This is a genomic window from Rhodococcus sp. AW25M09 (assembly GCF_000333955.1).
GTDB lineage: Bacteria > Actinomycetota > Actinomycetes > Mycobacteriales > Mycobacteriaceae > Rhodococcoides.
This window is the reverse complement of sequence record NZ_CAPS01000124.1, coordinates 1-56,327: the sequence shown is the minus strand read 5'-3', so window position 1 is coordinate 56,327 and position 56,327 is coordinate 1. Positions and strand designations below refer to the sequence as shown.

56 protein-coding genes and 1 pseudogene (2 of these 57 only partly in view) are annotated in these 56,327 nt (G+C 62.6%); 38 read left to right on the top strand and 19 right to left on the bottom strand.

Annotated elements, in window-relative coordinates; translation table 11 throughout:
- Positions 1-27, top strand: partial view of a PucR family transcriptional regulator gene (locus RHODMAR_RS24010; protein WP_008719890.1) — the end only. 1,155 nt of this gene lie to the left of the window's left edge; only the last 27 of its 1,182 coding nucleotides appear in the window; its start codon lies beyond the left edge, outside the window; it ends in the stop codon at positions 25-27.
- On the opposite strand, the gene RHODMAR_RS24005 is transcribed toward RHODMAR_RS24010, so the two are convergent.
- Positions 1-840, bottom strand: the 5' portion of a protein-coding gene (locus tag RHODMAR_RS24005) for a short-chain dehydrogenase/reductase (RefSeq protein ID WP_008719887.1). 27 nt of this gene lie to the left of the window's left edge; only the first 840 of its 867 coding nucleotides appear in the window; the start codon lies at positions 838-840; the stop codon falls past the left edge of the window. The two genes, RHODMAR_RS24010 and RHODMAR_RS24005, sit on opposite strands and share 54 nt — an antisense overlap.
- Before the next feature lie 241 nt (positions 841-1,081).
- Between RHODMAR_RS24005 and RHODMAR_RS24000 the strand changes: the two are divergent.
- The 3 genes and pseudogenes from RHODMAR_RS24000 to RHODMAR_RS23990 form a co-directional block, all read left to right on the top strand.
- Positions 1,082-1,222: pseudogene (locus RHODMAR_RS24000) on the top strand (ferredoxin); the annotation flags it as partial.
- 53 nt (positions 1,223-1,275) lie between these two features.
- Entirely contained in the window at positions 1,276-2,499 is a 1,224-nt protein-coding gene (locus RHODMAR_RS23995) for a molybdopterin molybdotransferase MoeA (protein WP_008719884.1), read from the top strand.
- A gap of 58 nt (positions 2,500-2,557) precedes the next feature.
- Positions 2,558-5,083 (top strand): molybdopterin-dependent oxidoreductase, encoded by a 2,526-nt coding sequence (locus RHODMAR_RS23990; RefSeq protein WP_008719882.1) that lies wholly within the window; start codon positions 2,558-2,560, stop codon positions 5,081-5,083.
- A 34-nt stretch (positions 5,084-5,117) separates the two neighbouring features.
- Here the strand turns inward: RHODMAR_RS23990 and RHODMAR_RS23985 are convergent, their stop codons facing one another.
- The 5 genes from RHODMAR_RS23985 to RHODMAR_RS23965 form a co-directional block, all read right to left on the bottom strand.
- A complete protein-coding gene (locus RHODMAR_RS23985; RefSeq protein WP_042940205.1) occupies positions 5,118-6,281 on the bottom strand; it encodes a Gfo/Idh/MocA family protein in 1,164 nt (387 codons plus the stop codon).
- Between the two features lie 79 nt (positions 6,282-6,360).
- Positions 6,361-7,179, bottom strand: coding sequence for an ATP-binding cassette domain-containing protein (locus tag RHODMAR_RS23980; RefSeq protein WP_008719877.1), 819 nt, complete (start codon positions 7,177-7,179; stop codon positions 6,361-6,363).
- Between the two features lie 3 nt (positions 7,180-7,182).
- Positions 7,183-8,241 carry an ABC transporter permease gene (locus RHODMAR_RS23975; RefSeq protein WP_008719875.1) on the bottom strand — a complete coding sequence of 353 codons (1,059 nt, stop codon included), beginning with the start codon at positions 8,239-8,241 and terminating at the stop codon, positions 7,183-7,185.
- Between the two features lie 66 nt (positions 8,242-8,307).
- Positions 8,308-9,276: a substrate-binding domain-containing protein gene (locus RHODMAR_RS23970; protein ID WP_042940216.1), complete on the bottom strand. Its 969-nt coding sequence runs from the start codon at positions 9,274-9,276 to the stop codon at positions 8,308-8,310.
- A 208-nt stretch (positions 9,277-9,484) separates the two neighbouring features.
- Positions 9,485-10,519, bottom strand: coding sequence for a Gfo/Idh/MocA family protein (locus RHODMAR_RS23965; protein WP_008719869.1), 1,035 nt, complete (start codon positions 10,517-10,519; stop codon positions 9,485-9,487).
- Between the two features lie 77 nt (positions 10,520-10,596).
- On the opposite strand from RHODMAR_RS23965, the gene RHODMAR_RS23960 reads away from it, so the two are divergent.
- Positions 10,597-11,595 (top strand): Gfo/Idh/MocA family oxidoreductase, encoded by a 999-nt coding sequence (locus RHODMAR_RS23960; protein WP_008719866.1) that lies wholly within the window; start codon positions 10,597-10,599, stop codon positions 11,593-11,595.
- A gap of 38 nt (positions 11,596-11,633) precedes the next feature.
- Here RHODMAR_RS23960 and RHODMAR_RS23955 read toward each other — a convergent pair whose 3' ends face one another.
- The gene (locus tag RHODMAR_RS23955; protein ID WP_008719864.1) at positions 11,634-12,404 is read right to left on the bottom strand and encodes a GntR family transcriptional regulator; all 771 of its coding nucleotides are present in this window, start codon (positions 12,402-12,404) and stop codon (positions 11,634-11,636) included.
- Between the two features lie 190 nt (positions 12,405-12,594).
- Here RHODMAR_RS23955 and iolC point away from each other — a divergent pair, with 190 nt between their 5' ends.
- From iolC to RHODMAR_RS23915, 8 genes are read left to right on the top strand one after another with little or no spacing between them, the layout of a single operon-like run.
- Positions 12,595-13,593, top strand: a complete 999-nt coding sequence (gene iolC / locus RHODMAR_RS23950; protein WP_008719862.1) for a 5-dehydro-2-deoxygluconokinase — start codon at positions 12,595-12,597, stop codon at positions 13,591-13,593.
- Positions 13,586-14,488, top strand: coding sequence for a Cgl0159 family (beta/alpha)8-fold protein (locus tag RHODMAR_RS23945; RefSeq protein ID WP_008719859.1), 903 nt, complete (start codon positions 13,586-13,588; stop codon positions 14,486-14,488). The genes iolC and RHODMAR_RS23945 overlap by 8 nt, the downstream gene beginning before the upstream one ends.
- Positions 14,489-14,491: 3 nt before the next feature.
- A complete protein-coding gene (iolB, locus tag RHODMAR_RS23940; RefSeq protein ID WP_008719858.1) occupies positions 14,492-15,373 on the top strand; it encodes a 5-deoxy-glucuronate isomerase in 882 nt (293 codons plus the stop codon).
- The gene (iolD, locus tag RHODMAR_RS23935; RefSeq protein ID WP_198289529.1) at positions 15,370-17,358 is read left to right on the top strand and encodes a 3D-(3,5/4)-trihydroxycyclohexane-1,2-dione acylhydrolase (decyclizing); all 1,989 of its coding nucleotides are present in this window, start codon (positions 15,370-15,372) and stop codon (positions 17,356-17,358) included. The genes iolB and iolD overlap by 4 nt, the downstream gene beginning before the upstream one ends.
- 41 nt (positions 17,359-17,399) lie before the next feature.
- On the top strand, positions 17,400-18,323 hold the full coding sequence (locus RHODMAR_RS23930) for a sugar phosphate isomerase/epimerase family protein (RefSeq protein ID WP_008719852.1): 924 nt from the start codon (positions 17,400-17,402) through the stop codon (positions 18,321-18,323).
- Between the two features lie 22 nt (positions 18,324-18,345).
- Positions 18,346-19,380, top strand: a complete 1,035-nt coding sequence (locus tag RHODMAR_RS23925; protein WP_008719849.1) for a Gfo/Idh/MocA family protein — start codon at positions 18,346-18,348, stop codon at positions 19,378-19,380.
- Between the two features lie 5 nt (positions 19,381-19,385).
- Positions 19,386-20,255 (top strand): sugar phosphate isomerase/epimerase family protein, encoded by an 870-nt coding sequence (locus tag RHODMAR_RS23920; protein WP_008719846.1) that lies wholly within the window; start codon positions 19,386-19,388, stop codon positions 20,253-20,255.
- Between the two features lie 25 nt (positions 20,256-20,280).
- Entirely contained in the window at positions 20,281-21,777 is a 1,497-nt protein-coding gene (locus RHODMAR_RS23915; protein ID WP_008719845.1) for a CoA-acylating methylmalonate-semialdehyde dehydrogenase, read from the top strand.
- A 224-nt stretch (positions 21,778-22,001) separates the two neighbouring features.
- On the opposite strand, the gene RHODMAR_RS23910 is transcribed toward RHODMAR_RS23915, so the two are convergent.
- The 3 genes from RHODMAR_RS23910 to RHODMAR_RS23900 form a co-directional block, all read right to left on the bottom strand.
- A complete protein-coding gene (locus RHODMAR_RS23910) occupies positions 22,002-23,141 on the bottom strand; it encodes an alpha/beta hydrolase family protein (protein ID WP_008719843.1) in 1,140 nt (379 codons plus the stop codon).
- 241 nt (positions 23,142-23,382) lie between these two features.
- Positions 23,383-23,739, bottom strand: coding sequence for a universal stress protein (locus RHODMAR_RS23905; RefSeq protein WP_008719840.1), 357 nt, complete (start codon positions 23,737-23,739; stop codon positions 23,383-23,385).
- Positions 23,740-23,767: 28 nt separating this feature from the next.
- A complete protein-coding gene (locus tag RHODMAR_RS23900) occupies positions 23,768-25,183 on the bottom strand; it encodes a sugar porter family MFS transporter (RefSeq protein WP_008719837.1) in 1,416 nt (471 codons plus the stop codon).
- A 282-nt stretch (positions 25,184-25,465) separates the two neighbouring features.
- On the opposite strand from RHODMAR_RS23900, the gene RHODMAR_RS23895 reads away from it, so the two are divergent.
- From RHODMAR_RS23895 to RHODMAR_RS23885, 4 genes are all read left to right on the top strand, one after another.
- Positions 25,466-26,482 (top strand): LacI family DNA-binding transcriptional regulator, encoded by a 1,017-nt coding sequence (locus tag RHODMAR_RS23895; RefSeq protein ID WP_008719835.1) that lies wholly within the window; start codon positions 25,466-25,468, stop codon positions 26,480-26,482.
- 98 nt (positions 26,483-26,580) lie between these two features.
- Positions 26,581-26,721, top strand: coding sequence for a hypothetical protein (locus RHODMAR_RS28390; protein WP_157226192.1), 141 nt, complete (start codon positions 26,581-26,583; stop codon positions 26,719-26,721).
- A 79-nt stretch (positions 26,722-26,800) separates the two neighbouring features.
- Positions 26,801-27,223: a hypothetical protein gene (locus RHODMAR_RS23890; protein WP_042940204.1), complete on the top strand. Its 423-nt coding sequence runs from the start codon at positions 26,801-26,803 to the stop codon at positions 27,221-27,223.
- A gap of 286 nt (positions 27,224-27,509) precedes the next feature.
- Positions 27,510-28,247 carry an IclR family transcriptional regulator gene (locus RHODMAR_RS23885; protein WP_008719831.1) on the top strand — a complete coding sequence of 246 codons (738 nt, stop codon included), beginning with the start codon at positions 27,510-27,512 and terminating at the stop codon, positions 28,245-28,247.
- Between the two features lie 40 nt (positions 28,248-28,287).
- On the opposite strand, the gene RHODMAR_RS23880 is transcribed toward RHODMAR_RS23885, so the two are convergent.
- Positions 28,288-29,187, bottom strand: coding sequence for a helix-turn-helix domain-containing protein (locus RHODMAR_RS23880; protein ID WP_008719829.1), 900 nt, complete (start codon positions 29,185-29,187; stop codon positions 28,288-28,290).
- A 246-nt stretch (positions 29,188-29,433) separates the two neighbouring features.
- Here RHODMAR_RS23880 and RHODMAR_RS23875 point away from each other — a divergent pair, with 246 nt between their 5' ends.
- The 6 genes from RHODMAR_RS23875 (at position 29,434) to RHODMAR_RS23850 (ending at position 36,709) form a co-directional block, all read left to right on the top strand.
- Positions 29,434-30,459: a carbon-nitrogen hydrolase family protein gene (locus RHODMAR_RS23875; protein WP_008719827.1), complete on the top strand. Its 1,026-nt coding sequence runs from the start codon at positions 29,434-29,436 to the stop codon at positions 30,457-30,459.
- Between the two features lie 250 nt (positions 30,460-30,709).
- Positions 30,710-32,572 carry a beta-glucoside-specific PTS transporter subunit IIABC gene (locus RHODMAR_RS23870; RefSeq protein WP_008719825.1) on the top strand — a complete coding sequence of 621 codons (1,863 nt, stop codon included), beginning with the start codon at positions 30,710-30,712 and terminating at the stop codon, positions 32,570-32,572.
- 12 nt (positions 32,573-32,584) lie between these two features.
- The gene (locus RHODMAR_RS23865; RefSeq protein ID WP_008719824.1) at positions 32,585-33,997 is read left to right on the top strand and encodes a glycoside hydrolase family 1 protein; all 1,413 of its coding nucleotides are present in this window, start codon (positions 32,585-32,587) and stop codon (positions 33,995-33,997) included.
- A gap of 11 nt (positions 33,998-34,008) precedes the next feature.
- Positions 34,009-34,929, top strand: coding sequence for a PRD domain-containing protein (locus tag RHODMAR_RS23860; RefSeq protein ID WP_008719822.1), 921 nt, complete (start codon positions 34,009-34,011; stop codon positions 34,927-34,929).
- 251 nt (positions 34,930-35,180) lie between these two features.
- Complete coding sequence (locus tag RHODMAR_RS23855) at positions 35,181-36,230, top strand: alpha/beta fold hydrolase (protein WP_008719821.1); 1,050 nt, start codon at positions 35,181-35,183, stop codon at positions 36,228-36,230.
- 77 nt (positions 36,231-36,307) lie between these two features.
- The gene (locus tag RHODMAR_RS23850; RefSeq protein ID WP_008719819.1) at positions 36,308-36,709 is read left to right on the top strand and encodes a RidA family protein; all 402 of its coding nucleotides are present in this window, start codon (positions 36,308-36,310) and stop codon (positions 36,707-36,709) included.
- A 25-nt stretch (positions 36,710-36,734) separates the two neighbouring features.
- On the opposite strand, the gene RHODMAR_RS23845 is transcribed toward RHODMAR_RS23850, so the two are convergent.
- Positions 36,735-37,379 (bottom strand): TetR/AcrR family transcriptional regulator, encoded by a 645-nt coding sequence (locus RHODMAR_RS23845; protein ID WP_042940203.1) that lies wholly within the window; start codon positions 37,377-37,379, stop codon positions 36,735-36,737.
- A 144-nt stretch (positions 37,380-37,523) separates the two neighbouring features.
- Here RHODMAR_RS23845 and RHODMAR_RS23840 point away from each other — a divergent pair, with 144 nt between their 5' ends.
- Both RHODMAR_RS23840 and RHODMAR_RS23835 read left to right on the top strand, forming a co-directional pair.
- Positions 37,524-37,766: a hypothetical protein gene (locus RHODMAR_RS23840; RefSeq protein ID WP_198289528.1), complete on the top strand. Its 243-nt coding sequence runs from the start codon at positions 37,524-37,526 to the stop codon at positions 37,764-37,766.
- Positions 37,760-38,659 carry an oxygenase MpaB family protein gene (locus RHODMAR_RS23835; protein WP_008719814.1) on the top strand — a complete coding sequence of 300 codons (900 nt, stop codon included), beginning with the start codon at positions 37,760-37,762 and terminating at the stop codon, positions 38,657-38,659. The genes RHODMAR_RS23840 and RHODMAR_RS23835 overlap by 7 nt, the downstream gene beginning before the upstream one ends.
- 124 nt (positions 38,660-38,783) lie before the next feature.
- On the opposite strand, the gene RHODMAR_RS23830 is transcribed toward RHODMAR_RS23835, so the two are convergent.
- Positions 38,784-39,695 carry an aldo/keto reductase gene (locus tag RHODMAR_RS23830; RefSeq protein WP_008719812.1) on the bottom strand — a complete coding sequence of 304 codons (912 nt, stop codon included), beginning with the start codon at positions 39,693-39,695 and terminating at the stop codon, positions 38,784-38,786.
- Between the two features lie 238 nt (positions 39,696-39,933).
- On the opposite strand from RHODMAR_RS23830, the gene cynS reads away from it, so the two are divergent.
- Positions 39,934-40,383, top strand: coding sequence for a cyanase (cynS, locus tag RHODMAR_RS23825; RefSeq protein WP_008719810.1), 450 nt, complete (start codon positions 39,934-39,936; stop codon positions 40,381-40,383).
- 42 nt (positions 40,384-40,425) lie between these two features.
- On the opposite strand, the gene RHODMAR_RS23820 is transcribed toward cynS, so the two are convergent.
- A complete protein-coding gene (locus tag RHODMAR_RS23820; RefSeq protein WP_008719808.1) occupies positions 40,426-41,277 on the bottom strand; it encodes a LysR family transcriptional regulator in 852 nt (283 codons plus the stop codon).
- 86 nt (positions 41,278-41,363) lie between these two features.
- Between RHODMAR_RS23820 and RHODMAR_RS23815 the strand changes: the two genes are divergently transcribed.
- Both RHODMAR_RS23815 and RHODMAR_RS23810 read left to right on the top strand, forming a co-directional pair.
- Positions 41,364-42,251 carry an EamA family transporter gene (locus RHODMAR_RS23815; RefSeq protein WP_008719806.1) on the top strand — a complete coding sequence of 296 codons (888 nt, stop codon included), beginning with the start codon at positions 41,364-41,366 and terminating at the stop codon, positions 42,249-42,251.
- A gap of 198 nt (positions 42,252-42,449) precedes the next feature.
- Complete coding sequence (locus RHODMAR_RS23810) at positions 42,450-43,565, top strand: GGDEF domain-containing protein (protein WP_008719802.1); 1,116 nt, start codon at positions 42,450-42,452, stop codon at positions 43,563-43,565.
- A gap of 38 nt (positions 43,566-43,603) precedes the next feature.
- Here RHODMAR_RS23810 and RHODMAR_RS27740 read toward each other — a convergent pair whose 3' ends face one another.
- Positions 43,604-44,257 (bottom strand): FCD domain-containing protein, encoded by a 654-nt coding sequence (locus RHODMAR_RS27740; RefSeq protein ID WP_081606104.1) that lies wholly within the window; start codon positions 44,255-44,257, stop codon positions 43,604-43,606.
- On the opposite strand from RHODMAR_RS27740, the gene RHODMAR_RS23800 reads away from it, so the two are divergent.
- Both RHODMAR_RS23800 and RHODMAR_RS23795 read left to right on the top strand, forming a co-directional pair.
- On the top strand, positions 44,192-45,370 hold the full coding sequence (locus RHODMAR_RS23800) for an acyl-CoA dehydrogenase family protein (protein WP_008719800.1): 1,179 nt from the start codon (positions 44,192-44,194) through the stop codon (positions 45,368-45,370). The genes RHODMAR_RS27740 and RHODMAR_RS23800 overlap by 66 nt on opposite strands.
- Before the next feature lie 112 nt (positions 45,371-45,482).
- Positions 45,483-45,881 carry a VOC family protein gene (locus RHODMAR_RS23795; protein WP_008719798.1) on the top strand — a complete coding sequence of 133 codons (399 nt, stop codon included), beginning with the start codon at positions 45,483-45,485 and terminating at the stop codon, positions 45,879-45,881.
- A gap of 28 nt (positions 45,882-45,909) precedes the next feature.
- Here the strand turns inward: RHODMAR_RS23795 and RHODMAR_RS23790 are convergent, their stop codons facing one another.
- A complete protein-coding gene (locus RHODMAR_RS23790) occupies positions 45,910-47,418 on the bottom strand; it encodes a protein adenylyltransferase SelO (protein ID WP_008719797.1) in 1,509 nt (502 codons plus the stop codon).
- A 109-nt stretch (positions 47,419-47,527) separates the two neighbouring features.
- Here RHODMAR_RS23790 and RHODMAR_RS23785 point away from each other — a divergent pair, with 109 nt between their 5' ends.
- The gene (locus RHODMAR_RS23785; protein ID WP_008719796.1) at positions 47,528-47,947 is read left to right on the top strand and encodes a nitroreductase/quinone reductase family protein; all 420 of its coding nucleotides are present in this window, start codon (positions 47,528-47,530) and stop codon (positions 47,945-47,947) included.
- Positions 47,948-47,991: 44 nt separating this feature from the next.
- Positions 47,992-48,648 carry a CatB-related O-acetyltransferase gene (locus RHODMAR_RS23780; protein WP_008719795.1) on the top strand — a complete coding sequence of 219 codons (657 nt, stop codon included), beginning with the start codon at positions 47,992-47,994 and terminating at the stop codon, positions 48,646-48,648.
- A 46-nt stretch (positions 48,649-48,694) separates the two neighbouring features.
- On the opposite strand, the gene RHODMAR_RS23775 is transcribed toward RHODMAR_RS23780, so the two are convergent.
- A complete protein-coding gene (locus RHODMAR_RS23775; RefSeq protein ID WP_008719794.1) occupies positions 48,695-49,363 on the bottom strand; it encodes an NAD(P)H-dependent oxidoreductase in 669 nt (222 codons plus the stop codon).
- Positions 49,364-49,440: 77 nt separating this feature from the next.
- Here RHODMAR_RS23775 and RHODMAR_RS23770 point away from each other — a divergent pair, with 77 nt between their 5' ends.
- On the top strand, positions 49,441-50,016 hold the full coding sequence (locus RHODMAR_RS23770; RefSeq protein ID WP_008719792.1) for a TetR/AcrR family transcriptional regulator: 576 nt from the start codon (positions 49,441-49,443) through the stop codon (positions 50,014-50,016).
- Between the two features lie 25 nt (positions 50,017-50,041).
- Here the strand turns inward: RHODMAR_RS23770 and RHODMAR_RS23765 are convergent, their stop codons facing one another.
- Positions 50,042-50,293: a hypothetical protein gene (locus RHODMAR_RS23765; protein ID WP_008719790.1), complete on the bottom strand. Its 252-nt coding sequence runs from the start codon at positions 50,291-50,293 to the stop codon at positions 50,042-50,044.
- Between the two features lie 175 nt (positions 50,294-50,468).
- Here RHODMAR_RS23765 and RHODMAR_RS23760 point away from each other — a divergent pair, with 175 nt between their 5' ends.
- From RHODMAR_RS23760 to RHODMAR_RS23740, 5 genes are all read left to right on the top strand, one after another.
- On the top strand, positions 50,469-50,999 hold the full coding sequence (locus RHODMAR_RS23760; RefSeq protein ID WP_008719788.1) for a hypothetical protein: 531 nt from the start codon (positions 50,469-50,471) through the stop codon (positions 50,997-50,999).
- A gap of 227 nt (positions 51,000-51,226) precedes the next feature.
- Positions 51,227-52,702: a PepSY-associated TM helix domain-containing protein gene (locus RHODMAR_RS23755; RefSeq protein ID WP_008719786.1), complete on the top strand. Its 1,476-nt coding sequence runs from the start codon at positions 51,227-51,229 to the stop codon at positions 52,700-52,702.
- The gene (locus RHODMAR_RS23750) at positions 52,699-53,256 is read left to right on the top strand and encodes a copper chaperone PCu(A)C (RefSeq protein WP_008719785.1); all 558 of its coding nucleotides are present in this window, start codon (positions 52,699-52,701) and stop codon (positions 53,254-53,256) included. The genes RHODMAR_RS23755 and RHODMAR_RS23750 overlap by 4 nt, the downstream gene beginning before the upstream one ends.
- Positions 53,257-53,281: 25 nt before the next feature.
- Positions 53,282-54,472: a Dyp-type peroxidase gene (locus RHODMAR_RS23745; RefSeq protein ID WP_008719783.1), complete on the top strand. Its 1,191-nt coding sequence runs from the start codon at positions 53,282-53,284 to the stop codon at positions 54,470-54,472.
- Positions 54,473-54,653: 181 nt separating this feature from the next.
- Positions 54,654-55,451, top strand: coding sequence for an Fpg/Nei family DNA glycosylase (locus RHODMAR_RS23740; protein WP_042940199.1), 798 nt, complete (start codon positions 54,654-54,656; stop codon positions 55,449-55,451).
- A 119-nt stretch (positions 55,452-55,570) separates the two neighbouring features.
- Here the strand turns inward: RHODMAR_RS23740 and RHODMAR_RS23735 are convergent, their stop codons facing one another.
- Positions 55,571-56,290 (bottom strand): GAF and ANTAR domain-containing protein, encoded by a 720-nt coding sequence (locus tag RHODMAR_RS23735; protein WP_008719778.1) that lies wholly within the window; start codon positions 56,288-56,290, stop codon positions 55,571-55,573.
- Positions 56,291-56,327: the final 37 nt, after the last annotated feature.

Below are 56,327 nucleotides of genomic sequence, written 5' to 3'. Positions count from 1 at the left end.
GCGGCTCTGGAGAACCCCGCTCTCTAGCGCAGGCACTGTCTTCTTCACCCGCGGGCGGAGTATCGCATCCCACAGTCGGCCGGTGAAGACTCCACGCACGGTATCCACTCCGCGAAGAGCGCCGGGTACGTAGACCTTTCGGCGACGACCGACGATCGTGTTCACGAATGCATCGGCGCATTCGCCGAGCTCGGTCACCACGTTGAACGGCCACGGCAGTTCTTCGATGCCGTCGCGTACCGCAGCAATGCTGTGCTGCGACTCGAACATCGGAGTGCGGACGAAGGCCGGGTGTGCCACACCGACTCCCACGCCTTTGTGCGCAACCTCGAGGCGCAGCCCACCACCGAATGCCTCGACGCCCGTCTTGGATGCGGCGTAGGCAGATTGGCCCGGGATGTTCTTCAGCGCCGCCGCCGAGGACACCAGCAGGTAGTAACCACGCTGCGCCGTGATCGCAGGCAGGGTTGCATGGACCGTCCGAATTACCCCGATGAGGTTGACCTCCACTATCTTCACCAGCGATTCGACGTCACTGATTGCGACGGTACCGGCCTCGGCGATACCGGCGTTGGCGACAACCACGTCGAGGCAGCCGTACTCGTCCAGCACCGTCGCCACGGCCGATTCGAGCGACGCGGTGTCGGTCACGTCAGCGCTGATGGAGATGTGTCGTCCGTGCCGCGTCGTGTCCAACGTGGCCAGCACCGAAGGGGAAATCTCGGAGCGGTCGACCAGGACGACATGCGCGCCGAGCGATGCGAGACGGCGTCCGGTCTCGAGGCCGATACCGGACGCCCCTCCAGTGATGAGGGCGACCTTGCCTGCTACAGACTTCATGATTTCCGGACCTTTCGAGGAATCAATCATGTGGTGTGGAATCGATTGTGAGGGTTGCGACGGCGCGACGGAAGGTGCGGCAGTCCACTCGCAGCCCCGAGATGATGTGCGTATGCACAGACTTCGGGGTTCGGGGGTACCCGCGCCGAACATCTCCGCCGACAAGGCTGCGCGATCCGGGAGACTATGTACTATGACGGAAACCATAGAAGACGCGGAATCCATTGAGGGGCAACGTTTCGTGACATACATCGTGGCCGAGCCGTATGTCGATATTCTCGACAAGGCGTGCATCGAAGAGTGCCCTGTGGATTGCATGTATCAGGGCGTCCGGATGCTGTGCATACACCCGGATGAATGTGTGGATTGTGTTGCGGCCAAGACCCAACCTACGGGTAAGGACGAACTGTTCGTGGCCGCAGTTCGGGGTCGGTCATGAGCTCGCCGGTAAGGTCGTCGTCTGCTGCCTTACGGTCGGTGGAGGATCACTGCGCCACGGTCGGCGGTCTGATCGGGAGCACTCCTGTACGGCGGTCGAACATCTGGGCGGCATCCGGCCTCGTCCTGGCAGAGCCTGTATTCGCGCCGGCCCCGCTTCCCCTGTTCGATAACTCAGCGGTCGACGGGTATGCCGTGCATGTCTCCGATCTCATCGGTGCATCCGCCGAATCGGCTGTGTCATTGCCTGTTGCGCAACATGTTCCGGCCGGTCATCCCACACCGATGACGTCGGCTGTCGGAACGGTCGCCAAGATAATGACGGGGGCTCCTGTTCCGGCTGGGTCTACCGGGATTGTGCCCGTGGAAGGGGCGCAAGTCGACGGGATGCAGGTCGAGTTCGATCGGCCATGCGATTTCGGTGCTCACATTCGGCGCAAGGGGGAGGATGTGCGGGAGGGCCAGCGCCTTCTCACACCGGGAACCTCCCTGACACCATTGCCGGTAGGTCTGCTCGCCGCGGTCGGAGTTCGTAGCGTGCTGGTCCACCGACGAGTGCGAGTAGCGCTGATCTCCACCGGAACCGAAATCATCTACCGATCACCGGTTCTGGGATTCGGCCAGGTTCACGAGTCCAACTCGGTCATGCTTGCGGCCGCCGTGCAGCAGTGCGGTGCCGAAGTGGCTATGTGTGTTTCGGTGTCCGACTCGGTGGACGAATTTCGTGCCGTTCTGGCTACGGCGTGCGCCGCAGCCGACGTCGTCATCACCTCGGGAGGGATCAGTGCGGGTGACCACGAAGTAGTCAAGCCGGCCTTGTGTACCGAGGACATGGAGTTCTCAGGCGTTGCGATGTCGCCGGGACGACCACAGGGCGCTGGGCGTGTGTTCGACACCGCGGTGCTGAGCTTTCCTGGTAACCCGTTGGCTGCGTACGCATCGTTCGAATTCTTCGCCCGTCGTAACCTTCGACTCGCCATGGGGTTGAGACCCGAGGAGAGACGGGAAGTGACTGTGTCGCTTGCGCACTCCATCGAGCGAACGCCCGGGCGTCACTCGTTTCATCTTGCTCGCTCCAACTCGGACGGAACAGTCACCGTGCTGACGGGAGCGAAACGGCACGGCCTCGGATCGGCGGCCGAAGCGAATTGTTTCGTGCGTCTGGACAACACGGTCGGGGCGCTTCGAGCCGGGGATCTGGTGAACGCCGTAGCTCTCTGACACATACGTTCCGGAAACGACAGGTCAATCTCGGTCAACATAGAATCTGGGTGCATTCATGATCGACACCAATCAGTCCGCAGACACGTGGAAGAAGAACGCGTGCATTCTCTGCGAGTGCAATTGCGGTATCGAAGTCAAGGTAGACGACGGTCGACTGCTCAAGATCCGAGGGGACAAGGATCATCCAGGCTCTCAGGGGTACACCTGCGAAAAACCGCTGCGACTCGACAGCTATCAGAACGGTCCGCATCGGCTCGACACTCCGCTGCGTCGACGCGCGGACGGTACGTACGAGCAGATCGATTGGGAGACTGCGCTGGACGAGATCGCGGCTCGGCTTCGCACGGTGGGTGCGGAGCACGGCGGCGAGAGCATCTTCTTCTACGGTGGTGGTGGCCAGGGCAATCACCTCGGCGGCTCCTACGGTCGATCGCTCTTCCATGCGGTCGGCGCGCGCTACACCTCGAATGCGCTGGCTCAGGAGAAGACGGGAGAGGGTTTTGTCGACACCGAGCTGTACGGCAGTCACACCTCGGGTGACTTCGAGAACGCGGAAGTGTCGGTCTTCGTGGGCAAGAACCCGTGGCAGTCGCACGGGATGGCGCGGGCAAGGCCCACGCTCAAGGAGATCGCTCGCGACCCTGAACGATCGATGATCGTCATCGACCCGCGCAAGAGTGAGACTGCGGCGATGGCCGATTACCACCTGCAGGTCAAGCCCGGCACGGATGCCTGGTGCTTGGCTGCACTCGATGCAACTCTCGTTCAGGAAGACCTGATCGCATCGGAATGGTTGAAAGCGAATGCAGTAGGGGTAGAGGAGGTGTTGACACTGCTGCGCGAGATCGACATCGCTGACTACGCGAGGCGCTGCGGTGTGCCCGAAGAGACCATTCGCGACGCGGCCCGACGCATCGGCCGAGCCGAGAGCGTGTCGACCTACGAGGACCTCGGGATCCAACAGTCACCGAATGCCACCGTCAATGCCTACTTGCAGAAACTGATGTGGGTACTCACCGGCAACTTTGCGAAACCTGGTGGCATGCATATGCATTCCTGGATGTTCCCGATCGCTGGAACATGGTTTCCCGTTCCGCCGGATTCGACACCACGTTTCGACACCGTACGGCGCACCGTCGGGTTGCAGGCGATGCGAAGCGGTGCCGGTGTGATGCGTTGGTTGGCTGCGAAAGTGAGCGGGAAGAGTGTCGGCAGTTCGCTGATGGAACGTGGCGCCCGGATGTCGTTGAAGATCTTCTTCCTATCCTCCGGGGCTGCCGTTGCGCAACCGATCGCCAACGTTCTCGGTAACCCTGCGCAGGAGGGCTACACGCCCGTCACCGGCGCGCGTATCGTGTCCGGCCTCATTCCGGCGAATTCCATCGCCGACGAGATCTTGACCGAGCACCCGGACAGGCTCCGGGCAATGTGGATCGACTCGTCGAATCCCCTTCACTCGTTGGCTGATTCGGGCCGCTTTCGCCGTGCGATGAGGAGTCTCGACCTGACGGTCGTGGTCGACGTCGCACTCACGGAAACCGCTCGGGAGGCCGACTACGTGCTTCCGGCGTCGAGCCAGTTCGAGAAGTACGAGGCATCGATGTTCACACTGCACTTTCCGCACAACACCTTCCAGCTTCGAAACCCCCTGATGCCCGCGAAGCCGGGTACCCGATCCGAACCGTTCATCTACGCCGGACTGATCGATCGTCTCGGTTCCGTCGACAGCAAGCTTCTTTCGGAATTGCGATCGGCTGCACTGATCGGTCGCGCCGCCTTCAACCTGGTCCTCTTCTCCACGATGGAGCAGCGTCCCGAACTGGCCGGCCTGCTGCCGTACATTCTCTACCGCACACTGGGATCCACCTTCGCCGAAGGCGAGGAGGCGAAAGCCATGATCTGGGGTATGGCGCAGCTGGCGTGCATAGCCAACCCCGATGCTGCACGGCGGGCCGGATTCACCGGAGAGGGTGCCGCCCAAGGTGAGCAATTGTTCGATGCCATCGTGGACAACCCCCAGGGAGTCACTTTCACCGACGATCGCTACGAGGATGCGTGGAAATACATCCGCCACGAGGACAAAAAGATTCACGTCTACATTCCCGAGCTCGTGGACGAGATTCGGCTCCTCGACAAGGAAGAGCCGTGCTACACCAGCGCTGCGTACCCGTTCATCCTGTCGGCCGGAGAGCGACGCGCCTTCACCGCGAATGTCATCATCCGAAATCCCGAGTGGAGACGCAGGGACAAGGAAGGATCGCTGCGTATCTGTCCTGCCGATGCATCCGCATTGGGGGTGGCCAGCGGTGATGTGGTGCGATTGACGACCGAGACCGGAACCGCCACGACGACGGTCGAGGTGAGCCAGATGATGCAGGCAGGGCACGTGTCACTGCCCAACGGAATGGGAGTGTCCTATCCGTCGGAGAGCGGCGACGAGGTTGTCGGTGTACCGCTGAACACCCTGACGTCGGTGACCCGTCGCGACAAGTTCTTCGGTAATCCGTGGCACAAGAACGTGCCCGTGCGGATCGAACCCGTGGGAACCGAGGGTGGCGAAAGTCCCGCCGAGGCGGTGTGACCCCGCAGTCCCTCGAGTCGTGCGCCTGTGAATCTCACGAGCCGGGGCTGACCCACCGACCCGAGGCCACGGATTCGGACATGGCATCGAGTACCCCGGCGCTACGGACGGCGTCTCGTAGCGTTGCGCCGCAGGGCTTTCCGTCTCCGATGGACTTGAAGAAGCGCATGGCCTCGATGACCTTGAGGTCGTCGTACCCCATCGAGGACGCCGAACCGGGTTGGAATGCGCCGTACTCGCCGTGGGAGGGCCCGACGAAGACGGTCGATGCGGGTTGATCCTGGTATCGGTCTCCTGTGCTGAGAGAGAGTTCACCGAGCCGCCGGAAGTCCCATGAGACAGCACCTTTGGTGCCGTGAATCTCGAACCCGTATGCGTTCTGATCGCCGACGGCCACACGACTTGCCTCCAGAACGACGCGCGCTCCGCTGTGCAGGCGGAGTTGGCTGCTGACGAAGTCCTCGTTCTCGACGGCCCCGCGTTCACCTCCGGCAGCAAGAGCGTGTCCGGTGGTGGAGCCGCTCGGCTTCGTTCGTTCGGGAACGAAGATCGCGGTGTCTGCCACCAGGGACTCGATGTCGCCCAGGAGGTAGTAGACCAAATCGGCTCCGTGCGAGGCGAGATCGCCGAGTACGCCGTTCCCGCCGCGAGCGCGCTCGAACCGCCAGCTCAATGCGCCGTTTGGGTGTGCGGCGTAGTCGCTGAAGAATCGGAATCTGGCATGGGTGATCGTTCCGAGTTCACCGGATTCGACGAGGGCCTTGGCTTCCTCGACCGCCGGGGCATTGCGGTAATTGAATCCGACGGCCGTCTGCACGCCCGCCTTGTCGGCCGCGAGTGCGACAGCGCGCGCATCGTCCGCGGTCAGGCCGACCGGCTTTTCGATCCAGATGTGTTTTCCCGCTTCGACCATCGCGGTTCCGATCGATCGATGCAGGAAGTTGGGCGCGGTGATCGAGACGGCTTCGATCGTCGGGTCGGACTGGATCTCGTGCCAATCGGTGGTTGCCGCCGCGAAGCCGAACTGATCGGCTGCGTCGTCCGCTCGGCCTTCGAGCTCGTCCGCGACCATCGCCAACTCGGGGCGCAGCCTCAGATCTGGATAGTGTTGATTCAGGCGAGAATACGCCTGCGTGTGCACCCGCCCCATCCACCCGAAACCAGCTACACCGACACGAACAGACCGGGTGGATCGCACAAGAAGACTCCTTTTCGAAGGGTGTGCGGGCCGGTCCGATGGGACCGGCCCGATACAGCATGTGGGTAGCGAACCCGACCTATCGGCGAAGTTCGTGGGTGAGGGTGTCGAGTTCGTCGCCGCCCGCCATTTCCTTGGTGAGGTCGTCGAGCGAGATGTCCTCGTAGCTGCAGTCGAGCTTTTGGCGTCCACGGTTGAGCAGGACGAAGTGATCGCCGACCATGTACGCGTGGTGGGGATTGTGGGTGATGAAGACAACGCCGAAGCCTTGTTCCTTGGCCGCGGAGATGTAGCGAAGCACCATTCCCGATTGCTTGACGCCGAGGGCTGCGGTGGGCTCGTCGAGGATCAGAACACGAGCACCGAAAAAGATTGCGCGAGCGATGGCGACGCACTGGCGCTGGCCGCCCGAGAGCGAGCCGATGGGGGCATCGACGTCGGGAAGATCGATGCCCATCTTGTGCAGTTCTTCTACGGTCGTCGCCCGCATGGCGTTGGTGTCGAGGGACTTGAACACCGAGCCTTTGCGAAGCTCCTGGCCGAGAAAGAAGTTGCGCCACACCGGCATGAGGGCGACAACGGCGAGATCTTGGTAGACCGTCGCTATGCCCTGGTTCAGCGCGTCCTTGGGGGAGGCGAACGTGGTCGCCTTACCGTCGACAAGCAGTTCTCCTTCGCTCTGCTGATGCAGGCCGGCCATGATCTTGATCAGGGTGGACTTACCGGCTCCGTTGTCGCCGAGGACTCCGGTGACTTCACCGGCACCCACGCGTAGGTCGATGCCCTGCAGAGCGATGATGTTGCCGTAGCTCTTTCCCACGTTCTTCAGTTCGATGAGAGGCGTTTTTCCCCCGCCCGCGGGTTCGGATTCGATAGGGGTATCGGCGTGAACGGTCATGATTTACCTCTTCGCGGCGTAGGTGCGGAACGAGTTGTTGGCGATGACGGCGAACAGCAGCATCGCGCCGAGGAAGAACTTGAACCAGTCGGGGTTCCAGCCGGCGTAGACGATGCCCTGGTTGGCCATGCCGAAGATGAAGGCACCGATGAAAGCGCCGATGGCAGTGCCGAATCCGCCGGTGAGCAGGCACCCGCCGATGACCGCGGCGATGATGTAGAGGAACTCGTTGCCGACACCTTGGCCGGACTGGACGGTGTTGAACGCGAACAGCAGGTGCATGCCGACGAACCAGGCGCAGAAGCCGACGAACATGAACAAACCGATCTTGACCTTGGTCACCGGAACACCGATCGCGCGGGCGGAGTCCTGGTTGCCGCCGACGGCGAAGATCCAGTTGCCTATACGGGTTTTCATCAACACCCAGGTGGCCGCGAGAGTGAAGACGATCCACCACACGACGGTGATGCGGATGGAGATTCCGAACAGCGAGAACGACGACGAGAACACCGCTTTGGCGGAATGGAATCCATCCATATCCGAGATCGACTGTGTTGCTACCTGTCCGGTCACCAACTTGGTGACCGCAAGATTGATTCCGGTGAGCATCAAGAAGCTCGCCAGAGTGATCAGGAACGACGGAATCTTCGTCGTCATCACCAGCCACCCGTTGAGGAATCCGACCCCCAGCGCCAGCACCAATGCCAGCGCGGATCCGATCCATACGTTGAGGTGCAGGTTGTAGGCGATCATCGAGGCCATGATCGAAGAGAAGGTGACCGCGACTCCGGTCGACAGGTCGAACTCGCCGCCGATCATCAACAGCGACACACCGATGGCCATGATGCCGATCGTCGAGGACGCGTAGAGGACGGTGGCGAGGGCCTCGGGGGAGCGGAATGGAGGGGCAACGATGCAGAAGAATACGAAGATGATGATTGCGCCGAACAGTGCACCGATTTCCGGGCGAATCAACAACCGCTGCAACGGCTTTTGCTTCTTCACTCGTTCATCGACGACGACGGTGTGTTTGGACAGATCCAGGTCGGCCTGCGTGGACATGGTGTTCCTTCCCTACTGGTACGACGCTCACCGGCAGCGAAAATCGCATGCCGGTGAGCGTCGGGTTCAGCGAGTGCCGTTCTGGGCGTACTCGGCGATGGCGTCGATATTGGACTGGTCGATGAACGCGGGTCCGGTCAGTACCGGGGTGCCGCCGCCGATGGTGTTGCCGTTGTTGAGGTAGAGCCACAGTGAGTCGACAGCCAGGTACCCCTGCAGGTACGGCTGCTGATCGATCGCCCACGCGACATCACCGGACTGGAGTGCATCGACGAGTGCGGCGTTGGTGTCGAAGGTGACGACGGTGGCGTTGCTACCGGCGTTGGCCTTGGACTGCACTGCGGTCAGCGCGATCGGCGCACCGAGCGCGACGATATGATCGATGGCGGGGTCCTGCTGCAACTTTGCGGTGATGGTTGCCTCTACCGAGGGCATGTCCTTGCTGTTGACGTTGAGGATCTCGGTGCTACCACCGGTGAATCCGCTCTTGACGCCGGCGCACCGTGATTCGAGCGCAACCTGCCCCTGTTCCTGAATGATGCACAGGGTCTTCTTCGCGCCGTCCGCGGTCAGACGAGCGCCTGCGGCCTGACCGGCGATGGTCTCGTCCTGCCCGAAGTACTGTCCGACGCCCATGTCCTTCCAGGAGTCGAACCCGGAGTTGAAGGCCACCACAGGGATTCCGGCTGCATCAGCGGCCTCGACGGACGGGGCCATTGCGTCGGGCTTGGCCAGAGTGACCGCGATGCCGTCGACCTTCGAGTCGATCGCGCTCTGCACCAGGTTCGCCTGATTGGGTGCCTCGGGGTCGGACGAATACCGCAGCTCGATGTTGTCCTTCGCCGCTGCAGCTTCGGCACCCTTTCGGATCAGGTCCCAGAACGTGTCTCCGGGAACCTCGTGGGTGATCATGGCGATGGTCGCCTTCGGGGTGTCGGCCGTCCCTGCACCGCTGCCACTGTCGGACGAGTCCTGCGCGCCGCCCGAGGACGAGCACGCCGCGACCGATGCCGCCAACGTGACCCCGATCGCCATCGTGATGGTTTTGCGCCCCAGGTTCTTTGGGGACCTATGCGTTACCGAACCCAGACGAGACGTCATTTTCCAAACATCCTCTCGATGACCAGACGACCCGCTGATGTCGGGTCGGGCGAACTGCCTTAGGGGATGTAATACCCGTCACACCTGAAAGTCAATAGTTTGTCCAGACATTAGGACCGCACAACATTCCGTCGACGGGAGATCAGGAGGGAAAATCGATCCCCAGCACGCGCCGCAGTTCGTCGAGGGTGTCGAGGGTCGAGATGGTGTCGGACATTGTGTGACAGGGGCTTTCGAGCTCACCATTGGTGATTCGGCGGGCTGCCTCCGCGGCCTCGTAGGCAAGTCCCGCGGGGTAACCGCTGACGTCATCGACGAATCGAGCCGATCTTCCGTCGCGCAGGGACACGGTGAAGTTCCCCGGTCGGTAGAAAACGCCCTCCGTGCTGAGCATTCCTGAACTTCCGCACACTGCGGCGAGGTTCGGTGTGTCTACCAGGATGGTGGTGTTGAGAACGGCGTGAGCGCCTGTAGGCGATGTCAGGATCGCGGAGATCTGACCGTTCAGCTCCGAGTTGGCCTGCTGTCCTACTGCAGTGACGGTGGTGGGAGGACCCAAGGCCATCTGTGCGAAATAGACCGCGTATGTCCCCAGGTCGAGTAACGGACCGCCGGCGAGTGCCGGGTCGTAGATGCGGTGATCGGTCTCGAAGTGCTCGCCGTGGTCTGCCAGAACGGTTCCGATCTCACCGAGCATCCCCTGAGACAAGACCTGATCCATCACGTCGAATTTCGGCAGAAAGGCGGACCACATGGCCTCCATTGCGAACAGGCTCTTGGAGCGGGCGATCTCGGCGATGGAGTGAGCCTGCCGGGCGTCGAGAGCGAGGGGTTTTTCCACCACCACGTGCTTTCCGGCCTCGAGCGCCAGGGTCGCGTGCTCGAAATGGGAGGTGTGCGGGGTGGCGATGTACACGACATCGACCTCGGAACTCGAGACGAGTTCGTCGTAGTTGCCGTACACGGACGGAATCCCCCAGTCGGCCGCGAACGTCGCGCCCCGCTGTGCGTTTCTGGAGGCCACGGCCGAAATGTTCTGAGAAGTATGGTTACGCAACGCTTCTGCGAATCGAGCAGCGATCCAGCCAGGCCCCAGGATGCCCCATCGGAGTGCAGGCGCATCGGTGGGCGGAGCGACGCGTGAGGGCGGAAGTAGCAATTCTGTGGTCGAAGTCATCTCGAACACCCTAGTATCGACTGTTGTGCATATGTCCGGACATTCGGATATTTCATCAACAGTGATGGCGAGGGCCCATGAGCGTGCGTGTAGGAGTGATCGGTGCCGGGGTGATGGGCGCAGACCACATCCGGAATCTGCATTCGGTTGTGTCGGGTGCGACTGTCACGGCCGTAGCGGACGTCGACGCCTCCCGCGCGGCGGGCTTGGCCGCCGAGGTCGGTGCGGATGGCCTCACCGACCCGTACGGCTTGATCTCCCGGACCGACGTCGACGCCGTCGTCGTCGCCTCCCACGACTCCACCCACGCGGATCTCGTGCTTGCCTGTATCGAGGCGCGCAAGCCTGTTCTGTGCGAGAAGCCGCTCGCAGTGACCGTCGACGAATGCGTACGAGTGGTGCGAGCCCACGAGGCCGCGATATCGGGCGGAATTCCACTGCTCACAGTGGGATTCATGCGCCGCTTCGATCCAGGATACGTCGAGTTGAGGCACACCGTGACCTCGCGCGCAGTGGGAGAGCCGTTGATCGTGCATTGCTCGAGTCGAACGGTCACCTCGGGGCCCGGCGGCGATTCGGAGGCCAGTATCACCGGTTCTGCCATCCACGAACTCGATACGGTGCCGTGGTTGCTCGACTCCCCGGTGGTCGAGGTCAGCTGGCACACCACTCGTGCGAGCACGCGGATCGGCCACCGCCGCGATCCACAGTTCATGTTGTTGCGCACCGAAAGCGGCGTCCTGACGACCGTGGAATTGTTCCTCAACGCCGGCTACGGGTACGACATCCGCTGTGAGGTGATCGGCGAAGAGGGCGCGAGCCGTCTGGCGGAACCGATTCGGACGGTGACCGATCATGCTCTGCGGCACAGCTATTCGTATGCACGGGACTGGGTCCCTCGCTTTGCCGACGCCTATCGACTCCAGCTGCGCGAGTGGATCGATTCGATCGCAGAAGGGCGTACGTCCACGCTGGCGTCAGCGCGAGACGGCCTACAGGCGAGCCTGGTGGCGCGGGCGTTGATCACCTCGATGCACCGCGGCGGCGGCACCGTCGCGGTCGACAGGACTCTCTGACCGAGCGGTTTCCCGCGGTGTGTAAGTGGCTCAGCCGTTCAGCGATCGACCAGGGTGGTGTCGAAGTAATACCGCGAAGCGCGATACACGTGCGCTCCGAATTCGACGACGCGTCCCGAATCGTCGAATGCGGTGCGGTTCATGGTCAGCAGCGGTGCCTTGAATTTTTCGTCGAGCAGGGCGGCCTCTTCGCGATCGGCCGCTCGGGCACCGATGCGTTGACGTGCGAGCCTGATGTGTACTCCTCGTGTACGCAGCGAGGAGTACAGGCCCTGGGATTCGAGCTCGTCCGGCTCCGGGGCGATCTCACTCGGCAGATAATTGACCATGACGGCGAGTGGCTCACCGTTGGTACTGCGGAGCCTGCGGATGGTGACGACGTCCGTCGTATCGGCGATGTTCAATTCCTGTGCGACGTCGCGGGTCGGCGGACCGACCTGATAGTCGAGTAGGCGGGTCGTCGGGTTCTGCCCGGCGCGGGCGAGGTCGTCGAACAGGCTGGTGAGCTCGACCGGTCGGTGGACCGGACTCTGAACCACCTGTGTTCCGACACCACGTTTGCGCACGAGTAGCCCTTTGTCGACCAGTTCCTGGATCGCTCGGCGGGTGGTGGGACGGGACAGGCTCAGCCGCTTGGCCAGTGCCAGTTCGTTCTCGAATCGTTCCCCCGGCGCGAGGATGCCCTGCAAGATTGCGGATTCGATCGCTTGGGCCAGTTGAAAGTAGAGGGGGACCGGACTGGACCGGTTGAGTTCGACGGACAGTTGCGCCGCCTCGGTTCCAGGTGCCGCTGTGTTCGACGTGGTCACTGGTCTCTCCCGTCTGTCGGTGGGCGCGATGAGGCACCGGTTTGTACGAAGTCTAGGGGATGGATAACATCACTTGACCGGAAGTAAGAATGTCAGGACAAACTATTGACATTTGTATGTGAGCTCACGCACAGTGGACGCACCGAAGAACGTGTGGAAGCCCCTCACCGAAAACGAACACCTCACACCAATGGAGTCGATCGTGACCACCTCAGCCGACGCGTACACCGCGGCCTTCGACGTCCTCGCCATCGGGCGAAGCGGTGTCGATATCTACCCCCTGCAGACCGGTGTCGGTCTCGAACAGGTCGACACCTTCGGAAAGTTCCTGGGCGGTAGCGCCGCGAATGTCACCGTTGCTGCCGCGCGGCTGGGCTGCCGCTCGGCGTTGATCTCCGGCGTCGGCGACGACCCCTTCGGTCGTTACGTGGCCGCGGAGTTGGCCCGGCTGGGCGTCGACAACCGATTCGTCGTCACCGACCATCAGTTCGCGACTCCGGTGACCTTCTGCGAGATCTTCCCGCCCGACGACTTTCCGCTGTACTTCTACCGAAAGCCGTCGGCACCCGATCTGCAGATTCGTGCGGAGAACATCGACGTCGACGCCGTCCGTAGCGCGCGTCTGTACTGGTCGACAGTCACCGGCTTGTCCGAAGAGCCCAGCCGCAGCGCGCATTTCGCTGCATGGGAGGCTCGAGATCGAGCGCCGCTGACCGTGCTCGACCTCGACTACCGGCCGATGTTCTGGGATTCGCCCGCAGCCGCAACGGAGCAGGTGCGCCGGGCCCTCGAGCATGTCACCGTTGCCGTCGGAAACAAGGAAGAGTGTCAGGTTGCTGTCGGCGAGACCGACCCGCACAAGGCGGCCGACGCGCTTCTCGACCTCGGAGTCTCGCTGGCCATAGTCAAGATGGGCCCGAAAGGTGTTCTGGGCAAGACCAAGACGCAGACAGTCACCGTGCCGCCGAATTTCGTCGATGTGGTCAACGGTCTCGGGGCGGGAGACAGCTTCGGCGGATCCCTGTGCCATGGCTTGCTCGCCGGTTGGCCCCTGGAGAAAATTCTGCGCTACGGCAACGCCGCCGGAGCGATCGTGGCGTCGCGCCTCGAATGCTCGACGGCAATGCCCACCGCCACCGAAGTTGCACTACTCGCAGAACGAACCGCTACGGAGGCTGTCAATGTCTGAGACCACCTTGAGCGCCGCACCCGCGGCCGCCACTTACGCCGAGGTCACCGCAATTCGCGCCACCGACCCGCAGGCCATCGAACGTGCCTGGGCCACGCGAGTCACTCGCCCGACCATCCGCGGCAACGGCCGACTGATGATCGTTGCCGCCGACCATCCGGCACGGGGAGCGCTGTCGGTGGGCTCGGACATGACCGCCATGAACAGCCGCACCGAACTGCTGGACCGGCTGCGCACCGCGCTCGCCAACCCCGGCGTGGACGGTGTCCTCGGCTCTGCCGACATCCTGGACGACCTCGTGCTGCTCGGAGCGCTCGAAGACAAGGTGATCTTCTCGTCTATGAATCGCGGTGGCTTGGCCGGTGCCTCGTTCGAGTTGGACGACCGAATGACCGGTGCCACAGCCGCTTCCACGGCCAAGGCGCGGATGAACGGCGCGAAGATGCTCACCCGGATCGCACTCGACGATCCGGGCACTCTGGCCACGATGACGGCGTGCGCGCAGGCAATCGACGAATTGTCCGCGGCGAACCTCATCGCCATGGTGGAGCCGTTCCTCTCGCGCCGGGTCGAAGGTCGCGTCAAGAACGATCTGAGTGCGGACGCGGTCATCAAATCGATTCACATCACGCAAGGCCTCGGATCCAGCTCGGCCCACACGTGGATGAAGCTTCCCGTGGTACCCGAGATGGAACGCGTCATGGATGCCACGACGTTCCCGACGCTGCTCCTCGGCGGCGACCCGCAGACTGCGCCGGAGGAGACGTATGCCAGTTGGGCCCGCGCGCTCGAGATTCCCGCAGTTCGGGGCTTGATCGTCGGCCGCACGTTGCTCTACCCGCCGGATGGAAACGTCGAAGCTGCTGTCGGTACCGCCGTCGACATGGTGAGGTGAAACATGAACTCCGAGTACTACATCGCTGCCGGTGACGGCAGTGCGGACGGTTTCGACGTCGTCGTCACGCCCGAAAGCGCAGGGTGGACCGAATCGAGTCTGTGGACCTTCACCCTCTCTGCCGGTGGTTCGGTCGACTTGAATTCCGGTATGGACGAGATCATGGTGCTCCCGCTGGCAGGATCGGCCTCGGTCACCAGCGGTGACACCACGTTCGAGCTCGCCGGCCGTGCCTCGGTCTTCGACGGCCCGTCCGATTTCGCTTATGTCGGAAAAGATTCGGCGTACTCGGTGGCCAGCGCAGACGGTGGCCGCTTCGCCCTCTGCGCCGCACGGGCGAAGAACGAGCTTCCTTTCCGATACGTGCCCGCATCGGATATTTCGGTCGAACTGCGCGGCGCGGGCAACTGCAGCCGGCAGGTCCACAACTTCGGTACCGCGGACACGTTCGAGGCCGATTCGCTCATCGCGTGCGAGGTCATCACCCCGGGCGGCAACTGGTCCTCCTATCCGGGACACAAGCACGACGAGAACACCGCGAACGAGTCGGCGCTCGAGGAGATCTACTACTTCGAGATCGCCGACGGGCCGCAGGGCGCAGCAGGTTTCGGCTACCACCGGGTCTACGGCACACCGCAGCGACCGATCGAGGTGCTCGAAGAGGTACGAACCGGAGATGTGGTCCTCGTGCCACACGGTTACCACGGTCCGTCCGTTGCCGCCCCCGGCTATCACATGTACTACCTGAACGTCATGGCCGGACCGGGCGTCCAGCGAGCCTGGAACATCGTCGACGATCCCGAACACACGTGGATTCGCGGCAGCTGGACCGATCAGCCGGTCGACCCCCGCCTTCCCCTTCACACCGCACCGACAGGAGCATGACTGTGGTGTCCACAGCGCCGATCTCGGCGAGCAAGAACGACAACGCAGAACCGACAGAGCGTCTGACTGTCTCCCAGGCCGTAGTGAAGTTTCTGGCCAACCAGTTCGTCGAGCGCGACGGCGTCCGCAGCAAGTTCTTCGCGGGAGCCTTCGGCATCTTCGGTCACGGAAATGTCGCGGGCCTCGGCCAGGCATTGCTCCAAGCCGAGATCGACGCCGTCGAAGCCGGTACCGAACCGGAGCTGCCGTACGTTCTCGGACGCAACGAACAAGCCATGGTGCACAGCGCTGTGGCCTATGCACGCCAGAAGGACCGTCTGCAAGCCTGGGCAGTCACGGCCAGCGTCGGTCCCGGCGCGACCAACATGCTGACCGGCGCTGCTCTGGCCACCATCAACCGCCTTCCCGTATTGCTGCTCCCGGCAGACACTTTCGCGACCCGGGCCAGTGCTCCGGTGCTGCAGGAGCTCGAGCTTCCGTCGAGCGGCGACGTCACGGTCAACGATGCATTCAAGCCCCTGTCGCGTTACTTCGACCGGGTGTGGCGTCCGGAACAGCTGCCGAGCGCTCTGCTCGGTGCGATGCGTGTGCTCACCGATCCGGTCGAGACGGGCGCGGCGACGGTGGCCATCCCGCAGGACGTGCAGGCCGAAGCATTCGACTGGCCGGAATCGTTTTTTGCTCCCCGCACGTGGCATGTGGCTCGGCCTGTCCCGGAGAAGTCCGCCGTCGCGCGGGCGGCCGAGGTGATTCGCAGCGCGCGGAAGCCGCTGATCGTCGCCGGCGGCGGAGTGATCTATTCGCGAGCCACGGACGCCTTGGCATCGTTCTGTGCAGCGACGGGGATTCCCGTCGGGCAGAGCCAGGCGGGCAAAGGATCGTTGCCGTACGACCATCCGCAATCGGTCGGTGCCGTCGGTTCCACCGGCACGACGGCCGCCAACGCGCTCGCCACCGAAGCTGACGTCGTGATCGGAATCGGTACGCGGTACAGCGATTTCACCACTGCCTCGCGCACCGCGTTCACCAACCCCGACGTCAAGTTCGTCAACATCAACGTGGCCTCGATCGACTCGGTGAAGCAGGGCGGTGTCTCCGTCGTCGCGGACGCCCGCGAGGCGCTCGGCGCGCTGGCCGAGGCCCTCGGCGACTTCACGGTGTCCGGCGATTATCGCACCAGAGTCACCGAGCTCGCCCAGGCGTGGGACGAGACGGTCACGTCGGTCTACGCCATCGAGGATTCGTCCGCACCGCTGAATCAGAATCAGGTCATCGGTCTCGCGAATACCTTGTCCGACCCCCGCGACGTCGTGGTGTGTGCGGCCGGCTCCATGCCTGGTGATCTGCACAAGCTTTGGCGCACAAGGGATGCGAAGGGATATCACGTCGAGTACGGCTTCTCGTGCATGGGATACGAGGTGGCAGGCGGGATCGGCGCGAAGATGGCCGAGCCCGACCGTGACGTGTTCATCATGGTCGGCGACGGCTCGTACCTCATGATGGCGACCGAACTGGTCACCGCCGTGCAGGAAGGCGTCAAGGTCATCATGATCCTGGTGCAGAACCACGGCTTCGCATCCATCGGCTCGCTGTCGGAGTCCCTCGGATCGCAGCGATTCGGCACCGACTACCGCTACCGCAGCGACGACGGGGCGAGCGAAGCGACGGGGCTGTGGAAGGGTCGCCTGGACGGTGGCATCCTGCCCGTCGACCTCGCCGCGAACGCGGCAAGCCTCGGCGTCGACGTCGTTCGGGTCGACAACGGCAACGAGTTCACGGACGCGGTGAAGGCGGCCAAGGCGAGCGAGACGACCACCGTCATCCACGTCGAAACCGACCCGCTCATCGCTGCACCGGATTCCGAATCCTGGTGGGATGTGCCGGTCAGCGCGGCCTCGACGCTCGACTCGACGCGTAGCGCATACGAGACGTACCAGAAGTGGAAGAAGATCCAGCGGCCGTTCCTGCGTCCGTCCGGCCAGTAGTCACCCCAGAACATTCAGCACATCTCGAAAGGAATCACCTTATGAGCATTATTCGCGTTGGATCGGCACCCGATTCGTGGGGCGTCTGGTTCCCGGAGGACCCCCAGCAGACCCCCTACGGCCGGTTCCTCGACGAGGTCTCCGGATCGGGCTACGAGTGGATCGAGCTCGGCCCGTTCGGATATCTGCCGACCGATCCTCAGCAGCTGTCCGACGAGCTCGCAGCGCACAACCTGAAGCTCTCGGCCGGGACCGTTTTCGAGCATCTGCACCAGGACGATGCCTGGGATGCGGTGTGGACCCAGATCGAAGACGTCGCAAAACTCACTGCGGCAGTGGGCGGAAAACATGTCGTCGTGATCCCCGAGATGTGGCGTGACCCGTCCACCGGAGCCGTGCTCGAGGATCGCACGCTCACCACCGAACAGTGGCGCAAGAAGACCGAAGGCATGAACGAACTCGGCAAGCGCATGTTCGAGCAGTACGGGGTCAAGGCGCAGTACCACCCGCATGCGGACAGTCACGTCGACACCGAGGAGAACGTGTACCGCTTCCTCGACGGCACCTCGAGTGAGTTCGTCAACCTCTGCCTCGACACCGGTCACATCAGCTACTGCGGCGGCGACAACATCGCCATCATCGAGCGAGCCCCGGAGCGCATCGGGTATCTGCACCTCAAGCAGGTCGACGAAGCCGTCCGCGCCCGAGTCGAGGCCGAGGATCTGCCGTTCGGTGAGGCCTGCAAACTCGGCGCGATGACCGAACCGCCCTTGGGTATTCCGGATATGCCGCCACTGCTGTCGACCATCGAGCGGCTGGCCGATGCAGGCAAGCTCACCGCAGACATCTTCGCGATCGTCGAGCAGGACATGTACCCGTGCGAGCCGGACTACCCGCTGCCGATCGCACAGCGCACTCGTAAGTACCTGGGCTCCTGCGGGATCCCGTCCATCCAGTTCAGCTGATACCCGCAAGGAGACTTTTCTCATGACCAACGAACTGCGCATCGCCGTCCTCGGGGTCGGCATGATGGGTGCCGACCACGTCGCTCGCATCTCCTCGAAGATCGCCGGTGCACGCGTTGCCGTCGTCAACGACTACTTCACCGAAAAGGCCGAAGAGCTCGCCGCGTCCATCCCCGGTGCTCGGGTCGTCAATGACCCGATCGATGCCATCGCCGATCCCGAGGTCGATGCCGTGTTGCTCGCGACCCCCGGTCCGACGCACGAGAAGCAGCTGCTCGCGTGCCTCGAGTACGGTAAGCCGGTCATGTGCGAGAAGCCGTTGACCACGGACGTCGAAACCTCGCTCGCAGTGGTGAAGGCGGAGGCCGAACTGGGCAAGAAACTCATCCAGGTCGGATTCATGCGCCGCTTCGACCACGAGTATGCGGACCTGAAGGCACTGATCGACTCCGGAGACATCGGTCGGCCGCTCGTCGTGCACTGCGCACATCGAAACCCGGCTGTGCCGCCTCATTTCGACAGCGCGATGATGGTCAAGGATTCGCTCGTGCACGAGGTCGACGTCACCCGCTTTCTGCTCGACGAGGAGATTACGACGGTGCAGATCATCACACCGTCGGCCAACGCGAATGCGCCGGCGGAACTGAAGGATCCACAGATCGCCATCTTCACGACCGAGACCGGCCGGCACGTCGACGCGGAGGTGTTCGTCACCACCGGTATCGCGTACGAGGTCAGGACAGAGGTCGTGGCCGAGCGCGGGAGTGCCATGATCGGTCTGGACGTGGGTCTGGTGCGCAAGTCCGCACCCGGAACCTGGGGCGGCACGATCACACCGTCGTTCAAAGAGCGCTTCGGGCAGGCGTACGACACCGAAATTCAACGGTGGGTGAACGCAGCGCGCACCGGTGCCGAGACGGGCAACTACGTCGACGGTCCGGGCGCATGGGATGGCTACGCAGCAGCCGCGGTGTGTGAAGCCGGGGTGAAGTCGCTCGAGTCGGGTTCTCCCGTGGCGGTGGATATGGTCGCGCGTTCCTCGATCCCGGGCGCGTGAGGCGAATGAAGATCGCTCTCGATCCGACCCCGTTCCATCACGACTATTCGCTGCTCGAATTGCCCGGTGTCGTGGCCGATCTCGGGTACGAGTGGCTGCAGTTGACGCCGCATGCGGACATGATTCCTTTCTTCAACCATCCCAAAGCCGACGACGACCTCGTCGCCAAGTTCAAGAAGGCGTGTTCCGACGCCGGTGTCGGTATTGCATCCGTGCTTCCGGTGCTGCGGTGGTCCGGTCCCGACGAGGATGCGCGTGAGGCCGCAGTTCGGTACTGGAAGCGCGCGATTCAGATCACCGTCGACCTCGGTGTGTCGACCATGAACACCGAGTTCAGCGGCCGCCCCGAGAAGCCCGAGGAATCCGAGCGGGCATTCTATCGGTCGATGGAGGAACTGGTTCCGATCATCGAACGAGAAGGTCTCGATGTACTGATCGATCCGCATCCCGACGATTTCGTCGAAGACGGTCTGGCGGCGGTTCGTACCATTCGCGGAATCAATTCGAAGAACATCGGCATGGTGATCGTGGCATGTCACCAGTTCCACATGGGCGGCGATCTCGACACGATCATGGACGCGGCGGGCGACATGGTGCGACTGGTGCACGTGGCCGACACGATGGATCATCATCGCTCGCACGGGCTTCGGTACATCACCAATCCTCCGGGCAACGCCGTGCGCGTGCATCAGCACCTCAAGATCGGTGACGGCGATGTCGATTGGGACCAGTTCTTCGGCGGTCTCGGCAAGCTCGGCTTCTACGACCGAGACACCGTCATGGTCTCGAGTGTGTTTGCCGAGAACGAAAACGCTCACGAGGTCTCGCGCTATCAGCTCGACACCATTCGGAAGTACGTCTCCGAGAACTCCTGATCTTTCACTTACCTAGGGACACATCATGACTGACAACGTTATTGCACACTGGGTGGACGGGAAGCCGTTCGCCGGCACGTCCGACCGAACCGCTCCGGTCACCAACCCCGCTACCGGGCAGGTCACCGGCCAGGTTGCGCTGGCCACCATCGAGGATGCCCGCGCGGTCATCACCTCTGCCGCAGCCGCATTCCCGGCCTGGCGAGACACCTCGCTCGCCAAGCGAACCGCGATCGTCTTCAAGTTCCGGGAATTGCTCAACGCCAAGAAGGGCGAACTCGCCGAGATCATCACAGCCGAGCACGGCAAGGTTCTCTCGGACGCACTCGGTGAGATCAGTCGCGGCCAGGAGGTCGTCGAATTCGCCTGTGGCATTCCCCATCTGCTCAAGGGTGGCTTCACCGAGAACGCGTCGACGAAGGTCGATATCTACTCGATTCGGCAGCCTCTCGGACCCGTCGGCATCATCAGTCCGTTCAATTTTCCGGCGATGGTTCCGATGTGGTTCTTCCCCATCGCCATTGCGGCAGGCAACACCGTCGTTCTCAAGCCCAGCGAGAAGGATCCGACGGCGTCACTGTGGATCGCCGCGCTCTGGGAAGAAGCCGGCCTACCTCCCGGTGTCTTCAACGTGCTCCAGGGCGACAAGGTCTCGGTCGACGAATTGCTCGAGAACAAGTCGATCAAGTCGATCAGCTTCGTCGGATCGACCCCTATCGCTCAGTACGTCTATTCCACCGGCACCTCGAACGGTAAGCGCGTCCAGGCTCTAGGCGGCGCGAAGAACCATGCGATCGTTCTTCCCGACGCTGATCTGGATCTCGCGGCCGACGCGATGGTCAACGCCGGCTTCGGATCTGCCGGTGAGCGTTGCATGGCCATCTCCGCGCTGGTCGCCGTCGGGAACATCGCCGACGAACTGGTCGCGAAGATCGTCGAACGCACCACACCGCTGGTCACGGGCGACGGAACCCAGGGTGCCGATATGGGGCCGCTGGTGACCAAGGCGCATCGCGACAAGGTTGCCTCGTACGTCGATGCCGGAGAAGCCGCCGGTGCGACCATCGTCGTCGACGGCCGTACGGTCGAGGCAAACGGGGGAGCCGACGGCTTCTGGCTCGGCCCGACGCTGATCGACAACGTCACCACCGACATGAGCATCTACACCGACGAGATCTTCGGACCGGTGCTTTCGGTGGTCCGTGTCGATACCTACGACGAGGCACTCGAGCTCATCAACTCGAATCAGTACGGCAACGGCACCGCGATCTTCACCAACGACGGCGGTGCGGCACGGCGATTCCAGAACGAGGTCGAGGTCGGCATGATCGGCATCAACGTCCCGATCCCGGTTCCGATGGCGTACTACAGCTTCGGTGGTTGGAAGAACAGTCTGTTCGGTGACACCCACGCCCACGGCATGGAAGGCGTGCACTTCTTCACCCGAGGTAAAGCTGTCACCAGTCGGTGGCTCGATCCGAGCCACGGTGGCATCAACCTCGGCTTCCCTGAAAACGACTGAGCCCTGAAAACGACTGAGCCCTGAAAACGACTGAGCCCTGAAAACGACTGAGCCTTGAAAACGACTGAGCCCTGAAAACGACTGAGCCTTGAAAATGACTGAGCCCAAGGAACTATTGAACGCAAGGCTCCGAAACCCCCGCCCCAGCTTCGTGCTCAGGCGGGGGTTTCGCGCTGCATGGGCAGCAGCTGCCGCGCTGATTCGCCCGTGGGATCACGCCAGGGTCAGTGCAGCATTGCGAGTATCCGCGCCCCGGCGTCGTCGACGGTAGCGGCAACAACGTCATAGTGGGTTGCGTCGGGCACGGGCAGATAGGTGACCTCGCGCACGCCACGTGCCAGCAGTTCAGCAGCAAAGGCTGTCGTTGCTGCCGGCGGCACGACCGTGTCGGCCAGTCCTTGTTCGATCACTACCGGCCGGGTGTAGCCGGTGGTCGGCACCGATAAGTACTCGCGGATAGCCGAGGCCATCGCAGAGTCCGACAGCGGCCGGGCAAGAAGCTGTTGCGGAGAGATACCGGTCACTTTTTCCCTCAGTGCGCCTATACAGTTGTCTTCTGCCTGCGCAACGTAGGTGCGTCCCAGATCGCTGAGGTAGCCGTCCACATCGATATCGGGCCGGGAGTCTCGGAGTCCGTAAAGTATGTAGATCAGGGTGGCCGTGACGTTGTCGAGTTGTGCGATCCGGGGTGTGGTGGGAGACAGCAGTGGCAGAAGGACCTCGAGGTTCGACGACGGTGCGAACGACACCACTCCGCGAAAGTCCGACGGTGCTCCGTAGACGCCGACACGAGCTCCGGTGGTGAGTGCGGCCGCACCTCCTTGAGAGTGCCCGGCGGCGACCCAGGTGCGCGACAGTTCGGGGAGTCTGTCGGCTGCTGCGTCGACGACGTCGGTGACGGCATTCGCCGCCGAAACACTGTTCAAATAGTGGTGGGCACCCGATGTTCCGAGTCCGATGTAGTCCGTCGACACTATCGCGGTACCGCGACGGAGCAAGTTGGTGATCAGGGGCTTCGACAGTTCGACGGCCATCGGATCCTCGGCAGTCCCGTCTTCCAGAGCCGTGCTCATGGCGCATGAATCGCCAACGCCCACTGTGCCTTTGGCCCACGACACAATCGGCCACCCGCCTGGTGGCGGCGTGCCGGAGGGGAGATACACCTGTCCGCGGGCACGCGCGGTACGGCCATGGTCGTCGATGGTCCAGTAAGACAGTGCATAGCCCTCAGAGGCACCGTCGATGAGCCGCGAAATCGGTTCGATAGATGTCGACGGTGCCGCGTCGGAGATGGGGGAGAACACTCCCGCGCTACCGAGCATTGCAGCAGTTGCGAACAAAACTACTGTGGATCGAATCTTCATGCTTTCCTTCGGGGTCGACCAAAGAGGTTCGTCTCTTCCCGACTCGCCCCCGTGCGGAAATATACCGCTCGGTGACTTCGGAACGAGGTCGAGGTCGGCATGAGTGCGCGAAACCCCCGCTCCAGTTGCTGGAGCGGGGGTTTCGCGCTGGGTGGGCCCATGTTCGTGACCAGTATCGTGGGTGACCGAAGTCGATGTTGCTATCCAGGCCGGATCCAATGGCCGGCACCGTCGAGCGGGCTCAGCTGGGTTGGACGCTCAGAACCGGGACGGGGGACATCATCAACAGGCGCTGAGTAATGCTGCCCAGCAACGCCTTACCCACGCGACTGCGTCTCTTGATTCCGATGACGAGCCGAGTCACGTCGGGATTCGCGTCGATCTCGTCGAGCACCGCTGTCGCTGGATCGCGATCTGCGCGGCCGGCGCGGTCGATGACCCGCACGGCAACGTCTGCGTCGAGTCCGCTGACATCGAGTCCGGCGAGTGTCAAATTCACCACTATGAGGTCGGTGCGCAGGGCGCTTGCCTCATGAGCCGCCAATTGTAGGGCGTGACGGCCCTCTTCGTTGTCGGATACTGCAACCAGTACGGCCATGTCGTGACGTCCTTTCGATGCGTTCCGTTCACGAGTATTCGCGACGGAATCCGGCCTCTAATTCTTCGAGGGATTTCCCGCGTGTCTCGGGTACCTGAGTGACGATGAAGACCAGGGCCAGGAGCCCGAGTCCGACGAAGATGAAGAAGGTCGGTGCAATGCCCAGCGCCTCGACAACCGGCGGAAACGCAAGCGCCACCATTGCATTGGCCATCCACAACATGAAGACACACACTCCGATTGCGAAGCTACGGATCTTCAGCGGGAAGATTTCGGCAAGCATGAGCCACACCAGGGGACCGATGGTGCCCTGCATGCAGAAGACGAACAGGACGACGAAGACGAGGATGAAGTACGCCTTGGCCGTGCCGTCGGGCAGCAGTAGCGCGGACAGTCCGACCAACAGGTGAAAGAAGGTCGTCAGCCCGAAGCCGGCTATGAGCATCGTTCGGCGGTTCACCTTGTTCATGATGAGCAAGCCCACAGTGATGCCGAGAACGCTGAACAAACCGTTGAGGGTGTTGGCAATGATTGCGGCGCTGTCGGAGAAGCCCGCATCGCTCAGGAGTTGTGTTCCGTAGTACATGACCGAGTTGATCCCGGTGAATTGCTGGAAGACGCCGAGGCCGACGCCGATGAAGATGAGTCGTCGTATCCAGCGGACGGACAGGTCCGCGGCACCTCCGGTCTGGGAGAGCCTCTCTTCCTCTGCCAGAGCGTGTACTTCGGCCATCTCGGCCACTGCGCGTTCATCGGTCCGCACCTGCTTCAGAACCGCCAGCGCTTCGTCGTCGCGGCCCTGTAACACGAGCCAGCGAGGACTTTCCGGCATACGCAGCATGCCGACGAACAGTGCGATCGCAGGAAGCAGGGCAACCAGCAGCATGTAGCGCCACACCGACTCGTGGTCACCCCAGATATTGAAAATGATGGCGTTGATGATGAAGGCCGCGAACTGGCCGCTCACGATCATGACCTCGTTACGGGTGACCAGAGATCCGCGTCGCTCGCTGGGAGCGACTTCGGGCAGGTAGACCGGGACGGTGGCGGATGCGCCGCCGACTGCAAGCCCGAGGATGAATCGGAACACCGCGAGCACCTCCCACGACGGGGCAAGCACGCACCCGACCGTGCCGAGAGCGAAGACGCCGGACAGCAGCAAGATGTTGTGCCGCCGCCCGTACTTGTTGGACAGACGCCCTCCCACCAGTGCGCCGATCGCGGCACCGAAGATGAGGATGCTGACGACGAGACCCTCGGTGAACGACGTGAGGCCCAGGTCGTCCTTCATCGGTTCGAGGGCACCGTTGATCACCCCGGTGTCGTAGCCGAACAGCAGTCCGCCGAAAGTTGCGACGACGGCGATGACGCCCAGTCGTCGTGAGTGTGTTCCCGGAGTGTCGGGCGGGAGCGCACTCCGTGAGGTTGGTCGAGCTGAAGACATCTGTTTCTCATCCTCCGATACCCGTGGGTGGCAATGCGTTGGCAGAGCTGAATTTTCTTTGTGTATATGTCTTAACATACTGACAGCCAATTGAGAAGTGGGTCACACAGTTGTCGCGTTGGTCGGAGGCTCGAACGGGCGGCCGCCCAGACCGCCCGGAGGTACGGTTCTGTCGGAGTCGTCCGGGGCGCAAGAGAGTGGGAATCCGTGGCTGGGAGTGAGGGAGGCGATCGCCGGTCGGACGCGGGTCCGCACGGTAGAGCGCGAGCTCGAAAACCCACGATGGACGATATTGCAATCCGGGCGGGGGTATCGCGCACGCTTGTGTCTTTCGTCCTCGGGGGTAAGGCCGGTGCGGGGGAGGAAACGAGAGAGCGCGTTCTTCGAATCGCCGAGGAACTCGGGTACAAGCCCGACGCTACCGCTCAGCTGTTGGCACGCGGACGCAGTCGAACCCTTGGCGTTCTGGTCGACGTCGAGCAGCCGTTCCAGGCTCAATTGGTGAAGCGAATCTATCCGATTGCGAAAGCCGCGGGTTACGAGCTTCTGTTGTCTGCAAGCGCACCGGGGCGAGACGAAGTTGCTGCCGTCGAGTCTTTGATCGGCCACCGGTGCGAAGGTCTGATCCTTCTCGGCCCGAGTTCGGAGCAATCGTACTTCGAGGAGTTGGAAGAGCGCGCCGTCGTCGTTGTCGTTGCAAAACCGCTGTCCAGGAGCAACTTCGACAGTGTGCGCAGCGCCGACGACAGCGGTGTCCGGCAATCCGTCGACCATCTGATCGAACTGGGGCACCGCGAGATCTTTCACATCGATGGGGGATCGGGTCCGGGAGCCGCAATCAGAAGTACCGCCTACCGCGATGCCATGTACCGACACGACTTGGGTGATCGAATTCGAGTGATCGACGGAGCTCACGATGAAGCGTCGGGGGTTGCGGCCGGGCGTCTCATGCTCGATGAAGGCGCGCTGCCGACAGCGGTACTTGCGGGCAATGATCGCTGCGCGTTGGGTCTGATGGATGCATTCGACCGGGCCGGCATCGATGTGCCCGGAGATGTGTCCGTCGTCGGGTACGACGACAGCGACCTGGCGCGACTTGCCAGGATCGATCTCACGACCGTCCGGCAGAACGCCGATGCCCTGGCCGAGAATGCTGTTGCGTTCGCGGTGACGCGACTCGAGAACGCCTCCGCGGCAGCGTCCGAACTTATCGTCGAACCGCATCTCATAGTGCGTGGAAGTACCGGGCCTGTGCGGTCCGCGCAGCGTGTTCGTGCCTTGAAGCGGCGGGGCTTGTAGCCCGAACGCTTGACTTGAAGCTGTGATGTAGCCCATAGTTAATTCTACTAACGCGCTTAAGTAAACCGCCATCGAACGCAGTCGTCCTGGGAGATCACATGTCACACTTCGTAGAGCTCGGCGGTACCGCAGTGAAGTCCGCTGCCGCCGCAGTCGCATTCGCTTTGATGCTGTTCGTGTTGATTCTCGGCTTCGTCGCCTCCGGAATCATCGGCGCGGCAGGGTCGATCAGGAATTGAGAACGTTGGTGCTGATGGGGCATTCAACGACGGCCGCGTGCTGGTTCAGGATGTCACTGTCGTAGGGCATCATGAGTTGATGAGCGATCTCGAATACCTCGCCACCTTGCTTGCTCGACTCGATGCTGAGATTGCGCGAGTCTCCGCTGCCGAATCGGGCTCCGACGAGCATTCATCTGCCATCGATGATGCGGTCGATGCAGTCTTGCGGTTGCGCGCGAAGGTCAAGGCCGGTTATCCCGGCAAGAAGGCTTACTACATCGCAGCGTCGACCGATCCGAATGGAATCAGGGTCGAGGGAATTTCAGCGCTTCAGGGCAAACGCGCCCACGAATTGGCGCGAGACGGCGGTTGGATGCATGCGGATTCCAGCACTGTGCTCGACCTTCTCGATGACGATCAGATCAGTCGGTACGGAGCCGTGGCGGGACGCGGCGTGGCGCAGACGTTTCGCGACTCGCGTGAATATCTTTCAGCGGCCTTGGGTCTCGCCGAAAAGTAGACCTCGGCAGCAGCGCAGAGATCCGACTGTCGGACGCGAATCCGAGTGACGCGATACGGGCTTGTGGAACGGGGTGGTCGGCAGCGAGCCGGGTCGATGGCGTGAAATCTATGTCGATTCCATCGAACAGCGCCTGGATGAGTGCGCGAGTCACTCCGGACAGTTCTCGAGGTAGGGCCGTCTATGTGCCACGTCACACTCTGGCGACTATGGTCGACCTCGAGAATGAGCACTCTCGGGATGTCGAAAAGTTCGGTGTCCGAATGTGGGAAAGGGAGCCGGACCTGTGGCCGTTGGACCGAGTTCGCTGTCCCGCGCGTTGTCCGTCCTGGAATCTTTCAGCGAAGATCGGCCGGAGCAGACCCTGGCGCAGATCGTGCGTCAAACGGAACTTCCGTACGCGACTGCGCATAGATACCTGGCTGAACTGGTCAAATGGGGTGGGATCGAGCGAACTTCTCGCGGGACGTACCAAGTGGGGATCAGGCTCTGGCAACTCGGTGCGTTGGCACCGCAGGAACGTCAACTTCGTGACGTCGCGTTGCCGTTTCTCGAGGACCTGTTCGAGGCCACTCACGAAGTGGTTCACCTGGTGGTGATGGATCGTGGACGAGCCCTCTACGTCGAGCGCTTGGGCAGAGCAGGAGGCACCGTCTCATCGAAGGTCGGACACCGGCTGCCGCTGCACGCCACGGGCCCCGGAAAGGTGTTGCTCGCCTTTGCCCCCAAAGCGACTCAGGACGAGATCATCGCGGCAGGTCTGCCGCGTAAGGCGAGCGCTACCATCACCGACCCGAACCAACTACGAAAAGTACTCGGCGACATTCGTACCACCGGGTTTGCGATATCGCGGAACGAGATGACGGAAGAAAATGCGTCAGCCGCAGCTCCGGTATTCGGTCAGAACGGCGATATCGTCGCCGCAATCTCCGTTGTAGTTCCGTCGAAGAATCAGAACCTCACCGCACTCGCACAAGGGGTTCGGGTAGCCGCCGCGGGGATCAGCCGCACACTTCGCCGGTAGATCGCGCTTCGGACGGGAGCGCAGTCGCCGAACGCCGAACCTACCCTGTCTGAATTCGCAATTGCTTTGGGCTGCAACCGAAATGTCGACGAAATGCCCGGGAAAAAGTCGTGATATCGCTGAATCCGGATTGGTGGGCGATCGCGGCGATCGTCAGCGATCTTCCGTCCGATCCGGTCAATATTCGGCTCGCCAGACGAAGTCGTTCCCGACGGATGAACTCGGCCGGGGTGGTGCCGTTCTCGGCGAACAGTAAGTAGAGGTAACGAAGCGAAATGTGGTGGTTGTCGGCGACGTATCCGGGATTCATGTCGGGCAAGTGCACGCCATCACGGATGAACTTCGTGATGGTCTCGAACGTCTGCGTCCGTGCATTCGTAATCCGACCAGGCGACGCGTCGACGACGGTGGTGAGGAGTTCGACGATCGAACCTTCGATGCCGTCGTAGCTGTCCGACTCGCTACCGGTGACCAACTCTGTGATCATTGCCGTCAGCACTCGCAGGCCGAGCGAATCAGGCAACGAGTTCGCACACAACCGTTTCGATTCGGCTTCGCCGTGACCCACGAGAGCCCGCGGGAACTGAAGGACCAATTCCTGCGAGGACGCGTCGGGAAACTCCAGAACGTACGGTCGGCTCGTGTCGTAGACGACTGCGTTCCCGACTGCAATCTCCGCCTGCCGGCCATCTTGTTCCACACGGCCGCGCCCCGCCCGCTGGATTACGAACAGGTAGTCGGTGTCCAGCGAATCGCGCAGCGTGGCGGGGGTTCGTCGGAGACGTGATCCGGACGACGTGACGTGGGTCGATGTCAACGTGTTCGAGACTGTGTTCTGAGAGATCGACCCCGAAAAATCAGCCACCACCTCGTCGACGGCCAACGGAACAAAACTGGCGGTGCACAGTTCGGCCCACCCGTCCGCGTCGAAAGCCTGCATTACACCCACTCGAACATCATTCCACTTCGACATTGCGGAGGGATGTCCTTTCTGTTTCCCGTCGCGCTCCGGGTGTAGTGAGTTCCGACCCGCGACATGGTTACCTTCGGCGGTCCGGATGTGCAGAATTTGCCACTCATTCGTGCAAAAAATGCAGTCTGCGCTGAAAGCGATCCGGTTACGGTCGTCGATACCTGGGAGCTGGTGTGCCGCCGTGGCAACCGGACCGGAGATGGGAAGACGAAGATGGCCGAAGTGGTACGTGCAGCTGCAGTGCAGGCCGAGCCCCGGTGGCTCGACATCGAACAGGGGGTCGATCAGGTCGTCGATTACATCGGCCGAGCCGCGGCCGGCGGAGCTCGGATCGTGTCGTTCCCCGAGGTGTTCATCCCTGGATACCCGTGGTGGATCTGGCTCGACGCACCGGCGTGGGGCATGCAGTTCGTGTCGCGCTACATGCGGAACTCCATGACGCGCGACGGAGAACACATGACGCGTATTGCCCAAGCCGCGGCGGCGAACAGCATCTTCGTCGTTCTGGGTTTCAGTGAGCGCAGCGGTTCGACCGTGTATATCTCACAAGCGATCATCGACGCATCCGGCGAGATCGTCGCCGTTCGTCGGAAGCTCAAGCCCACCCACGTGGAGCGATCGGTCTTCGGCGAGGGCGACGGAAGTGACATCGCGATCTACGACACCGACTTGGGGAAGATCGGTGCACTCAACTGTGCAGAGAATATTCAGCCGCTGACGAAATTCGCAATGTTCAGCATGGGCGAGCAGATTCACGTGGCGAGCTGGCCGAGCTTCTCGCTCTACCGCGGTGTGGCGCAGTCGCTGAGCGCAGAGGTGAACAACGCAGCGAGTTTGACGTACGCGGTAGAAGGCCAAACTTTCGTTCTTGCGCCGTCTGCACTGGTGGGCGAGGCCGGGCAGGATCTTTTTTGCGACACCGATGTCAAACGTCAATTGTTGCAACGCGGTGGTGGTTTCGCGCAGATCTACGGTCCGGAGGGCAGCACCTTGACCCCGCCACTGGCGGAGACGGAAGAGGGAATCCTGTTCGCCGATCTCGACTTCGACCTGATCGACGTCGCCAAGCACGCCTTCGACCCTGTCGGTCATTACTCCCGGCCCGACGTGTTCCAACTGCTGTTCAATCCGCGAAAGAACGAGGTGGTCGGTGCCTTCGATACGACCGACCCGTTGGTTCGCCCGTGCGTGACCGACTCGGCGGTTCCGGTGGCGACCGACGACGGCGAGTCGGATTGATGGTAATGCGCCGAGACCCTTTCGGTACCAGGGAGATACGTCGTACCGAGCCGGCTGTCGGCAGATCGGGATAGGCCGATCTCTCCGAAATTCCCCTTGCGTAGCAAGGCACATCGCGTTAGTGTTCTCGATCACAAGCTTCATCAGGATTGTTACTCGGTCACGAGGCAAGACCTGAGCTACACGCACTCTATGCGTGCAGCTCAGGTCTTTTTTTGTGCCCTGGTACGGAACCACGACAAGGAAGACCATGGCAGTCATCGACCACAGGTCGCTCGCCTCCGACATTCTCGAGAGTGTGGGCGGGCAGAGCAACGTCGACTCAGTGGTGCACTGCGCCACTCGACTTCGCTTCAAACTGAACGACAGCGCGAAAGCGGACACCGACGCGGTCAAGGCGCTCCCGGGCGTGCTGGCGGTGATGAAGGCGGGCGGGCAGTATCAGGTGGTCATCGGTGACGACGTGTCGGCAGTGCACGCCGAGATCACGAAGCTGACCGGTAGCGGCTCGACTGCGGAACGATCCGCCGCCGTAGTCGACGGCCCCGTCTGGTCTCCCAAGCGCCTGCTCAACGGATTCATCGACGTCGTGTCCGCGATCTTCCAGCCGATCATGTGGCCGCTTGCCGGCGCGGGCTTGCTCAAAGCGTTGCTGAGCATCGCGTTGCAGTTGAACTGGCTCGACGCCACCAGCCAGACGTATGTGATCCTGGCGGCCGCGGCCGACTCGATCTTCTTCTTCCTTCCCATCTTCTTGGGCTATACCGCTGCCAATCGCTTCGGCGCCAACAAGTTCACCTCGATGGCGATAGCAGGTGCTCTGGTCTATCCGTCGATTGTCGACCTGGGTGCGTCCGGTGAGTCGGTGCGCTTCTTCTCGATTCCCGTCACCATGTTCAACTACACGGGCTCCGTGATACCCATCATCGTGGCTGTCCTGATCCAGTCGCACCTCGAGAAGAACTTGATGCGCATCGTGCCGAAAATGTTGCGCAACTTCGCAACACCGATGATCTCCATCATCGTCATGGTTCCTCTGGTCCTGCTCACCGTCGGCCCGGTCACGTCCTTCCTGGCCAGCGCGCTCTCGACGGGAATCACCGACGTTTTCGAGTTTGCGCCGTGGTTGGCAGGCGGCCTCATGGGCGGACTGTGGCAGGTGTTCGTGCTCTTCGGGCTGCACTGGGGGTTCCTACCGGCAATGCTCAACGACATCGCTGTCGCCGGAAGTTCGGTCCAACTCGCGCCCCTGCCCAGTGCAGTACTCGCTCAGGCAGCCGCCACCTTGGCCGTGTTCCTGCGTACTCGAAGTAGCGTCCGCCGTGGCGTTGCCGGGCCCGCCTCGGTGTCCGGATTTATCGCGGGCGTGACGGAGCCGGCGATCTATGGTGTCAATCTTCCGTTGAAAAAGCCGTTCTTCTTCGGCATCGTCGGCGGTTCCGTCGGCGGAGCGATCGCAGCGTCCGGTGGCAGTGCTGCCACCGTCTTCGTCTTTCCATCGCTTCTGGGTCTGTCCGCTTTCACCACAGTCGGTAGTTTTGTTCTGCAAATTGCAGGCGTCGCCATCGCCATCAGTATTGCTTTCGCTCTGACCTTCGCGTTCGTGGATCGAGAAAGTACCGCGGACGCCGAGTCCGTCGAAGCAGCCGTGGCGGTAGGAACCGTGGAGATTGTGGTACCGGTCGATGGCACCATGGTCGCGCTCGCGGATGTTCCCGACCGCGTCTTTTCCTCTGGCGTACTCGGCCAGGGATTCGGTGTGGTCCCCAGCGAAGGTGTTGTGCGAGCACCTATTTCCGGAACGATAATCACCGCGATGAAGACGGGGCACGCGTATGGGATCAGGTCCTCCGACGGTGTCGAAGTTCTGGTCCACATCGGTATCGACACTGTTCGCATGAACGGCGAAGGGTTCACGCCCTCGGTCGCCAGGGATGACGTCGTGAAGGCCGGCGACATCATCGCTGAATTCGACATCGAAGCAGTGCACAAAGCGGGCTTCGACCCCATGACGCTTGTGGTGGTCACCAATTCCAAGCAGCTCGCATCGATCGAACCCATCGGGTCCGGTGCCGTCTCGCACGGCACACCCGCCATCGCAATCACTGTTTGAAGAGGGATTTCAATGACCGACAACAACTTCCCTGAGGGTTTCCTCTGGGGCGGCGCCACGGCAGCGAATCAGATCGAAGGAGCGTACGACGAAGGGGGCAAGGGCCTTTCGATACAAGACGTGATGCCTCGCGGCATCACCGCGGCACCGTCCGATGCGCCGACTGCGGACAACTTGAAGCTGCACGCCATCGATTTCTACAACCGATATGCCGAGGACATCGCGCTCTTCGCCGAGATGGGATTCAAGGTCTTCCGATTCTCCATCGCGTGGAGTCGAATCTTCCCGATGGGCGACGAGGACAAGCCCAACGAAGAAGGACTCGCATTCTACGATCGGGTGCTCGACGAGCTGGAACGGTACGGGATCGAACCGCTCGTCACCATCAGTCACTACGAGACTCCACTGCACCTCGCTCGGACGTACGACGGGTGGAGCAGTCGTAAACTGATCGGCTTCTACGAGCGCTACTGCGAGACCCTGTTCACTCGGTACGGTGACCGCGTCAAGTACTGGCTCACCTTCAACGAGATCAATTCCGTTCTGCACGAGCCATTCTTGTCCGGTGGCATCGAGACACCCAAAGACGATCTGTCGCAGCAGGATTTGTATCAGGCGATTCATCATGAGCTGGTGGCATCGGCGCGGGCGACGCGCCTTGCCCGCGAGATCATGCCCGACGCAAAGGTCGGCTGCATGATTCTGGCGCTACCGGCGTACCCGTTGACGCCCGCGCCGGCGGACGTGGTGGCCGCGATGAAGACACAGCACGACAGCTATGCGTTCGGTGACATACATTGCCGCGGTGAGTATCCGGGATATCTGCTTCGCTACTTCCGGGACAACGGGATCGACCTCGACATCACAGAGCAGGATCGTCATGATCTCCGGAACACTGTCGACTTCGTCTCGTTCAGTTACTACATGAGCATGTGCGAGTCGGCGGATAGTTCTGAGCGAGTGACAGGTGCCGGCAACATCTTCGGTGGTGTTGCGAACCCGACACTCGAGGCGTCGGAGTGGGGATGGCAGATCGATCCCCAAGGGCTACGCGTTGTCATGAACGACTACTGGGAGCGATGGCAGAAGCCACTGTTCATCGTCGAGAACGGGCTGGGAGCCAAGGACGTTCTGGTCGAAAAAGATGGTGTGCACACGGTCGAGGACGATTACCGGATCGACTACCTGAACCAGCATCTCCTTCAGGTCGGTGAAGCGTTGGCCGACGGCGTCGACGTTCTCGGATACACCACCTGGGGATGCATCGACTTGGTGAGCGCATCGACTGCGCAGATGAGTAAACGGTACGGGTTCGTCTACGTCGACCGGGACGACGACGGAACGGGTTCGCTCGATCGGTATCGAAAGAAGTCCTTCGTCTGGTATCGAGATGTGATCAGTAGTAACGGCGCGTCACTCGGCTGAAGGGAAGCGTCATGGAGATCCTACGGATCTTCAACAACAACGTCGTGTTGGCGCGTGCCGACCACGGCGGTGAGGTGATCGTGACCGGGCGAGGTCTGGGTTTCCAGGCCAAACCCGGTCAGCGGGTCGACCGGGAACGGGTGGCGAGAGTCTTCGTTCCGGAGGACGGCCGAGACCCCGACAACTTCGGTGCCTTGGTCGCGGCCGTTCCGCCGGAGCATCTCGTCTTGGCCGACCGGGCACTGGATGTGGCGCGCGCGGAGCTGGGTATCTCACTGGGGTCGACGACGGTGATAGCACTTGCGGACCACCTGAGTTTCGCGGTCGTCCGCCACGAGAAGAACATGCCGACGAGCTACCCGCTGCGAGGCGAGGTCGTTCACATGTATCCGCGCGAGTACGCGGCTGCCACAAAGGTTCTCGAGTACGTGAACACCCAGCTCGACCGGCCGCTGGTAATGGACGAAGCCGTCGCGATCGCGCTGCATCTGGTGAACGCAGGATTCACCACCGGCGACCTGTCCTTCACCTATCAGATGACAGGGGTATTCACCCAGCTCTTCGACATCATGGGTGCCGAATACGACCGGGAGTTCGACCGGGATTCGGTCAATGCGGCACGGTTCATCACGCACTTGCGCTACTTCTTCGTCCGGGCCAGCACAGGCCGGCAGCTCGCGGAACGCTCGGGCAAGCTCCGTGACGCTATCCGCGAGGTGTATCCCGACGCACACGCGACGGCGGTGAAACTGCAGACAGTGTTGGAACTGCGTCTCGGTGTTCCGCTGACAGACGAGGAGGTCACCTACCTGACTCTGCACATTGCACGCATGGTGGACGAAGTTCGTCCGACCGGTGGCGCCTCCGGCAGCGGTCGCCCTGACAGCTCAGGCATTCAGATGCCGCCGGCCACCGACAACCTTCGCCCTTGATCTGCACGACCGGCAGGAAGCTACGAGGGGCGTGGATCGGGTTCGCCCGGCCAGAGTTTCGAAGTCGGCCGCGGCTGATGCGCCGTCGGGAATGAGCGCCTTTCCGATGTAGGAGTGCTCTCGTGATGATCTCTGCCATGATGGATTCGTCCGACCGAAACCAATGCTCTCCAATGCTGCGCGATCCGTCCACCTCCGGGCTGAAATGGTTCGGCTGGTGGCCACCGGTACATCCGAAAGGACGTCACCTCATGCCTGCACCCGCCGATGCCGAGTATTTCGATCTGGGCGATTTCACATTGCAGAGCGGAGCCACTTTGCGCGCAGCGACGTTGGCGTACAAGACGTACGGCACCCTCAATGCGGACAAGTCGAACGTCATCGTTTACCCCACATGGTATTCGGGATGGCACTCCGACAACGAGTGGTTGATCGGGACGGACAAAACGCTGAACCCGGACGAGTGGTTCATCATCGTCCCGAACATGCTCGGAAACGGTTTGTCCACTTCGCCGTCGAACGCCTCGATTCCGTACGACAAAGCTCGATTCCCGAAAGTGACCTTCTACGATCAAGTCGAAGCGCAATACAAGTTGGTGACCGAAAAGTTCGGTGTGTCGACCATTGCGCTCGTCACGGGATGGTCGATGGGTGCCGGTCAGACCTACCAGTGGGCAGTGAGCCACCCGGAAATGGTGCAGCGAGCGGCACCATTTTGCGGTTCGAGTATCACCGCGCCACACAACAAGGTATTTCTCGAGTCGTTGATCGCCACGCTCACTGCGGACGGTGTGTGGAATGACGGTGACTACACGTCGGATGCGCTGCCGATCAAAGGCTTACGCGCATTTGCACGTGTGTACTCGGGATGGGGATACTCGCAGGCGTTCTACTGGCAGGAGACCTGGCGTGAGCTGGGCTTCACGTCGTTCGACGACTTCCTGTACGGGTTCTGGGAGAGCTTCTTCCGAGACGGACGTGATCCGAACAATCTGATTTCCATGGCCAGGACCTGGCACAGCGGAAATGTCGGTAACACACCAGGGTTCGGAGGTGACGCCCCGAAGGCATTGGCCTCGATTCGGTGCCCGCTGTTGGCGATGCCCGCCGAAAAGGATCTCTACTTTCCGCCCGAGGACGAGAAGTGGGCGAGTCAGTTCATCGACAAGGGTGAAGTGCGTGTGATTCCGGGTATCTGGGGTCACTTCGCGGGAGGCGGAAGCAATGCGGACGACACCGCATTCATCGACGCGGGTCTGCGGGAATTACTGGCCGGACCAGGTTACTCGGCCGGACACTGATCCACTTCCCGCATCGCCGTCCGATCCGATCGCGACCAGGCATGCAGCGACATCTCGACGATCAGGAGGATCGACACGTGAGTTTTCAACATATGAACCCCGAAAACGTCCACCCTGCACCTGGGTTCAGTCACGCGGTCATTTCCCGGGGAAGCCGTCTCGTGCACTTCGCGGGTCAGGTGGCGCTGGACTCGGAGCTCAATGTCGTCGGCACCGACGTGGCCAGCCAGACCGTCGCCGCAATGAGGAACCTGGAAATTGTGGCGACCGCGGCCGGCGTTCGCTGGGACCAGATCGTCCGACGAACCATCTACACCACGACGCCGGGAGAGTACGCGCAGATCACCGATGCCATTCATACGGTCACCGGTCCCGAGCACCAACCGGCCCAGACGATCGTGGGCATCACAGGCCTCGCGATCGAGGGACTGCTGATCGAAATCGAGTGCACTGCCGTCGTGGACGAGGAGAGAGGCTGAGATGGCGTCGTCCCACTTCTGACGGTCAGCTCATCGAGCCGAAGTCGCCGCTGCTGATACGCCGCGCACCATCGGACCCGATTGCGACCAGGCACGCGGCGACATCTCGGCGGCTCAGGGCTATGTCGCCGTCGAGCCACTTCGCTACTACCTCGGACGCTCCGGCGATGAGCAGGTGTGCGGTCAGTGTTGCTCGTGGGTCGGGCGAGCTGCTTCCGGTCAGGGCTTCGAGGATGCTGTCCACGAAAGTGGTGACGGCACGGTCCTTGGTGTCGCGCAGGCCTCGGTTGCCTGCGGCTTCCAGGTACAGCTTTGCTATTCGTGCGTCGTCGAACGTGGCGAGGATCGCTTCTACGGACGCCGCGATGAACCCGTCGTCGGTGCCGTCCGACGGTTCGTACGGGGCGGCCGCTATACGGGCGCTTACCGCGGACAGGGAACTGTCGAGTACTTCGGCGGCGAGACCGTCGAGGTTGTCGTATTCCTCGTAGAAGTGGCGCTTCGATACGCCGGCGCGTTCGCACACCAAGCCCGCCGTCAGTGTGCCGATGCCGTGTTCTCGAACGAGATCGAGCATTGCCTCCGTGAGCCGACCTGCGCGAGCTGAGCGCCGTTGCGCTGCGCTTTCGCCTCGGTACGGCCGTTCGGCGACCTCTTTCGACTGGTTCACGGGCCCCATGCTGCCATCTCGTTGTGGGCGCTGATCGCTATTGACTGTGTGTTGCCGATTGGCTATAACTTAAACGGTACTGTTTCAGTTTCGGAAAGGGAACCCATGATCTTTTGCGTAGGGCCGCCGCTGGTGTCGGCCGGCATGTCCAAGCCCTTTCGTACGGTCTCCGGGCGTACGCGGGAAATGGGGCACACCGAGATTGCTGATGCCGCATTCGATTACGTCGACGGCAAGGACGACGTGACTCCCTGGAGCGGGGTCGCGCGCTATGCGGGATTGTCGACCCAGGGAAACCTGTATTCGCTGATGACGCGCTCGGCCCGGCCATCGGTCAACCGCGATCTCGTCGGTCGCACGGCTCTCCGAGTGGAGCCGACGTGGTGAGACTGCGGCCCGGGTTCACCGTCACCCGAAAGATCCGCGCCCTCGACGGAGAGCGCGATTCCGACGACATCGCGAGATCCTCACTGGTCGTGCTGCACGGAAACCCGCTACTGACGTATGCGTTGTTCACGGTGGCCTTCATCGAGCAGGTCGCAATTCCGACGATGGCACGCACGCTGTACCGAAAGAACACCGGCGACATCATGGCATTTCCCGCACGCCGTAACGCCGACACCATCGTGTTCTTCGGCCAGTTGCTCGATCATGGACCGACCAGCGAGGTAGGTCGCGCGTGGATCGAGCGTCTCAACCACATTCACTCGCACTTCCCGCTACGCAACGACGATTCGCTCTATACCTTGTCGACCTTGGCGCTGGACCCACACCAGCTGACGACCGCACTGGGTAGGTCGCCGTTCACGCCTACCGAACTCGATGCGCAATGGCACTTCTGGCGCGCCGTGGCGCAGGGGCAGAAGATCGAGAACATCCCCGAAACCCGAGAGTCGATGCAACGGTGGCGAGCCGACTACGAGGAGCGCGAGTACGCGTCGAGCTTCGAAGGTCGGCAGGTTGCGCTGTCGCTGATCGACGACTTCGCCCGATCTGCGTTACCTCGCCCCCTTCGCCGGTACGCGACTCGGATCATTGCGGCGATCTGCCCACCTCGGTTGCGGGAAGTGCACGGACTTCCCGAGCCCAGCCGCGCGATCCGGAGGGTATTGCGCACCATTGTCATCGCCTATTCGCTCTCCACGCCGCTTCGCATCGTGGACCTCGACAGATCGTTCGTTCGCCAGTTCGGCGGGACATGGATCGATCCGTCCGACCCGGCCACTGTCGGATATCGGAGCAAGAGCACGCCGGCGACCTCCCGAACCGTACGCCGATGAATTGACGCGGTGCGTTCTCACTCGGCGGTCGAGGTCGGCCACGTATGTACCCCCGCGTCGGAATCTACGGCGCATGCAGGGTGCAAATTCCGACGCGGTGCATAGATCGAGTTCGTCCTCGACGTCACGTCCAGGTGAGTCGGGACCGGTTGTCCCAGTAGATTTCCGGTGATTCGGCGAGGTTCAGATCTGCTTCTGTCAGCCGGGGGTCGATGGTGAGTGCGGCGACGTTCTGCTCGAGTTGCGCCACGGTAGCCGCGCCGGACAGCACGACATCGGCCCATGGTTGCGCGAGTGCAATCGCGAGTGCGACTGCGTCGCGGCCGACCCCGGCCGAATCCGCGACCCCGGCGAGTGCTGAATCTTCGGCCACGAGTCGGCCGTTGGCCATCGCTTCTTTGACGACGACGAACCAGCCGGCCTCGTGTGCGAGTGCCAGGGCTGGGCCGGCCGATGGCTCGAGCGGATTCCACGTCGACTGCACCGAGCTGAATACCCCGACGTCCAGCGCTGCACGCACCACGTCGGCTTGGTGCGGCCCGCTGGTACTGATGCCGATTCGGGTACCGCCCTCGGCTATGGCGCGTAGGTCGTCGAGCAGTGCAGTGTCGCTGAGAGCAGGACTGTCCGGGGTGACGCTGTGGATCAGGTAGTGATCGGGAGCGCCGCCGAGGTCGTGCAGGGTCTGCGGCCACTGCTCGGCCAGACGCGCGACCGAGTGCTCTTTGACCTCGTGAACTTCGGCTCCCCTCTGGAAATCTGCGACGTAGGCGTATCCCCATTTGGAACCGATCACCAGTTCTTCGCGCCGATCAGGGTGCCGAGACAGCCAGCTGCCGAGGAACCGCTCGGCCAATCCGTAGGACCGCGCGGCATCGAAATGCCGAACTCCTCGGTCCCACGCGGCGTCGAGTACTGCGTGGCACAGCTGCTCGAGGGCCGACGGATCGAATCGGCCGTTCACAGCATCCGAGTGACCGAGTGTCAGATACTCGGGGCGTCCGAGGGCTGCAAGACCGAGTCCGAGTTGTGTCATGTCGTCAGTACTTTCGTTGTGTCCGAGATCGAAATAAGCACGAGGTCCTCAGTCATGGATACCAGCCTGCCTGTCGACCGAAGTTCGCAGGCAGTTGATCATGCATCGGACAGCACTCGCGAGATCCGCGCCAGATGTTGCGCGACAGGAGTTTTCGTCTGAGACTGGGAAGTTGCTGGGCCACGACGCGCGGTCTCCAGTGGCCCAGCTGGTAGATCGACTACGAAGGAGAAAGCTGTTGACCGATTTTGTAGGTAAACCATTGATCGGTGAGATTCGGCTTGCACGCGCACGTGCCGGGTTGAGTTGGGCCAGCTTGGCCGCGGCGATCGACATGCCGGTGGCATGGACGGTCTCGGCACTGTACGGCCAGCACCCTCTCAGCGTCGCTCATGCCGATCTGCTCGCAGAGCAGCTGGGCATGCCCGAAGGCTCGTTGTTCGAGCTGACCCTGGCTCCCTATCGTGGATCACTGGACGTGTCCTCGGATCCCACCGTCTACCGATTCCACGAGGCACTGGAGGTATACGGCCCAGCGTTGAAGGAACTGATCGCCGAGGAGTTCGGTGACGGCATCATGAGTGCCATCAACTTCACGATGAACGTCGAACGACGCTCGCACGATGACGGAGATCGGGTGGTGGTGACCTTCGATGGGAAGTTCCTCGACTATCGATGGACCGAGTAGACCGGGAGGGCGACGGCTTCGGTGCTGTGGGTGCTTCCTCTGTCAGCGGTAGAGGCCCGCGAGGAGGGTGATGATGTCCTGCAGCATCGCGGGTGGATCATTTTTGGCCCAGGCAGCGTAGACGGGTACGGGTGATGCGTCGCGAACAGCTCGGTAGGTGATGCCTTGGCGGCGGTACTGGTGCGCAGTCGATTCTGCGGTGATTCCACGGGCGTCGCCGCTGCCGATGACGGTGAGCCAGTCGTCGATGTCGTTGGTGGGGATGGTGTTCGGCGGCTGGCTGCCATCGGCCCAGAGGTCGAGACGTGTGCTTCCGGTGCAATGATCGATCGCCAGCGCGGAGGTCGCCACCTGTGCGAGAGTCACCGTGCGTTTGGCGGCCAGCGGGTCATCGACAGACAGTGCGCAGTAGCGCTTTTCGGCCCCGATCAAGACCAATTCGAGACCCTTCGTGTCCGGGACTCGACGCAGTATCGCCAGATCGCTGGTCCCTTCGGCCAGGCCGGCGGTCGAGGTGTTCGTGCGGGTCAACTGCAGCTCGTGAAAGGGGAGGGCCGCAGCCCAGCGCCGTTGGAACTCAGGGGTGTGCTTGCCGAGTGCAGACCAGGCATAACCGATCCGGATCGTGCTCGCGCCGGCCGCTGCGTCGTGGCGCATGTCGGCGACGACGGCCAGGGCGCGTCGGGCATGCCGTAGCACCCGCTCGCCCGCGGCGGTGAGGTCCACACTGCGAGTCGTCCGGTGCAGGAGCCTCACTCCGAGCAATGACTCCAGGGCAGCGACATTGCGTGAGACGGCGGTCTGAGAGATACCGAGCTCGATTCCCGCGTCGGTGAACGTGCCCGAGTCGACGACTTCGACGAGCGAGCGCAGGTGACGCAATTCCACATCCATGCGGGAAGTCTATTCATGCGTCAGGCGCATTACTGCAACGATTGATGCATTATGCGCAGTAGCGAATCGCGCGCAGACTTCCGAGCATGGCGAAGACTGAACAGGCCGATGGCCGCACCTCCGGTATAGCGGCCGCTCTGGGCGGCGCTGTCTCGAATCAGCTCGGTGCGGCCAGCGGGTCGCTGGCCTTCCCGGTCATCGGCCCCGTCGGCGTCGTCGCTGTCCGCCAGCTCGTGGCCGCCGCGATCCTGCTGCCGGTCGTGAGACCACGGGTCAGGAGTCTCACGCGCGCGCAGTGGTGGCCGGTCCTGCTTCTGGCTCTGGTCTTCGGAAGCATGAACCTCACCCTGTACTTGTCCATCGAACGCATCGGACTCGGTCTGGCCGTGACTCTGGAGTTCTGCGGACCGCTGGCGGTTGCCCTCCTCGGCTCCCGAACGAGGACCACTGCGATCTGCGCCCTCATCGCAGCAGCCGGCGTCATCGCGATCAGCCGTCCACAACCCACCACCGACTACGTTGGAATCGGGCTCGGACTGGTCGCCGCCTGCAGCTGGGCAGCGTACATCCTGCTCAACAGGACCATTGGCTCCCGTATCCCCGGAATTCAAGGCACAGCGACCGCAACGGGAGTCTCGGCCGTTCTCTTTCTCCCCATCGGTGCCTGGATCCTCTTCAGCACCCGGCCGGACGCGTCCACCGTGCTCTACGCGGTCGGGGCCGGCGTCCTGGCCTCGGCCGTTCCCTTTGTTGCGGACGTCTTCGCGTTGCGCAGGATCCCGGCGAACCTGTTCGGGATCCTGATGAGCCTCAACCCCGTCCTGGCCGCCGTCATCGGAGCGATACTGCTCCACGAGGAGCTCGGCACCATCGAATCCGTCGGCATTGCGCTCATCATCACCGCGAACACCGCCGCTCTACTCCTACCGGGCCGGGCGTCTCGAGCAGCGGCTGCCGAGGCACTCTCGGTCTGATCGGTCGGTAGTCGGCGTGCTGGTCCGCCTCGGGACGAATGTCGACGGTGCCCGCCGAGCTGCGTCGATCCGTCGTCGACACGTTCGATCCGCACCGGAGGCAGGGAGATTGTTGATAGGCTGCCGATTCGTCGGGAATGCGAAGTATTGCCTGTCAACCGACACTTGACGTGCGTGCCGTCTCTGAGAGGTACCGACGTGACCACCCGAGCCGCCGAGCTGAAGACGCCCGATCTTCACGACCTCATCGCGGGGACCGGAACTGCCACGACGCTTCGGTTCAGTATCGGATTCGGATGTCTGAATTTCGCGCTCATCGCGCTGTGGGTGGCTCTCGACACCGCCGTGGGACCGACGTCTCAACCTGCGCGAATCGCAGTTGGAGCAGCTGCCGCGGCTGCCGCTGTGGCCGCCGTACTGTGGGCCTCCACCGACAAAATGCTCAACGCCCTGCCGCGTAACGCATTCGGCGTCTTCGGTGAGTTCGGCACCGGACTGGCAATACTGTCCGTACCGGATGCGCGTGATGCCCTGGTGGGGTGCTCGTTGTTCGCAGTTCTGGGAGCGCAGTTCACCCTTCTCATGGGAACACGATGGTTGACCTTGCATCTCGGCGTAGCAGGCGCGGTCATCGTGGCCACAGCTGTTCGGTCAGCGCAGCAGGGCTCCATGTCGATCTCTTCGACACTTGTGGCCACGTATATTCTGTTCGTCGCAGCCGTCCTGACCCCTTGGGCGGCCCGAATGACGTGGTCACGTCTGTTGGTCTACGCGGCGCGATCGTTGAGCGACCCACCGACCGGTTTGCTCAACCGCTCAGGACTCGAGCACCAATTGCACCGGCTGACCGATCCCGCGATGAGGCCACGTCTCGATCACTTCGCGGTCGTCGTGCTCGACATCGACAACTTCAAATCGATCAACGACTCTCGTGGCCACGATGTCGGAGACCTCGTCATTCGCGAGGTAGCAGAGATGCTGAACGACTTCGCGTGTGCGCACAATGCGCATGCTGCCCGAATCGGGGGCGAAGAATTCGCAATGCTGATAGCGAAGGACATGCAGATTCACCTCCACGAGCTCGGGGCTGGCTGTCCGCTGTCGACACCAGGTCGCCACGGGCCCCGGGCAACGCTGAGCGCGGGAATCGTCCGTCTCCCACTGGCATCGGCCGACCGGAATACCTCTCTTGCAACTGCGCTGAGGTCCGCCGATCAACTGATGTACAGGGCAAAACGATCCGGTGGAGCAGTCGCGGTGACCGAGGACGACCGACCGGTCGCCGGTGCTGCTGGACTCGAGGACCGGGAATAGGGCGGTGCTGCTGTACTCGAGACTGTCGATGCGTGGCCTCAGCTCGCCGACAGCTGATTCCATATCCGCACCAGGTTGCTGAACTCCTTCACCTGAACCAGTACGTGGTCACGAGCGGCCGTCTCGGCGGCAGCGGCGTCGCCACGGGCTATGGCGTCGGCGATGATCCTGTGTTCGGCCATCGACCGCCGCATCCTGTCGGGGACCCGGACCTGTAATCGCCGGTACGGCTGAAGAATTCGCTCGAGGGCGTACGCCTGTTGCCTGAGGTAGTCGTTTCCGCACGAATCGTTGATGATGCCGTGGAAGCGCGCATTGGCGTAGTAGTACGAGGCCGGTAGTGGCCGTCCACGACGGCGTTCTCCAGCGCGTCTCGCACTCGCTGAGACTCGGGAACTCGAATCACGTGTGCCTCCTCGGCCAAGATTATCCGACGCATACCGCTGGGGTCGCTGGATCGGCTCCCCGGATTCGTATATCCGACGCCGATCGGAGGACGGGATCCACAAGGTGGGAGCTGATCGCACCGCAGGTCGTCGTGCGCGCGGATCAGCTCGGGAGTCGACCACATCTGGTACGAGTCGACGGTGGTTGCCTGTTCGTCCTACGGCGTCGATAGTGGGTCGATGGACATGCTGAATCCCGACGTACCCGACGACGTCTTCGCCGATGTGAGAACGCAGGTTTCCCATTTCGTTCGGTCACGGGTGGTGCCACGTGAACTCGAGATCATGAACACCGATTCGATACCCGAGGACTTGCGTGGGCAGTCCGCCGAGATGGGTCTGTTCGGCTATGCGATCCCCCAGGAGTGGGGTGGTCTGGGGCTTAACCTGATTCAGGATGTCGAGATCGCCATGGAACTCGGGTACACCACCTTGTCGCTGCGATCGATGTTCGGTACCAACAACGGAATCGCCGGTCAGGTGCTGGTCGGGTTCGGCACCGAGGAACAGAAGGCGAAGTGGCTGCCGGGCATGGCAGCAGGCGACATCGTTGCGTCCTTCGCCCTGACCGAGGACGGGGCCGGATCGAATCCTGCGGGCCTGAAGACGACAGCGGCGGTGGACGGTTCGGGCTGGGTCATCAACGGCAGCAAGCGATACATCACCAATGCGCCGATCGCGAACATGTTCGTCGTTTTCGCCAAGCTCGATCCGAAGCCGGAGAGCGGCAACGGTATTGCGGTATTCCTGGTTCCTGCCGACACCGCCGGGATTCAGGTGGGAGTCAAGGACGCGAAGATGGGGCAACAGGGCTCCGGCACGGCCGACGTGACCTTCACCGACGTGCGGGTCGAGGCAGATGCATTGGTCGGCGGGAACGGCGATATCGGGTACAAGGCGGCGATGACGTCGCTGGCGCGGGGACGGGTGCATATTGCGGCTCTTGCCGTCGGTCAGGCGCAGCGCGCACTGGACGAGTCGGTGTCGTATGCGGCGGCCTCCACTCAGGGCGGCGAGCCGATAGGAAACTTCCAGCTCGTTCAGGCCATGATTGCCGACCAGCAGGTCGGGGTCATGGCTGGTCGGGCCATGGTGCGTGAGGCCGCCCGGGCGTGGGTGCAGGAGATCGACAGACGTATCGCGCCGTCCGCTGTCAAGCTGTTCTGTACCGAGATGGTGGGCAGGGTCGCCGATCTTGCCGTTCAAATCCACGGCGGCGCAGGATATATGCGTGAGGTTCCGGTCGAACGCATCTACCGCGATGTGCGGCTGCTGCGGCTGTACGAGGGCACGAGCGAAATTCAGCGGTTGATCGTCGGCGGCGGATTGATCCGGGCCGAGCAGAAGCGCAACTCGTGATGCTCACCGGCAGGTAGGCCGGACCCCGCCGAACGGGCAGTATTCTCTCGAACGTCCGTGGTGGACGGGGTGTCGTGCTTAACGTGGGTGGTGACGACGAAAGGACCAGCGCATGCCGCAATTCCCCGGTCTCTCCCACGTGGCCGTGACCGTATCCGATCTGGCCGCCAGCACCGAGTGGTACTCACGACTGTTCGACGCCTCGCCCGTTCTCGACGAGGACGAGGAATCCGGCGACTATCATCACACCGTGTTCGCACTCGACGGAGGCATGCTCTTCGGGTTGCATACACACGGCGCGGACCAGGTATCGGGTGCCTTCGACGAGAAGAGCACGGGTGTGGACCACATCGCCTTCTCGTGTACCCAGGACGATTTGGCGTCGTGGGTATCGAAGCTCGACCGAATCGACGTCGCACACAGTGGAATCAAACACGCGCACTACGGTTCCGGACTATCGTTCCGCGATCCCGACGACATCGCTCTCGAATTCTTCGCGCCTCCTGCCTGACAGCACTGCCTGCGGAGATACCGGGCATTCAGGTGCCGCAGAAGGTCTGAAATCCGGCACCGAAGCTTTCGGGGGCCGGCATGGCGTAGTCGGACCGTTCGTCGCGGTGGTCGAACGGTGTCGTGACGACGTCGAGCAGACGCTCGAAAGGCTCGAGATCGCCCTCGGTGGCAGACCGTAGAGCGGCGTCGACCAGGTGGTTGCGGGGGATGTACGCGGGGTTCACACGATCCATGCCGTCGGCGATCGACGCGAGGTCCTGATTCCGGGCGGATATCGAAGTACGCCAACGACCGAGCCATGCGTCGGAGGCATCCGGTGGAACCAGGGAGTCGAGAGGTGACGAGTGTCCGCGCAGGTTGTCGGCGAGGGCGCGAAAGGTCAGGGTCCAGTCGGCGCGGTGATCGGCGAGTAGGAGCTGCAGGTCGTTCACGAGATTGTCGTTGTTCGCGTTCTTGTCCAGGCCGAGTTTGGCGGCCATCGCGGCCGAGTAGTGCCGTCGATAGCGGTCCCCGAACGTGTCGAGGACTGCAGTGAGAGCTGTGATGGCGGTGTCCGGCTTCGAATTCACGAGCGGCAGTAGTGTTTCGCCGAATCTGGCCAGATTCCAGCCGAGCACTGCAGGTTGATTCCCGTAGGCGTAGCGTCCGCCGTGGTCGATGGAGCTGAACACCGTTGCAGGATCATACGAGTCGAGAAATGCGCACGGCCCGTAGTCGATGGTCTCGCCGGAGATGGTCGTGTTGTCGGTATTCAGGACACCGTGCACGAATCCGACCGACATCCACTGCGCGACGAGGGAAGCCTGGGCATCGACGACTGCCTCGAAGAACGCGAGGTAGCGATCCTCGGCAGTGAGCTCGCCGAACGCAGGGTAATGGCGGGCAATTGCGTAGTCCGCGAGGGGCTGCGTCAGACCCTCGCGCCGGGCGGCGAACTCGAAGGTGCCCACCCGCAGATGGCTAGACGCAACCCGGGCCAGCACTGCGCCGGGTTGTGGACCTCCTTCTCGTAGTACCTGTTCACCGGTCGTGACGACGGCGAGTGAGCGTGTGGTGGGAATGTTCAGCGCATGCATCGCCTCGCTGATCAGATACTCGCGCAGCATTGCTCCCACTACAGCGCGCCCGTCTCCGCCACGTGAGAAGGGCGTAGCGCCTGACCCTTTGAGATGCAGATCGACTCGATGACCTCGATCGTCTCGAAGCTCGCCGAGCAGCAACGCTCGACCATCTCCCAGCAGCGGTACGAAGTTGCCGAATTGATGACCCGCGTAGGCCATCGCCACGGTGGCGGAATCGGCCGGCGGAATCGATCCGGACAGCACACCGGCTCCCTCGGCAGTGCGCAATGACGCTGGGTCCAGTGCGAGTGAGCGAGCCAGGTCATCGTTGAGCATCAGCACTCGAGGGGACGGTGCGTGGGCGCCCTGCCACGGCACCGTCACACCGGGAACCTCGTCGGACAAGGTGGTCTCGAACCCGAACGGGGCCAGGCTCGTGGTGTGGACCGCGGGATCGGGCGAAGATTCACTCATGGATCAGGGTTACCACGTGCCGCGGTCCCCAATCCGCGGGGGCGCTGGTGACCGATAGGTTCGGTGCCGATCAGGTCCCAGACGACGTGATGCGCGGCATACTCGTCGTATGGCCGACTTCAATCAGATGATCATCGATGAATTTCGCAACAACGGTGGATACGTGTCCACGGCGGGCTTCGGCGATGCGCTCGTCGTTCTGCACTCGATCGGTGCCAAGAGCGGCGAGGTTCGGCTGAACCCCTTGATGGCGATCCCCGAGGACGGCAGTTGGCTGATCGTCGGATCAGCGGCCGGCTCACCCAAACATCCTGCCTGGGTGCACAACCTCCGCGCCCACCCTGGCATCGACGTCGAGGTTCCGGCAGACGGTGCCGTCCAGACGATCGAGGTGACCGTGTCGGAAATCTCCGACGACGAGTGGGACGCGAACTGGCAGAAATTCTTGGACGCGTCCGAGGGCTTCGCGAAGTACGTCGAGACGGCCGAGGGGCGACGGTTCCCGATCTTTCGGCTCATTCCTGCCTGACTTGCAGCTGGCCGCCCATGCTTGCCGACCGTTAGTGTCGGATCATGACCGCTCCCGACGCATCGACGCTGCATCCGATACCTGGTCAACCGAGGGTGGTGCTGTTGAAACCGCTGGTTTCCAGCCCACTGATCGACATCGGCGAGTACACGTATTACGACGATCCGGAGTTCGCCGATCAGTTTGCGACCCGAAACGTGTTGCACCACTACGGCCCCGATCGTCTGGTGATCGGTAAGTTCTGCGCGTTGGCCACCGGAGTCACGTTCATCATGAACGGGGCGAATCACCGGATGAGCGGTGTGTCGACCTATCCGTTCCCCATCATGGGTGGTGCGTGGGCCGAGCACTCGGACCTGGTGTCCGAACTGCCGTCGCGGGGAGACACCGTGGTGGGCAACGATGTGTGGATCGGCGGCAATGTCACCATCATGCCCGGAGTCCGCATCGGGCACGGAGCGGTGATCTCCACCGAATCCGTTGTCACCAAGGATGTTCCGGACTACGCAGTCGTCGGCGGCAACCCCGCCCGCGTGCTCCGAGAACGGTTCGCGGCAGACGAGGTGCGTACGCTGCTGGACATAGCGTGGTGGAACTGGCCACTCGACGTGATCACTGCGAACGTCCGCACGATCTCCGGCGGGTCGGTAGCAGACCTCGCCGCGGTCGCCGACACTGCTCGACACAGCAGCGACGGGTGATCATCGCTCGTGCGGACCACGTTCTGTGTCAGTCATGTTCGGTTGTTCAGCACGATGGCACCCGCTGGTCCCCTTTCGTCGAAGATGCAAGTGCTCGTGCTGCCGATCGACCACCGGCCGCCGGTCGGCCAGTGACGTGAGAGGCGACGGTGGCACCGAGGCCGGCGATCTCGGAGGCAAGGACGTCGCGACTCTTGCTATCGGATTCGTACAGGATCGTCGTCGATCCGACTGTCGCACCGGTGTATTCGACAATGCCGCGTTCGATCTGTGTCCGGAAGGCCTCGTGTACTCCGTGGCGCTCGAAGCTCTCGGCGTCATCGCCGGCGACTACGACCAGATGAACCGTGAGTCGGGCCAGCTTCTTCACGAACGTGCCCGGGGTCGCGTCGTACGCCCATCCATTGACGAAGACCCGATCGATCCACCCCTTCAGCAGTGCAGGCATCGACCACCAGTACATCGGAAACACGAGAACCAGATGGTCGGCAATATCGATTCGTCGCTGCTCGGCAATCACATCCGCGGGCGTGGTTCCGTGGCCGCGAAACAGGTTCAGATCGGCACCGGTGAATCGTGGATCGAAATTCTCCGCGGCCAGATCGGCCGTCTCGACCGTGCCGCCTGCAGCGCGGATTGCGTCCGACAGGGATCCGGCGAGGTGGTGAGTGAGTGAGTCGGGATCGGAATGGGAGACTACGACGAGTGCGGTCATGGCTGGTCCTTCGTTGAGGTGATCGGCTATGTACCAAGAGTAGGTTACTATTCGTATATAGCGCAAGGAGGTCCGCGATGGCTCGAACCAGGCTGTCTCGATCGGACAGATACGAGCAGTTGGTCGAGGTCTCGTGGGCTCTCGTGCGAGCGGAGGGCGCGGACGCCCTCACGCTCGGCCGTCTCGCCGAACATGCCGGTGTTGCAAAACCGGTGGTGTACAGCCACTTCGCCTCGCGTGCGGAACTCTTGGCGGCACTGTTCACCGAATTCGACGACCGGCAGGCAGCGATGCTCGAAGAATCCATCGGCGTCGCGGTGGAGTCGTTGGACGGACGTGCACATGCCATCGCCAACTCCTATGTGGGCTGCGCTTTGGCTCAGGGGCGCGAGTTGACGGGTGTGCTTGCTGCGCTGGAAGGGTCGCCCGAGCTCGAACAGGTCAAGCGAGCGGCGGAACGGGATTACTCCGAACGGTGCAGGCGGATCCTCGAGCCGTTCAGTGGCAAAGGCGGAATCTCGGCACCGACGATCACCGCGATCTTCGGTGCCGCCGAAGCGCTGTCTCAGGCGGCGGTAGCGGGCGCGCTCGCACCGGAGGAGGCGACAGGCGAGCTGGCGCAGTTGATCGTCGGCATCGTCGGAAAGGCCTGACGCCGAGTGCAGGCAGGCGCAGCCGTCAACCGGCCGTGCGCGCCGCGGCGGGGAATCGGTTGCACAACGCATCCAACTGGCGATGCAAGTCGTACAGCGCCCGCTTCTGTAGCTGAGCCTCGTCGCCGTGCCATACGTGGCTCCGCGAATCCCCGACGCGTGCCGCCTTGCTCGCCATGTGCTCGGATTCTTCGATGCGAGTCGACGCCGCGACGATCTCGACCCGCAGCATCTCCGCAAACACTCGTGCCTGAGCTGCGTCCGAGCTATCTGCCACGTGCGTCCTTCCTCGGGCTGGGGGTGACGCCGTCAAAAGTTTGCGTACCGACGAGCAGGATAACCGAGCTGAAACAGACCATGTGGTCAGTACAGTGGGTCGAACGTTCCGCGCGATCGTCGCCCCGCTCCACTACCGACTACTACGGCGAGTAGTTGATAGTAGGCTGCTGTCCATGCCTGTGACCTCGGATGGATTCGCGCCCCTGCGCGGTGCCTCCGTGGGGACACTGTCTGCGCTGGTCACAGCCGCGGCACACACCTTCGGCGGCGGGATGTTCCCGTCCGATGCAGCAATAGTGCTGTTGGTGCTCGTGTGCGCGGCGGTCGGATACGCGACATCAGCGGCACCGAAAGCGGCGGCACCCCGGGCACTGCTGCTGGTCGTTCTGGCCTCGGCTCAAGCGATCGGTCACCTGCTCCTCACCGCCGTCGACGGTCACCATCACGGTGCGATGATCACCCAGCAGATGTTCGCCGCGCACGCCGTTGCCATCCTGCTCGGTGCCCTGGCCATCCGTGGCGCGGAGCTCGGCATCCGACGCGCGGTCACCTCGCTCGGTAGGGCACTGCCGTTACTGGCTGCACTCGTCGTCGACGAGAATCGCATCGCCCCGCCGCTCCCGGTGTATCGGATCCCGGGATCACCGCGACTGCTCGACTTCTCCGGCCGTGGGAACCGCGGACCACCGGCTCGTACTGCCTGAGCGTAACCCTGACATCTTACCCGCCCTGCCTGTCAGGCGTCGGGTAACGGGTTGTCGCCGCATTCGATCCTGTACATCGCACTGCCGTTGATTCGCACTGCCGTTGATTCGCACTGCCGTTGATTCGCACTGCCGTGATTTGCGCCGTCTGCACGGCCCGATTCGCCACGCGATGCCCTCTCGCGCGTACTCGCGCGCCCACACATGCCTCGATGAAACGAGTCCTCATGTCCACATCACAGAAGGAACGCGTCGCCGATCCTTCCCCGCCCTCCCGTCCGAAGAGCCCACACACATGGCGTCCGCTGATCCTGCGTCTGCACTTCTACGCAGGCATTCTCGTCGCGCCCTTCATCTTGATCGCCACCATCAGCGGTGGCCTGTACGCCGTCGCCCCGACCATCGAACAACTCATGTACCGCGACTACCTGCACGTCGATGCCGCTGGCCCGGCAGTTCCGGTCGCAGAACAGATTCGCGCCGCGCAGATCGAGCGCCCCGACCTGACCCTCGCGGCGGTCCGACCTGCCGCTGAGGCCGGCGACACCACCCGAGTGCTGTTCACCGACCCCAGCCTCGGTGAATCCCAACGCTTGGCCGTGTTCGTCGATCCCTCGACCGGGACATCCGTGGGTGAACTGCCGGTGTACGGCTCGTCCAGCGCATTGCCGGTGCGCACCTGGATCTCCGAACTTCACCGCCATCTGCACCTGGGTGAGCCCGGTCGTCTCTACAGCGAACTCGCTGCCTCGTGGCTCTGGGTGATCGCGCTCGGTGGCCTGTACCTCTGGTTCGAGCGCTATCGGCGAAACCGTGACAAGGTACGGCTGCTCACCTTCGATCGAAAGTCGAAGGGGCGCAACCGGTCCCTGAACTGGCACGGCGTAGCCGGAATCTGGATCGCAGTCGGCCTGATCTTCCTCTCTGCCACCGGACTCACCTGGTCAACATACGCGGGCAAGAACGTCACCGACCTACGCTCGGCAATGAGCTGGACCACCCCCGCGGTCGCCAAGACAATCGGCTCCTCCGACGGGGCGACAACGGGGGATCACTCCGGACACGGCGGACATTCGATGGACATGCCCGCCGACGCGGCGACGACCGACAACAACGTGGGGCAGATCGATTCGGTCCTCGGCATTGCGAAGGCCAACGGCGTCGACGGGGCAGTGGAGGCGTCGATTCCCGCGTCGACCGACACGGCGTTCGTCGTCGCCCAAACGCGTCAGCCATGGGTGATGTCCAACAATTCCATCTCGGTCGACGGCAGCACCGGCACGGTGATCGACACCCTGTACTTCTCCGACTGGCCACTCGCGGCCAAGCTGTCGGCGTGGGGTGTTCAACTGCACATGGGAACGCTGTTCGGTGTGGCCAATCAGCTTGTCCTGCTTGCTCTTGCAGTCGCGCTGGCCTCGGTCATCGTGCGCGGCTACATGATGTGGTGGAAGCGTCGCCCCACCAGGGCTACCGGACTCACCGTCGGCCGGCCGCCTCTGCGCGGCGGCATTCGTCGCATCTCACCGATCTCGGCCGTGGTTCTGGCGGTCGTCGCGGTCGCCGTCGGCTGGTTCGTCCCGCTCCTCGGGCTGAGCCTGCTTGCCTTCCTCGCTGTCGACCTCGTTCTCGGCTCGATCCGACGGGCCCGCGCAAGAACAGCCAATTCCATTGCTTCCCACACTGAAAGCGAACTCGCATGAACTTTTCCCGACGTACCTCGACGCTGTTGGCCGCCCTGTCGGTCACGGGTCTGATTTTCACCGGATGCTCGAGCAACGATTCCGGCAGCACCGAAACCGCGGCTCGAGAATCCGATTCCGTGGTCGTGCGCGAGCAATGGGTCAAAGCGGCCGATTCCGGTATGACGGCAGCCTTCGCCGAACTACAGAACACCGGTGACTCCGAGGTGCACGTGGTCGGTGCGTCGTCTCCGGCTTCGAACCGAATGGAATTGCACGAGATAGCAACCGGGGCCGACGGAGCCATGGTGATGCGTCCCAAGGAGGGCGGATTCGTCATTCCGGCCGGCGGCACACATGTGCTCGCAGCGGGCGGCGATCACCTGATGCTGATGGACGTCACCGCACCGCTGACCCCCGGTGCGGAGGCGGAGTTCACCCTCGAGTTCGAGGACGCGTCGACCACGACGTTCACCGCGCAGGTTCGCGACTTCTCGGGTGCGCAGGAGAATTACGAGCCCGGTGGCATGAACATGGACGGCTCGACAACCCCGGCACCGGCGAACGGTGGCTGAGCCCGAAAACCGGTCGCCACGCTCGATGAGCCGGCGACGCCTCCTCGGTGGAGGCGTCGCCGCGCTCGGCGCCGCGGGAGTGGGGGCAGCGACCGGATACGCAATCGCGGGCAATCGAGCCGAGGAAGCGGTCGTCGGAAGTGCCACTATTCCGTGGCGCGGCGTGCATCAGGCGGGAATCGACACTGTTCCGCCGCAGGCACACTCGATGTTCGTCGGGTTGAATCTGCAGGATCGCGTCGGGCCCGAGGAGTTGATCGGAATTCTGAAGGTCTGGACCGAGGACATCGGACGGTTGACTACCGGCGCGCCCGCTTTGGCTGATACCGAAGCCGAATTGGCGCTGCTGCCCGCGCGCCTGACGGTGACCGTCGGCCTCGGTCCCGGTGTGTTCGATGCGATCGGGCTACCGGATCGACGGCCGTCGTGGCTGGCACCGCTGCCTGCATTCGAAATCGACCGTCTCGAGCCCGAATTCACCGGTGGCGATCTGCTGATCCAGGTGTGCTCGGACGATCCGGTCACCGTCGCGCACGCGGTGCGGGTGCTCATCAAGAACGTCCGCTCGTTGGTGACCATCGCGTGGACGCAGCGTGGATTCCGTCGCTCGCGCGGTACCGAGGAATCCGGCACCACGATGCGCAATTTGATGGGGCAGGTCGACGGCACCGTCAACCCGACAGCCGGAGGCACGGACTTCGACGCTCTGGTCTGGGACGACGGTAGCGAGCAGTCGTGGATGGAGCACGGAACGTCGATGGTGTTGCGACGCATCCGAATCGAGATGGACACCTGGGACGAATTGGACCGGCCCGGGCGCGAAGAGTCGATGGGGCGCACTCTGGATACGGGCGCGCCGCTGACCGGAACCAGCGAGTTCGACGAGGCCGATTTCGACGCGACCGATCGGTTCGGCATCCCCGTGATTCCGCCGTCGTCGCACATGGCGCGCGCCCGGCACACCCGCGACGGTGAGCGGATCTTCAGGCGGGCGTACAACTACGACGATCCACCCGCTCCCGGTGAGCTGTCGAACTCCGGCCTGCTGTTCGCGAGCTATCAGCGCGACGTGCTCACCCAGTTTCTGCCGATTCAGCAGCGCCTCGACGAGTTCGACGCGCTCAATCGATGGACCACGCCTATCGGATCGGCAGTGTTCGCGATACTGCCGGGCGTGGTCGACGGCGGATATCTGGGGCAGAGCTTGCTCGAGTAGAAGGGACGGCCGCACCTGAGTGTTCACGATCGTCGCCGATTCGCGGGATCCCGCTGTCGGCGTTCGATCGTGAACAACCAGGTTCGCTCAGGCCGACGCCGTCGGGCATTCTGCGATCCTCGGTTGCGTCGTAGGGAGCGGCGTTGGATTGTGCTTGCCGTAGCCGGGATACACAGCAAACATGCCCGAAGGTGACACCGTGTTCGTATTGGCCGCAAGGTTGCGTCGAGCACTGGACGGCGCAACGTTGCGGGTCGGCAGGCTGAACGTACCGGCACATGCGGTGGAAAATTTGGCCGGCCGACGCGTCGTCGCGCATCGAACCCACGGCAAGCACCTGTTCACCGATTTCGAGAACGGCACCACGTTGCACACGCATCTGCGGATGAGTGGTTCGTGGACGGTGGTGCGCGCCGGTCGATCGATTCCGCAGCACGTACGTCCCGACGTTCGCGTTCAACTCTCTGCGGTGGACGGGCCTACCGGCTACGGAATTCTGTTGCCGGTGGTCGACTACGGGTTCACCACCGAAATGAACGGCCTCGTCGCACATCTCGGGCCGGACCCGCTGCAACCGACGTTCGACATCGACGCAGCGGTGAACAATGTCCTCGCTCAGAAAGATCGCCCGATCATCGCAACACTGCTGGATCAGCGGGTGGTCGCGGGTCCAGGAAATCTGTGGGCGAACGAGCTGTGTTTCCTGCGTGGACTGTGGCCGTGGACTCCGTCGGAGGATGTGAACGCATCGAAATTGGTTGCGCTGCTCGAGCGGGCGATGCGGCATTCTGCGACCGTGCCGCGCGCGATGCAGGTGACCACCGGGGATACTCGCCGGGGCCGATCGCACTGGGTCGCGGGCCGAGCGGGTCTGCCGTGCTCACGGTGCGGAACGGCGATCCGAGTGGTCGCGGAAGTGCCGGGAGATCCGGATCGGCGTCGAACATGGTGGTGTCCGAGGTGCCAACCAGAGAAATAGCGACGAGCGGTAGATCGCTGTTGTCTCAACGACATAACCGCCCGCGGATACCGTGTGTTGCCTACCGGTACCGCGGACAGCCTTCCTCGTGAGCAGTCGATCGAAACCCCGGGGGTCTGTCAGAAGGTCGAGTTGGTCGGGTGATCGGTCTCGACCAGATCGTGAGCGACCTGATGCAAGGGCAGATTCTGCTGCTGAGACAGTTTCGCCAGCAGCTCGAAAGCCTGCACCGCGTCGAGATCGTAGCGTTCCATGATCATCCCCTTGGCCTGCCCGATCATGTCGCGACTGGCCAAGCCCGTGCGGAACTGTTCGTTGTCACGCGCACTGAGCATTGCGATGGCGGCGTGGGCGGCGAGTGCTTCGCCGATCTCCACCGCCTCCGCGTCGAACGCACCGGGCACGTCGCTGTAGAAAACCAGTGCGCCGAGGTCGTCGGCGTGGCTGTAGAGCTGAAATGCCGCCAGCGAGTGAAATCCCTCGTCGACGGCAAGCGCTGCGAACTCCGGCCATCGCGGTTCGGACGTGAGGTCGTGCGATACGACGACATCGAAATGCCGAACCTCGGTGGGGATGGGGCCCTCGTCGAGCTCGTACTGAAGGCGACACAGCTTTTCCGCGAGAGGATCGGTGGACGCTACGACGGAGCGCTCGCCCTTGCTCACCGTGGTGACGCAGCCCATGGTCGCCCCTGGGATGAGCCTGGTCGCGGTGCGCAGAATCTCCCTCATGGTCTCGGGCATCGACCGACGGGTGTCGCGCAGTGACCGTGCGAACTCGGCGAGCGACGATGCATAGGTCGAGCTGGAATGGTGCACCTCGGTCGATGATTGTGACATCACACGGTCCTCTCGCACGGAATCTCTGCCGCTCCTG

Coding starts and splice junctions, on each gene's coding strand:
- RHODMAR_RS23995 (WP_008719884.1), top strand. CDS start 1,276: ATGAGCTCGCCGGTAAGGTCGTCGTCTGCTGCCTTACGGTCGGTGGAG.
- RHODMAR_RS23990 (WP_008719882.1), top strand. CDS start 2,558: ATGATCGACACCAATCAGTCCGCAGACACGTGGAAGAAGAACGCGTGC.
- RHODMAR_RS23980 (WP_008719877.1), bottom strand. CDS start 7,179: ATGACCGTTCACGCCGATACCCCTATCGAATCCGAACCCGCGGGCGGG.
- RHODMAR_RS23975 (WP_008719875.1), bottom strand. CDS start 8,241: ATGTCCACGCAGGCCGACCTGGATCTGTCCAAACACACCGTCGTCGTC.
- RHODMAR_RS23970 (WP_042940216.1), bottom strand. CDS start 9,276: ATGGCGATCGGGGTCACGTTGGCGGCATCGGTCGCGGCGTGCTCGTCC.
- RHODMAR_RS23965 (WP_008719869.1), bottom strand. CDS start 10,519: ATGACTTCGACCACAGAATTGCTACTTCCGCCCTCACGCGTCGCTCCG.
- RHODMAR_RS23960 (WP_008719866.1), top strand. CDS start 10,597: ATGAGCGTGCGTGTAGGAGTGATCGGTGCCGGGGTGATGGGCGCAGAC.
- iolC (WP_008719862.1), top strand. CDS start 12,595: ATGGAGTCGATCGTGACCACCTCAGCCGACGCGTACACCGCGGCCTTC.
- RHODMAR_RS23945 (WP_008719859.1), top strand. CDS start 13,586: ATGTCTGAGACCACCTTGAGCGCCGCACCCGCGGCCGCCACTTACGCC.
- iolB (WP_008719858.1), top strand. CDS start 14,492: ATGAACTCCGAGTACTACATCGCTGCCGGTGACGGCAGTGCGGACGGT.
- iolD (WP_198289529.1), top strand. CDS start 15,370: ATGACTGTGGTGTCCACAGCGCCGATCTCGGCGAGCAAGAACGACAAC.
- RHODMAR_RS23930 (WP_008719852.1), top strand. CDS start 17,400: ATGAGCATTATTCGCGTTGGATCGGCACCCGATTCGTGGGGCGTCTGG.
- RHODMAR_RS23925 (WP_008719849.1), top strand. CDS start 18,346: ATGACCAACGAACTGCGCATCGCCGTCCTCGGGGTCGGCATGATGGGT.
- RHODMAR_RS23920 (WP_008719846.1), top strand. CDS start 19,386: ATGAAGATCGCTCTCGATCCGACCCCGTTCCATCACGACTATTCGCTG.
- RHODMAR_RS23915 (WP_008719845.1), top strand. CDS start 20,281: ATGACTGACAACGTTATTGCACACTGGGTGGACGGGAAGCCGTTCGCC.
- RHODMAR_RS23910 (WP_008719843.1), bottom strand. CDS start 23,141: ATGAAGATTCGATCCACAGTAGTTTTGTTCGCAACTGCTGCAATGCTC.
- RHODMAR_RS23905 (WP_008719840.1), bottom strand. CDS start 23,739: ATGGCCGTACTGGTTGCAGTATCCGACAACGAAGAGGGCCGTCACGCC.
- RHODMAR_RS23900 (WP_008719837.1), bottom strand. CDS start 25,183: ATGTCTTCAGCTCGACCAACCTCACGGAGTGCGCTCCCGCCCGACACT.
- RHODMAR_RS23895 (WP_008719835.1), top strand. CDS start 25,466: ATGGACGATATTGCAATCCGGGCGGGGGTATCGCGCACGCTTGTGTCT.
- RHODMAR_RS28390 (WP_157226192.1), top strand. CDS start 26,581: ATGTCACACTTCGTAGAGCTCGGCGGTACCGCAGTGAAGTCCGCTGCC.
- RHODMAR_RS23890 (WP_042940204.1), top strand. CDS start 26,801: ATGAGCGATCTCGAATACCTCGCCACCTTGCTTGCTCGACTCGATGCT.
- RHODMAR_RS23880 (WP_008719829.1), bottom strand. CDS start 29,187: ATGCAGGCTTTCGACGCGGACGGGTGGGCCGAACTGTGCACCGCCAGT.
- RHODMAR_RS23875 (WP_008719827.1), top strand. CDS start 29,434: ATGGCCGAAGTGGTACGTGCAGCTGCAGTGCAGGCCGAGCCCCGGTGG.
- RHODMAR_RS23870 (WP_008719825.1), top strand. CDS start 30,710: ATGGCAGTCATCGACCACAGGTCGCTCGCCTCCGACATTCTCGAGAGT.
- RHODMAR_RS23865 (WP_008719824.1), top strand. CDS start 32,585: ATGACCGACAACAACTTCCCTGAGGGTTTCCTCTGGGGCGGCGCCACG.
- RHODMAR_RS23860 (WP_008719822.1), top strand. CDS start 34,009: ATGGAGATCCTACGGATCTTCAACAACAACGTCGTGTTGGCGCGTGCC.
- RHODMAR_RS23855 (WP_008719821.1), top strand. CDS start 35,181: ATGCCTGCACCCGCCGATGCCGAGTATTTCGATCTGGGCGATTTCACA.
- RHODMAR_RS23840 (WP_198289528.1), top strand. CDS start 37,524: ATGTCCAAGCCCTTTCGTACGGTCTCCGGGCGTACGCGGGAAATGGGG.
- RHODMAR_RS23830 (WP_008719812.1), bottom strand. CDS start 39,695: ATGACACAACTCGGACTCGGTCTTGCAGCCCTCGGACGCCCCGAGTAT.
- RHODMAR_RS23820 (WP_008719808.1), bottom strand. CDS start 41,277: ATGGATGTGGAATTGCGTCACCTGCGCTCGCTCGTCGAAGTCGTCGAC.
- RHODMAR_RS23815 (WP_008719806.1), top strand. CDS start 41,364: ATGGCGAAGACTGAACAGGCCGATGGCCGCACCTCCGGTATAGCGGCC.
- RHODMAR_RS23800 (WP_008719800.1), top strand. CDS start 44,192: ATGGACATGCTGAATCCCGACGTACCCGACGACGTCTTCGCCGATGTG.
- RHODMAR_RS27740 (WP_081606104.1), bottom strand. CDS start 44,257: ATGGGAAACCTGCGTTCTCACATCGGCGAAGACGTCGTCGGGTACGTC.
- RHODMAR_RS23795 (WP_008719798.1), top strand. CDS start 45,483: ATGCCGCAATTCCCCGGTCTCTCCCACGTGGCCGTGACCGTATCCGAT.
- RHODMAR_RS23790 (WP_008719797.1), bottom strand. CDS start 47,418: ATGAGTGAATCTTCGCCCGATCCCGCGGTCCACACCACGAGCCTGGCC.
- RHODMAR_RS23785 (WP_008719796.1), top strand. CDS start 47,528: ATGGCCGACTTCAATCAGATGATCATCGATGAATTTCGCAACAACGGT.
- RHODMAR_RS23780 (WP_008719795.1), top strand. CDS start 47,992: ATGACCGCTCCCGACGCATCGACGCTGCATCCGATACCTGGTCAACCG.
- RHODMAR_RS23775 (WP_008719794.1), bottom strand. CDS start 49,363: ATGACCGCACTCGTCGTAGTCTCCCATTCCGATCCCGACTCACTCACT.
- RHODMAR_RS23770 (WP_008719792.1), top strand. CDS start 49,441: ATGGCTCGAACCAGGCTGTCTCGATCGGACAGATACGAGCAGTTGGTC.
- RHODMAR_RS23760 (WP_008719788.1), top strand. CDS start 50,469: ATGCCTGTGACCTCGGATGGATTCGCGCCCCTGCGCGGTGCCTCCGTG.
- RHODMAR_RS23755 (WP_008719786.1), top strand. CDS start 51,227: ATGTCCACATCACAGAAGGAACGCGTCGCCGATCCTTCCCCGCCCTCC.
- RHODMAR_RS23750 (WP_008719785.1), top strand. CDS start 52,699: ATGAACTTTTCCCGACGTACCTCGACGCTGTTGGCCGCCCTGTCGGTC.
- RHODMAR_RS23745 (WP_008719783.1), top strand. CDS start 53,282: ATGAGCCGGCGACGCCTCCTCGGTGGAGGCGTCGCCGCGCTCGGCGCC.
- RHODMAR_RS23740 (WP_042940199.1), top strand. CDS start 54,654: ATGCCCGAAGGTGACACCGTGTTCGTATTGGCCGCAAGGTTGCGTCGA.
- RHODMAR_RS23735 (WP_008719778.1), bottom strand. CDS start 56,290: ATGTCACAATCATCGACCGAGGTGCACCATTCCAGCTCGACCTATGCA.